Raw genomic sequence first — 56,125 nt, 5'->3', positions numbered from 1 at the left:
CGCGAGGTCGCTCTCGTGACGCGCGAACCCCTGAGCGAGCAGGCGGTCGACGCCGAGGCGCACTGCGTCGCCCGGCACGTACCGAACGACGAGCCGGCGCCCCCGCACCATTCCCGTCGAGGTGAGCCCTGAGAAGCGCGCGTCGGAGGCATCCCGCTGGTTCGTCACGTCGACCACCCTAGGGCCCCCGATAGCATGGGGCGGCGCCGTCCCGGCCGCCCGCCTTCCGAAGGAGCCCGCACAGATGATCACCGCCGCCGCAGACGGCTCCGCCCTCGGCAATCCGGGCCCCGCAGGCTGGGCGTGGTACGTCGACGACGACTGCTGGGCGGCGGGCGGCTGGCCGCGTGCGACGAACAACCAGGGCGAGCTGCAGGCGGTGCTCGAGCTCTTCCGTGCGACCGCGCACCTCGACGACGAGCTGCTCGTGCTGTGCGACAGCCAGTACGTCATCAACACGGTCACGAAGTGGATGGCGGGGTGGAAGCGCAAGGGGTGGAAGAAGGCCGACGGCAAGCCCGTGCTGAACCTCGAGCTCATCCAGGAGCTCGACGCCGCGATCGTCGGGCGCCGCTACCGGTTCGAGTGGGTGCGCGGACACGTCGGGCACGAACTGAACGAGGCCGCCGACGAGCGAGCGCGTGCGGCCGCGACGGCGTACCAGCAGAAGAAGCCCGTTCCGTCGGGCCCCGGGTGGACGAAGGGCGTCGCGACGGATGCCTCGCCCGCGGGATCCCCGAACGCGCACGTCGAGACATCCGCCTCCGTTCCCGTCGAGACCGGCGTCGACGCGACATCCGCCCATGACGACCGCTCCCCCGCCGACGCGACGCTCTTCGACTTCGAGGATCCGACCGCCGACTGGCTGACCCTGTCGGTCGAACTCACGACCGACGAGCACACGCGGCTCGTGGAGCGCGCGCGCGAGGCGGGCGTCTCCCCGAGGAGTTCCTGCGCGGGCTGATCTGAGCCGGGGCGCCGGGGTTACCTCACCCCGAGCCCGTCGAGGGCGTCCTGCACGATCGTGAGCCCGGCCATGCCCGGCAGGGCGGCGATCGAGTCATCCACCTTGCGCGCTGCGCGCCGTCCCGCGTCGCCTCCCATGAGGGCGCGCATGACGTGCTCGACCTCGCTCTTCGGCTGGATCGACGAGCCGACGGGCGCCCAGAACTTCGAGAGCGCGAACCGGGTGATCTTCTGCGCGCGCTCGCTCTCGGCGAGCCTCGCGCGCGCCTGGGAGGTGTAGAACGCGACGTGCCGCGCCTCCTGCCGCGCGATGCGCGAGAGCAGTTCGGCGAGCACGGGATCGCCCTCGAGTTCGGCCATGCGCTGGTACGCCGTGATCGCCGACCACTCGTTCGCCGCGCCCCACGACATGTGCACGGCGATGAAGTCGCGGCCGACGAGCGCGCCCGCGATCGATTGCTTGATCGGGTCGAGGCGGTCGCGCCAGCCGAGCTTCAGCCGTGCCGCCTTGAGCGCGTCGTAGTCGACGGTGACGCCGTGCACCGCGAGCACGGCGGCGAGCGCTTCGCCGTGCCAGAACTCCTCGCGGTTCCACATCGTGAGGAACGCGCCGACCTCGGGCTCGCCGTGGCTCGGCGTCGTCAGCAGGTCTCGCGTGTAGCAGACGGTGTGGTACTCGACCTCGGTCATGTAGCGGAGGGTGCGGAGCGTCGCCTGCGGCAGCGGGTGCACCCGGAAGTGGTCGAGGTCGAGGTCGTCGAATGCGACGCGCTCGCTCGTGGCGGTATAGCGGTCGATGTCGAATGCCATCACGCCTCCCCGCTCTCTCGCCGCCACCCTACGCCCGCCGTCGTGCGCGATCGAGTGTCCACGACACGCGGTGCGACGTTCGCGGCGACAGCGAGTCGTGGACGCTCGCCGACGCCTCAGGGCGAGACGGCGGCGGACGCCTCGGCGGTGCGGCTCGCGGTGCGGGCGACGGCGTCGGCGAGTCCCGGGAGGGCTGCGATGTCGGCGAGCGCTTCGGATGCCTCGGCGGCCCCGCCCGGGAACACGAGCCGCGCGAAACGCGCACGGTCGGCGGCGGGGCGGTCGGCCATGCCGAGCGGGTACGCCTCGCGGTCGAGTTCGCGGGCGGCGAGCCGCTGCGCACGCGGGGAGGCCGCGAGCCGTGCGGCGGCTTCGGTCCGCAGGAACTCGCCCTGACGGGCGTCGACGGCCTCAAGCCGGGTCGCGAGCGCGGCGAGGGCGGGGCTTCCGGATGCCTCGCCCGTGAGCCTGCGGTACGCCGCCCGGGTCGCGGCGTCGCTCACGGCGAGCGAGACGAGGTGGGCTGCGACGAGGTCGGGACCGGCGACGAGGGCGCGCAGCGCGCGGGGAACCGGTCCGCTGCGGGCGCGGCGGAGCCGCGGGTCGGGTCGGTCGGCAGTGTCGTCGGAGACATCCGCGCCGTTGGAGACATCCGCCCGGGTCGCCCGCAGCACCTGCGTGAGCGCGTCGGCGACCCAGAACTTCTCGAACGACCACGTCACGAGGAACGCCGTCACGCGCGCGTCCTTGTGCGTGGGCGTCACGAGCACACGCCGGAGGTAGGGCATCGTGCCGCCCTCGAGGTCGCGGAGGAGCGCGACGAGTGTGAGCGCGTCGGCGCCGCCCGGTTCGGCGGCGAGCCCGGCGAACGCCGTGCCGTCGCCGATCGCGTCGCGATGGCTGCCGTGCGCCGTGCGCGTGTACTCGGCGAGATCGAACGGCTCCGGCGACATCCCGCCCGCCTCAGCTCGGCGAGTGGAACCGCTGCTGCGCCGCGACGAGCCCCTCGTCGACGATCGCCTCGACGGCGTCGGCCGCGTCGGAGAGCAGGTTCGGCAGCGCCTGGCGCTCGATGCCCGAGAAGTCCTTGAGCACGAAGTCGGCGGGGTCTTGCCGCCCCGGCGGGCGGCCGATGCCGACGCGCACGCGCGTGAACTCGGCCGAGTCGGCGGCCTTCTGGATGTCTCGGAGCCCGTTGTGCCCGCCGTGTCCGCCGCCGCGCTTGAGCTTCACGGTGTCGAACGGGAGATCGAGCTCGTCGTGGACGACGATGAGCTTGTCGACGTCGAGTCCGTAGAACTTGAGGAGCGCCGAGACGGGACCGCCCGACGTGTTCATGTAGCTGTTCGACTTCGCGAGCACGAGCTTCGGCCCGCCCGGGCGGAGGAACCCCTCGGCGACGCGCGACGGGGTCTTGTGCGACTTGAACGTCGCGCCGATGCGCGCAGCGAGCTCGTCGACGGCCATCTGCCCGACGTTGTGCCGGTTGCCCGCGTACTGGGCTCCGGGGTTGCCGAGGCCGACGACGAGCCAGGTGTTGTCGGCCATCGCGGCGTCATCCTTCCGGTGCCTGCGGAACCACGCCATTCGCGCTCCGTTCGGGGTCGGGGCCTGATCTACCGGCCCCGAACGAGCGTACCCGGTCGGTCTGCCCGACCGCCGCCCGACCGCCGCCCGCTACTCCTGGATCGCCTGGTGGGAGGCGTCGTAGAAGATGCCGTCGGCCTGCATGCCGTAGAGCGGCAGCTCGAGCGTCAGGAGCGACTGCAACGCCTCGGGCGTCGGCTGCGTGAGCGTGTCGACGACCTTCGTCGCGCCGCCCTTCACGATGCCCGTGATCGACGGCGTGTAGATGACGACATGCCCGTCGACCGTGAGGGTCGTGGCCGTGTTGCGCAGGCCGTGCCCGTCGTCGCCCGGCACGTCGAGGCGGAACCCGCCGACGACGACCTCGTCGGCCTCGATGCGGAGCGCGCGCTGCGTCGACCCGTCTGCGAGCCGCACGCTCACGATCGCGATGCCCGACAGGCCCGAGATCGAGAGGGAGGAGCCCGAGAGCTGGGCGGGGATCGCCGTGAACACGTAGGAGTCGTCGAGCGGCGCGTCTGGGAGCGGGCCCTGCGGCACGCCGCCCGTTCCGCCGCCGGCGCCTCCGCCGCTCCCGCCCTCGCCGCCGGGCAGCAGTCCGTCGACGAGCCCGCCGACGCCGTCGAGCACGTCGCCGAGCCCGCCGCCTCCGTCGGGGGCCGGGGTCGGCGCCGGCGTGGGTGCAGGCGTCGGACACGTGCGGCCGATGAGCCAGTCGAAGAGCCCCGGCTTGCAGTCGCCCGCCGTGCGGACGGCGGACGGCACCGCGCCGTCGACCGACGACGGCGCGGCCGCGTTCGCGACGCCGCCCGTGCCGACGAGCAGCACGCAGGACACCGCGGCGACGAGCGCCGCACGCCGCGCGAACCTCATGCCGGCAGCGAACCTCATGCCGGCACCGAACCTCATGCCGGCACCGAGCGATCGTGCTCGGCGTCGGCCGAGACATCCGAGACATCCGTCGCGGGCGAGACATCCGCGACATCCGCCGCCTCGCGCCGAGGCATCCACGACACGATCATGACGCCGCCGACCGCGCCGAGCAGGAACCCGACGAAGAAGCCGCCCAGGTTGACGCCGACGAGCGAGTAGACCGCCGCGGCGAGCGCGATGACGCCGTAGAAGATGCGCTGGGCGGGCATGAGCACGGCGAGCACCCCGGCGAGCGCGAGCACGATGGGGATGAGCGTCGCCTGGAAGCCCTCGATGCCGACGTGCACGACCATGTTGGCGAGGTCGAGCTGCGTCGAGAGGAAGATCGCCGCGCCCGAGAGCACGGTCAGTGCGCCGCCGACGACGGGGCGCGAGCGGTACCAGTCCACGATCAGAAGCACTCTTCGCCGTCGGTGAGCTGCAGGTGCAGGCCCGTGAGGGTGAACACGCCGGCCTGGGTGCTCCAGGCGGTCTGCTTGAGGCCCGAGATCGAGATCGAGTCGGAGTCTTGCGCGAAGTCACCGGCCTGACCCTTCGCGTCGGTCTTCACGGTCGAGGCGTCGATGCCGATGCGGATGTTGCCGAAGCTCGCGTCGCCCTGCAGATCGGTGAGGCCGATCTGGAGGTCGCTCGCGGTCGCGGGGTTGCCGCCGCCGCCCGCGTGGATGAGGAGGCCGACCTTGCCGAGCGGGGTGTCGGTGACGACCGACTGGCAGAGGTCGGCGAGCGAGGCCTGCTTGATGTTGGAGATCGCGACGGGGTGCACGGTCTTGCCGTCGGGCGAGGTCGCGACGCCCCCGTACTGCGAGAAGCCCGTGCCTTCGAGCCGGCTGGCGGCGATTTTGAACGGGCTGCCCGAGACCGCGAAGGCGACGGGGACGGCTCCGTTGGCGACGCCCGCCATGAGCAGGCTCGAGACGATGCCGACGGGGATGGCGGCGAGAGCGACGCGACCGGTGCGCGAGCGGGTGAGGGACGTCAGCTTCATATGGATCCTCCTTGACACGGATGAAGCAGGTAGGGTGCGGTCCGAGCGGGAATCCGCCGAATCGAGGCCCCCATACGGGGGACATTCGCCGACAGCGTACGTCGCTGTTGTCTGGCCGTCAATAGGAGGTTCCGTCGGATGTTTCGAGCCGACGCCGCACGAAGGCGCCGCTACGCTGGAGCCATGCCGCCCCGCCCAGCCGAGCCCGACGCCGACGCCGAGGCCGAGGCCGCGGGCACCGCCCCCGAGACGGGCGACGCGCCCGACAACGACGCCCCCGACAACGACGCCCCGGAAAACACAGGCCGACGCGCACGCCTCTCCCCCGAGGAGCGCCGTGCACAACTCGTGGCGCTCGGCGTCGCGGCCCTCGCCGAAGCTCCCCTCGAGGGGCTCAGCATCGGCGAGCTCGCACGCCGCGCCGGCGTCTCACGCCCGCTGTTCTTCCATTACTTCGGCTCGAAGCAGGGGTTCGACCGGGAGGTCGTCGCGGTCGCACGCGACAGCATGCTCCACGCCACCGAGCCGAACACCGAGCTCGCCCCGACCGATCGCCTCGCCGACACGCTCACCCGCACGGTCGGGTTCGTGCGCGAGCACCGCGGCACCTTCTACTCGCTCGTGCGCGGAGCCGCGAGCGGCGACCCCCAAGTGCGCGAGGTCGTCGAAGAGGCCCGGGCACAGCAGACCGAGCGCGTGGTCGCCCTCTTCGTCGAGCGGCGCATCGTGGTGTCCGAGCCGCTGCGCCTCGCGCTCCGCGCGTGGATCGCGTACACCGAGCAACTGCTCGTCGACGCGGCGCTCGGCAGCGACATCCCGTCCGACGAGCTCGTGCGCATCCTCATCGACTCGCTCGCGGGCATCGCGCGCGCCGCCGACCGCGACGCGGCCCGAGCGCTCTTCGGCTGAGACATCCACGCTGCCCTGCTCTGCTCTGCGCACCCTCCCAGGCCTCGGTTTGTCGGACATTCGTCGGTTTGTCGGACGAGAGAGCGCGCCCACGTCCGACGAACCGACGAATGTCCGGCAATCACCCTGGTGGGGCGGATGCAACCGCACGGTTTCGCCCGCACAACACGAAGGGGCCCGCCACCTTCGCAGGTGACGGGCCCCTTCGTTCGCGCGGACGAACCGCGCGGGAGGATCGGCGAGATTACTCGGCCGACTCGGCCTCGGCCTCGGCGGCGGGAGCCTCGGCCGCTGCGGCCTCGCCCTCGGCCTCGGCGGTCTCTTCGCCCAGGTCCGCCTTCTGCGGGGTGTGGACGTTGACGATGAGGGTCTCGGCGTCGCTCACGAGGGTCGCGCCCTTGGGGAGCTCGAGGTCCTTCGCGTGGATCTGCGTGCCCTCTTCGAGGCCCTCGACCGAGACGACGATGCGCTCGGGGATGTGGGTCGCCTCGACCTCGAGGAGCACCGTGTAGCTGTCGAGGTCGGCGATCGTGCCGGCGAACGACTCGCCCTCGGTGTGCACGGGAACCTCGACCTGGACCTTCTCGCCGCGCTTGACGACGATGAGGTCGAGGTGCTCGATGATCTGGTGCACGGGGTCCTTCTGGACGTCCTTGACGAGCGCGAGCTGGCTCTTGCCCTCGATCTGGAGGTCGAGCACGGCGTTCGCCTTGCGGATGAGCAGGCCGACCTGGTGCGCCGGAAGCGTCAGGTGCTTGGGGTCGGTGCCGTGGCCGTAGAGCACGGCGGGCACGTTGCCGACGGCGCGGATCTTGCGGGCGGCGCCCTTGCCGAACGCCGTGCGAACGACGGCTTCGACCTTGTTGTCTTCGTCCATGATGGACCTCCTGTAGCGGGCTCACCGGCCCAGATGGGTGTTGTCTGTCTTCAACTCGAACGCAGCGCACCGAGTGCGCCGAAGCGTGAGGAACAGCCGTGAAGCCTGCTTCCACCGCGTCGATCACGGATGCCTCGCCCGGGCGGACCCGGACGGTGAGACATCCCTCGCCGAAGTATCGACCGCCAAGTCTACCGGATGACGCGGAAAGCTCAGATCGCGAGCGCGGCGGCCGCGCGCGCCGCGACGTCGTCGACGTCGCCCGCGTTCTCGACCCGCGCTCCCTCCTCGTCGGCCTCGAGCGGCTCGAGGGTCGCGATCTGGGAGTCGAGGAGCGACGGCGGCATGAAGTGCTCGCGGCTCGACATGCGCCGATGCAGCTCGTCGGCCGGCACGGCGAGCTCGACGAACACCGCGTCGGGGCACACCTCCCGGATCGCGTCGCGGTAGCGGCGACGGAGCGCCGAGCACGCGATGACGATCCCGCCCGCGCCCGCGGCGCCCCCGTCGCGCAGCCGCTCCCCGACCGTCCGCAGCCACGGCGCGCGGTCGAGGTCGTCGAGCGGCACGCCCGCCGACATCTTGGCGACGTTCGCCTCGGGGTGCAGGTCGTCGCCGTCGACGAACTCGGCCCCGACGCGCGCCGCGAGGGCGACGCCGACGACCGACTTGCCCGACCCGCTCGGGCCCATGACGACGATGTGCCGCATGCCGCGCTCCTTCGGAATCACCAGTCGTGCATCGACCCGTCGAGCTGAAGCCGATTGACGGGCAAGTAGGCCGCCGCGTACGGGTGCGCGCCCGCGACGGCGTCATCATATTCGACCCCGAGGCCGGGGCCGTCGCCGGGTGCCAGGAGTCCGCCCTCGAACGTGTACGTCGGCCGGAACACCTCGTTCGTGGCATCCGAATGCTGCATGTACTCCTGGATCCCGAAGTTCGGGATCGCGATGCCGAGGTGCAGTGCCGCAGCGAGGCCCACCGGCGAGATGTCGGTGGGCCCGTGCACGCCGGACTTGATCTGGTACACCGACGCGTAGTCGAAGATACGGCGGAGGGCCGTGATGCCGCCCGCGTGCGTGACGGGGCTCCGCACGTAGTCGATGAGCTGCTCCTCGAAGAGCTCGCGGTAGTCCCAGATGGTGTTGAAGACCTCGCCGATCGCGAGCGGCGTCGTCGTGTGCTCGCGCACGCGGCGGAGCACGGCCGTGTTCTCGGCGGGCGTGACGTCTTCGAGCCAGAACAGGTCGTAGGGTTCGAGCGCCTTGCCGAGCTTCGCCGCCTGGATGGGCGTCAGCCGGTGGTGGGCGTCGTGGAGGAGCGGCAGCTCGGGCCCGAACTCGTTGCGGACGGCCTCGAACACGGTCGGCGCGTGGCGGAGGTAGGCGCGCGTGTCCCACGCCTCCTCGACGGGCTTCGCGCTCCGGCGAGCGGGCTCGTGGTCGTAGCGCGAGGTCGTGCCGCCGTCGCCGACCGCGGCGTTGCTCGACGACGCGACGCCGTAGACCGAGTCGAGGCCGGGGATGCCGGTCTGGATGCGGATCGCTTTGTAGCCGAGCTCGAGGTGCTCGCGGATGGAGTCGAACAGTTCGGGCAGCTCGGCGCCCGACGCGTGGCCGTAGGCGAGGCATCCGCGCCGGCTCTTCCCGCCGAGGAGTTGGTACAGCGGCAGCCCCGCGACCTTCGCCTTGATGTCCCACAGGGCCGTGTCGACGGCCGCGATGGACGCCATCGTCACGGGCCCGCGACGCCAGTACGCACCGCGGTAGAGGTACTGCCAGGTGTCCTCGATCGCGTGCGCGTCGCGCCCGATGAGGATCGGCACGAGGTGCTCGGCGAGGTAGGCGGCGACCGAGAGCTCGCGGCCGTTGAGCGTGGCGTCGCCGAGACCGACGTAGCCGTCGTCGGTCGTGATGCGGAGCGTCACGAAATTGCGTCCGGGGCTCGAGACGAGCACTTCCGCCTTCTCGATGATCACGGCGTTCCTCCTGGGGTGAGAGTCGGTTGGGAGAGGAGAGCGATGATGTCGGATGCTTCGGATGTCTCGGCCGCGAGCCGCCTCGACGGCTCGTCGGTCGGCCCGAAGCGCTCGACGTAGGCGGCCCAGTCGGCGAGCACACGGAGCTGCTCGACGCCATCGGGCAGTCCGGCGGCGCGGCGCCGCTCGAGGGGGTCGAGGATGCGCGGCGGCAGCTTGAAGGTGCCGTCGCGCCCGATCTGCTCGAGCGAGTGGCGGATGCGCGGGTTCGCGAAGCGGCGGCGGAGCGCGGCGACGGCGTCGTCGACCTCCCGCGCGGGCAGGTCGATGACGGCGCGCTGCTCGCCCCACAGCGCCTCGACGCGCGCGCGGAGCGCGGGGTCGGCGAACGCGGCGTCGACCGTCTCGAATCCGAGCGGGCGGCCCGCATAGGCGAGGAGCGAGTGCGCGGCGTTCAGGAGCCAGAGCTTGCGCTGCTCGTAGGGCTCGAGGTCGTCCACGAACCTGGCGCCCGCGAGCTCCCACGCGGGACGGCCGGCGGGGAATCGGCCCGCGAGGATCCACTCGCTGAACGGCTCGGCGACGACCGCCATGGGGTCGTCGGCGCCCGTGAGTGCGCGCACGGCGTCGCGGTCGGCGTCGGTCGTCGCGGGCGTGATGCGGTCGACGACGGTGTCGACGAAGGAGACATTCGCGGCGATCCAGGGTGCGAGGCCCTCGTCGCGCCCCGAGGAGTCGGCGGCGGATGTGTCGGGGCCCGCCTCGGCGGCAGCCGCGAGCACCGCGTCGCGGAGGAGCGCGCCGTTGCCGCGCAGGTTGTCGCACGCGACGATCGCGATCGGCCCGGCGCCCGCCGCGCGACGGGCGGCGAGTCCGCTCGCGATGCGCGCGGGCGCGTCGCCCCGGTATCCGCCCTCGGTGATCGTCGTCGTGAGTACCCCGACCGCGGGGTCGGCGAGCACGGCGTGCCAGTGCGAGGCATCCGCCCCGTCGTAGGCCGCGACGATCGACTCGACGACCTCGGCGCGATCGCCGTCGGCGTCGCGTTCGACGAGCGTGTAGACGCCGTCCTGCGCCGCGAGCGCCGCCGCCGCGTCGGGGCGGCGCCCCGTGAACGCGGCGATCCCCCAGCCCGCGGCACTTCCGACCGACGCGGCGCCCGATCCCCCGTCGCTGCCGCCGGCCTCGCCGTTGAGGCCGGCGGCAGCGAGGTTCGCACGATGCGTGTACCAGGCCTGGTGGGCGCGGTGGAAGGCGCCGAGGCCGAGATGCGCGAGGCGGACGGGCGGATGCGTCGTCCGCTCGTGCCCCGTCTCAGGCGGCACGGCGGCCCCGCACGAGGTTCTGCACCTCGCGCAGGTAGGCGAGGTTGTCGCGCGTGCGCGCTACGAGCGGGAGCTCGGTCGAGAAGTCCTCGATCGCGACCCAGCCGTCGTACCCGTGCTCGGCGAGCGCCTCGAAGTATCCCAGCACGTCGCCCTGGCCCGTGCGCAGCGGCGCCCAGTCCTCGCGCCACACGACCCCGCCGTCGGCGCGACGCTCGTCGGTCGGCCACCAGCCCGCGTTCTTGACATGCACGTGCGCGAGGTACTCGCCGAGGATCTGGAAGCCCGACAGGGCGTCCTCCTGGCCTTCGATGACGAGGTTGCCGAGGTCGTGGATGACGCCGACGTGGTTCGGGTCGAGCCCGTCGACGAGCCGGATCGCGGCCGACGCCGACGACGTGATCGTGCGGTGGTGGAGCTCGACGAGCGCCTTCACGCCGTGGTGCTTCGCGCGCTCGGCGGCCCACTCGAGGTCGTCGCGGGTCTGCGCGAAGAGCTCGCGGTACTCCCCCGAGCCCGTCGCGGGCATCGTCACGCGCACCTGGCGCGCGCCGAGGGCGGCGGTCGCCGCGAGCATCCGCTCGACGCCGTCGTGGTCGTAGGCCTTCGCGTAGCCGCCGACGCCGCTGAACTCGAGTCCGGCGTCGAGCGTCAACCGCTTGATCTTCTCGACGGATGCCTCGAGGCCCGTCATCGGCACGGTCGCGAGGTTGCCCGCCCAGAACCCGGGCGGTGTCGCGGGCTCCTGATCGGTCACGCGCCACTCGATGCCGTCCCAGCCCTGGTCGGCGAGGTGGCGCACCGCCTCGGCGGGGGTCCAGTCGGGGGTGGATGCGGTGAAGACCGAGAATTTCACGCTGCGGCTCCTGTGTTCTCGTGGCGGATCTGGTGGTGCTCGCCCGGGTCGAGGGCGATGGGCGTCTCGTCGAAGGCCCCCGCGAGCACCTCGTCGACCCGAATGGGCCGGCCGAGCCGCGCCGAAAGGTAGACGGAGCGCACGACGGCGAGGGCCGTGACGGCGTCGGCGACGCGCACGCCGGGCGCGGCGCCGTCGCGGATGCTCGAGACGATGTCGACGTACTGGCGGGCGTGCCCGATGACGAAGGCGTCGGCGGGCTTCGGCGTGCCGACGAGGTCGCCCGGGCCGAGGATCTCGGCGGCCTGGTTCTGCGAGGCGTTGCCGTCCGCGACATCCGTCTCGACCCACGCATGCAGGTACTCGAGCTGGTCGTCCTGGATGATCGCCGAGCCGAGCGACCCGAGCACCGAGAGCCGCACGCCCGTGCCGGGGTAGGCGGCCGTCGTCGCGTGCAGCACGGCGAGCGCGCCCGACTCGAAGCGCACGGTCGCGACGGCGACGTCTTCGACCTCGATGCGCTCGTGCGCGAGGCGCGCGGTCTGCGCCGACACCTCGACGGGCCGGCCGAGGAACCAGAGCAGCAGGTCGACGGTGTGCACGCCCTGGTTCATGAGGGCGCCGCCGCCGTCGAGCTCCCACGTGCCGCGCCACTGGCCCGAGTCGTAGTACGCCTGGCTGCGCCACCAGGCCACGGATGCCACGGCGCTCGTGATGCGTCCAAGCCCGCCGCTGCGCACGGCCTGCGCGACGGCGACCGACGCGGGGTCGAAGCGGTGCTGGCTGATGACCGAGACGAGCGTGCCGCTCCGCTCGGCCCCGTCGGCGAGCTCTTGGATGCGGCGGGCCCGGGCGAGGTCGACGTCGAGCGGCTTCTCGATGACGACGTGCGCGCCCGCGTCGAGGGAGGCCGCGGCCTGTTCGACGTGCATGCCGCTCGGCGTGCAGATGACGACGACGTCTGGGCGCGAGCGTGCGAGCGCGTCGTCGAGGTCGGCGAACACTGCGGGGCGCGGAGCGCCGAGCTCCTCGACGACGACGCCCGCGAGCCGTTCGGCCGCGTCGACGAAGGGGTCGACGAGGACGGCGACGTCGATGCCGTCGACGCGGGCGATGGCGCGTGCATGGTTGAGTCCGATGATGCCGCAGCCGACGATGGCGGCGCGCAGTGCAGTGGGCTGTGCCGTGGTGGGCTTCGCAGTGGTCATGCCAGTCCGACCCCGATCCTCTCCGTGAGTGCGCGGAACGCGCGTGCGGCCCGGCCGAAGCCGGCGGGGCCCGAGTAGCCGATCGAATGCCCCGCGACGACGAGGTGCGGTTCGAGGGAGGCGAAGCCCTCGTAGCCGTCGTCGCGCAGGGCGGTGAGCGTTTCGAGCAGTTCGCCGTCGCCCTCGCCCGCGGGCACGACCTCGCCCGAGCCCATGCGGGCGTCCTTCACCTGCAGGTACGCGAGGTGCGGGCGGAGGAGCGCATAGCCGTCGGTGAACGGCCGCACGCCGACCTGCACGAAGTTGGCGTTGTCCCACGCGACGCGGAGCCGGGCGGAGCCGACCGACTCGACGAGGTCGAGCACGCGCTCGGGGACGTCGCCGTAGATCTCCTTCTCGTTCTCGTGCACGAGGGTGACGCCCTCGCGCTCGGCGAGGCGCGCGAGCGCGGCCATGCGCTCGAGCACGTCGTCGCGCACGTCGTCGGGCGTCCGGTCGGGCGCGCGGTAGAAGGAGAAGATCCTGATGAAGGATGCCTCGAGCGCGTGCGCCGCCCGGATGGCCCGGCCGAGGCGTTCGAGCTCGTGCTCGACGGGCAGCGCGACCTCGGCCTTGCCGACGGGCGAGGCGATCGCCGAGACCTGCATGCCGCGGTCGCGGACGAGGGCGGCGAGGGTGTCGAGGCGCTCGCCGTCGAGATCGACGATGTTGTCGCCCCACGCGCTCCGGACTTCGATCGCACGTGCGCCGACGGCTTCGAGCACCGCGAGCTGGATGACCGGGTCGGCGTCGATCTCGTCGCCGAAGCCCGAAAGCCGCCACGTCGTCGTCGGCCGATCGCTCACCTGGTGCTCTCCATCGAGTTGGTCTGACGGCGCTGGACGGCGCCGGGTGAACGCGACACTATGACGAAGGCAACACGGCTGCAACCGTTTGCCATTTCTTGCCATCCTGTGCTTCACTCGCCGCATGACCCAGCCGACGGGGGCGGGGACGGACCGCCCGGCGACCCTCGCAGACATCGCCGCAGCCACGGGAGTGGCCGTGTCGACCGTGTCGCGCGCACTCAGCAATCCGAGCCGTGTGAACCGTGAGACGCGAGAGCGCATCGAACGCGTCGCGGCCGACCTCGACTACGTCGCGAACGGTCACGCGCGCGCCCTCACGTCGGGCCGCACGGGCGCGATCGCCGTCCTCATCGCCGACGTCACGAACCCCTTCTACTTCGGCGTGCTGCGGGGCGCGCAGCAGCAGTCCCGCGCGGCCGGGTACACGCAGATCCTCGTCGACACCGACGAGAGCGGCGAGCTCGAGGACCAGGTGCTGAAGCGCCTGCGTCGCAGCTACGACGGCGCGTTGCTCGCGGCATCCCGACTCTCCGACCGCCGCCTCGCGGCGCTCGCGCAGGAGATCCCGCTCGTCGCCCTCAATCGCCAGACCGCGGGCGTGCCGAGCGTCTTCATCGACAGCCCGAGCGGCGTCGAGCAGGCCCTCGAGCACCTCGTCTCACTCGGGCACCGGCGCATCGCCTATGCGTCAGGCCCGCGCACGTCGTTCTCGAACGCGGGCCGGTGGCGCGCGATGCGCCGCGCGGGCGCGCGCCTCGGCGTCGAGCCGATCCTCGTGGGCCCGTTCTCGTCGCGGCAGAGCGCGGGAGCCGCGGCGGCCGAAGCGGTGCTCAACGCGGATGTCACGGCCTGCATCGCGTTCAACGACCTTCTCGCGATCGGCATGCTCACGCGGCTGCGCGAGCGTGGGGTGGATGTCCCGGGCGACCTGTCGATCGTCGGCTGCGACGACATCTTCGGCGCCGACTTCTGCAACCCGCCGCTCACGACCCTCACGGCCCCCGTCGAGCAAGCCGGCCGCACGGCGGTCGCGATGCTCCTCGCGCGGCTCGAGGAGTCGCGGCTCCCCGTCGCGAACTCGACCCTTCCCACCCACTTGACTGTGCGGGCCTCGACCGGCCCCGTGCCCGATCACCGGAGCGACCGATGAGCGCGCTGCGCCCCCACCCCGACCGCCTGCTGCCTGCCGACCCGGCGGTGCGCGCCGTCGCGCGCCGCCTGTACGACGAGGTCGCGGATGCGCCGATCCTCTCGCCGCACGGACACGTCGACGCCGGCATGCTCCTGCGCGACGACTCGTTCCCCGACCCCGCGACGCTCTTCGTGACGCCCGACCACTACGTGACCCGGCTCCTGCACGCGAACGGCGTGCCGCTCGAGCGGCTCGGCGTCCGGCAGAAGCGTGAAAGCGCCTCGCCCGACTCCCGCGACGCGTGGCGCGCGTTCTGCGAGCACTGGGACGACTTCCTCGCCACACCCGTGCGGTTCTGGATCGAGTCCGAGCTGCACGACGTCTTCGGCGTCGACGTGCAGCCCTCGGCGGCGACGGCCGACGAGCTGTTCGACCAGCTGTCGGAACGGCTCGCGCAGCCCGAGTTCCGGCCGCGGGCGCTCTTCGAGCGGTTCCGCATCGAGGTGCTCGCGACGACCGACGACCCCGCCGACGACCTCGCCGCCCACCGCGCGCTCGCGGCCGATCCGACGTTCACGGGCCGGGTCATCCCGACCTTCCGCCCTGACCGCTACCTCGACCCGACCGCACCGGGATGGGCCGCCGACCTCGACCGGCTCGCCGCCGCGTCGGGCGTCGACTGCGGCACGCACGCGGGGTTCCTCGACGCGCTCCGCGCGCGGCGCGCGGCGTTCGCCTCCGCGGGGGCGACCTCGACCGACACGGGCGCGCCGGACGCGCACTGCGAGCCGCTGTCCGACGCCGACGCCGAGCGCATCCACCGCGCCGGGCTTGCGGGCACGGCGACGCCCGAGCAGGGCGTCGCGTACCGGCGCAGCATGCTCTTCCGCCTCGCCGAGATGAGCGCCGACGACGGGCTCGTCATGCAGTTGCACGCGGGCGTCATCCGCAACCACCACCGTCCGACGTTCGACGCCTTCGGGCCCGACACCGGCCACGACCTGCCCGCCCCCGGCGGGTTCACGCGGGCGCTCACGCCGATCCTCGAGCGCTTCGGGACATCCGAGACGTTTCGCATCGTGCTCTTCACGCTCGACGAGACCCTCTTCAGCCGCGACATCGGCCCCCTCGCGGGGTTCTACCCGAGCGTCTACGCGGGCGCCCCGTGGTGGTTCCTCGACACGCCCGCCGCGATCGCGCGCTACCGCGCGGCCGTGACCGACAGCGCGGGCGTCGCGAAGACGAGCGGCTTCATCGACGACACGCGCGCGTTCTGCTCGATCCCGGCGCGGCACGACATGTCGAGACGGGCGGATGCCGCGTGGCTCGCCGGGCTCGTGACGACCCACCAGCTCGGCGAAGACGAGGCCGCGGGCATCGCGCGACGGCTCGTCGACGACATCCCGCGGGCGACGTTCCGACTCGGATAGCGGCGCCCGCCTGCTCCGCCGGCGCCCCGCTACGCCGCCGGCCGCTCCCGGCGCGGCTCGATGCGCACGGGCCGCCACGGCCGGCGCAGGTCGAACGCGAGCCGCAGCTCGCGCGCCCGCGCGAGCCCGATGCCGATGACGAGCGCGGCGAGCGCGGGGACGGCGCCCGCGACGACGAAGCCGGCCTGCGGGCCGAACTGCTCGGCGACGAATCCGATGATGACGCCGCCGAGCGCCTGCCCGCCGAGCAGCACCATGAAGTAGAACGACATGATGCGCCCGCGGATGACGAGGTTCGTCGAGAGCTGGGTCATCGACTCGGCGCCCGTCGCGAACAGCAGGCGCGCGAGGCCCAGCCCGACGAGCGCCGACAGGAACGCGAAGTACCAGGGCGCGAGCCCCGCGAACGCCGTGACGAGCCCGTACGCGCACGCCGCCGCGACGATGCTCCGCAGCCGGAGGGTCCGACGCCTCGCCGAGGTGAGGGCGCCGAGGAAGGCACCGAGCGCGGCGAGCGAGCTGTAGAGGCCGTATCCCGCGGCCCCTGTGCCGTACCGGTCGTCGGCGGCCGCCGCGAGCAGCACGGGGAGGTTCATCCCGAACACCGAGACGAACGCGAGGAGCACGATGGGCCAGCGGATCGTCGGTTTGGATGCCGCGTACCGGATCGCCTCGCGGATCTGCCCCCGTGCGCGCACCGCCTGGGGCGCCGGGCGCAGCTCGCGCTTGCGCATCGACAGCAGCGCGACGACGGCGACGAGCGACGTGCCGGCGTTGACGGCGATCGACCAGCCCGACCCGATGACGACGATCATCGCGCCGCTCACGGCGGGCCCGGCGAGTCCGCCGAGGTGGAAGACGCCCGCGTTGAGGCTGATCGCGTTACGGAGGCGCGCGGGGCCGACCATCTCGCTCATGAACGCCGCACGCGCGGGCGCGTCGATCGCGGTCGACGTTCCGAGCACGGCCGCCGCGACCATGACCTGCCACGTCTGCACGACGCCCGTGAGCACGAACGTCGCGAGCACGGCGTTCACGACGACGCCGACGGTCTGGGTGCCGATGAGGAGGCGCCGCCTCGAGAACCGGTCGGAGACGACGCCCGCCCACGCACCGAGGATCAGGGTCGGTGCGAACTGGAGGCTCACGGTGAGGCCGACGAGGCCGACGTCGCCCGTGAGTTCGAGCACGAGCCAGTCGATCGCGACGCGCTGCATCCAGCCGCCCGTGTTCGCGAAGATCTGGGCGAGGAAGTAGAGCCGGTAGTTGAAGACCGCGAGGGCGGAGAAGGTGTCGCGGAAGCCCTGTCGTTCGCCGATCACGGGAATGGGCTCGGTCGCTCCCGGGTCGAGCCGGTCGCCGGGCGCCGTCATCGTCGCTCCTTCAAATGTGTTGAATTTCACACTAGTGTGACAATCATCACAGATTCAACGTCGTCGGCCGAGTAGAGCCGACGGCGGACGCCATGTCGACGGTCGAGGAGGACCGATGCGCATCACCGGCTACGAAGTGTTCCCGTTCGCGAACCCCACACCCGAGATCGGCGGCCCGGTCTGGCTCTTCGTCCGACTCGACACCGACGAGGGCGTCTCGGGGTACGGCGAGGTCTTCGGGTCCTCCCTCTACTCGCCGCCCCTCACCCTCGCGGCGGTCATCTCCGACTTCATCCGCGAGTTCGCCGTCGGCGGGAACCCCTTCGAGACCGAGCGATTCATCCACCGGGTCTACAACAGCCACTACACGCGAAGCGGCGACCTCGGGAAGTTCGCGATCGCGAGCGCCGTCGAGATCGCCATGTGGGACATCCAGGGCAAAGCGCTCGACCGCCCCGTCCACGAGCTCCTCGGCGGCCGCATGCGCGACGCCGTGCGCATGTACAGCTACATCTCAGCCACCCCCGGACTCTCCTCCGACGCGTTCTGGGCCGACGACGACGCCATCCGCGCGCGCTGCGCCGACCTCGTCGCGACGGGCTTCACGGCGCTCAAGCTCGACCCCTTCCCCCTCCTCACGAGCGACGATGACCTCGCCGGCCAGGTCGTGCCCGTGCAGCCCACCGAGCGACAGCTCGACGAGGCCGAACGCATCATCGCCGCCGTCCACGACGGCCTCGCGGGCAAGGCGTCGCTCATCGTCGGCACCCACGGCCAGTTCACCGCCTCGGGTGCCGTGCGCGTCGCCCGCCGCATCGAACGGTTCGACCCGCTGTGGTTCGAGGAGCCCGTGCCCCCGGAGCTCCCCTTCGAGATGGCCGAGGTCGCCAAGCACACGGGCGTCCCGATCGCCGCGGGCGAGCGCCTCGCCGGCAAGGCCGGGTTCGCGACCCTCGCGCGCCTGCAGGCCGCGAACATATTCAACCTCGACGTCACCCAGGTGGGCGGCCTCCTCGAGTCGAAGAAGGTCGCGGCGCTCGCCGAGGCGAACGGCATCCAGGTGACGCCCCACGTCTTCGGCGGTCCGCTCGTCGCCGCAGCGTCGCTGCAACTCGCGCTGACCCTCCCGAACCTCCTCATCATGGAGGGCAACGGCGTCTACGACGGCACCTACGCCGACCTGCTCGTCGACCCGATCGACTGGCGCGACGGAATGCTCCACCCCTCGGAGCGCCCCGGGATGGGACATGATCTCAACGAGGAGTACGCGCGGGCGCATCCCGTGACGACCGAGGCGTTCCAGTACCGGCGTCCGGCGACGTCGTACCTGTGAGCCACGAGATCTGTGACCCACGAGACATCCGAAGTGAGTAATTCCGCACAAATGATTGTGCTGAAGATCACATTTGAATAGGCTCGATCCCAGCGCGAGGTCGCGCGACGCCGCAGCGACCTCGGACGAAACCCTCGATGGCGAAAGGTTCCCCGTGGTCCACCACTCCGTCTCACTCCAGCTCTACAGCGTGCGCGACGCACTCGAGGCCGACCCCGTCGGCACGATCGACCGGGTCGCCGCGCTCGGTTTCACCGCCGTCGAATCGGGCTTCAAGGCGCTCACCGCGCACCCCGAACTCGTCGACGCGATCCACCGCAACGACCTCGCGACGCCCACCATGACGTCGCCCCTCTTCCGCGTCGCCGACCGCGAGGCCGTCTGGGCGCTCGCGAAGCGCCTCGGGGCGCACACCGTCGTCGAGACGTTCATCCCCGAAGAGCACTGGACGAGCGTCGAAGACGTCGACGCGATCGCCGCCGAGCTCAACGCGTCGGCCGCAGAAGCCGCCGCGCACGGCCTGCGCGTCGGCTACCACAACCACTGGTGGGAGCTCGAGACGCGCTTCGACGGCGTGCAGGCGATGGAGCTCCTCATCGACCGTCTCGTGCCCGAGGTGATCCTCGAGATCGACGCCTACTGGGTCGCCGTCGGCGGCGAGGACGCCGTCGCGTTCGTCGGCCGCCACGCCGACCGCATCCGCTACCTGCACCTGAAAGACGGCCCCATCGACCGCGAGAACACCCACCAGCGTCCCGCGGGCACCGGTTCGATGCCGATCCGCGAGCTCATCGCCGCCGCGACCTCGCTCGAGGGCGTCGTCGTCGAGTTCGACGCCTACGACGGCGACGTGTTCGCCGCGTCGGAACAGAGCCGCCTCTATCTCACGGGCATCGTGGGCGGCAGCGTCGAGACCGGCAGCGTCGAGACCGGCGCCGTCGAGACCGGCACCGTCGAGACCGGGGCGAACGCGTGAGCGGGCCACTCGGCATCGGCGTCATCGGCGCCGGCACGATCAGCAACCAGTACCTCCGCAACATGACGGCGTTCCCCGACCTGAACGTCGTGATCGTGGGCGACCTCTTCGAAGACAAGGCGGCCGAGCAGGCGGCCGCCTACGGCGTCGCCGAGTCGGGGTCTCCCGAGGCCGTCCTGAACCACCCGGGCGTCGACCTCGTCGTGAACCTCACGATCCCGCAGGCGCACGCCGAGGTGTCGTCGGCCGCGCTCGCGGCGGGCAAGCACGTGTTCAGCGAGAAGCCGTTCGCGACCTCGCGCGAAGAGGGCCTCGCGCTCCTCGCGCAGGCCGACGCCGCGGGCCTCCGCGTCGGCGGCGCGCCCGACACCTTCCTCGGGGCGGGCCTGCAGACCGCGCGGCGCATCATCGAGCGCGGCGACATCGGCACGCCCCTCACGGGCCTCACCCTCTTCGAGGTGCCGGGCCCCGTCGACGACCACCGCAACCTCGAGGTGCTGCTCTCGCGCGGCGCCGGGCCGCTCTGGGACATGGGCCCGTACTACCTCACGGCGCTCAGCCAGGTGTTCGGCTCGTTCTCGTCGGTCGTCGCGTCGGCGCGAACGGCGCGGCCGCAGCGCACGCTCCTCGTCGGGCCCAAGGCCGGTCAGGTGCACGACGTGCAGGTGCCGACGCACGTGAGCGTCCTCGCCGACTTCGCGGGCGGTGGCGAGTCGGTGACGACCCTCAGCTGGGACTCCCCGCATCGCCGCGTCGGCCACGTCGAGATCGTCGGCACGGAGGCGACGCTCTCGATCCCCGACCCCAACGAGTTCGACGGCACGCTGCGCATCAAGCGCAAGGGCAACGAGCAGTGGACGGATGTCCCCGCCACTGGCGCCGTCGGCGGGCGCGGCCTCGGCCCGCTCGACATCGCGCGCTCGATCGCGGCGGGCGTCCCGCACCGCGCGTCGGGCCTGCTCGCGTACCACGTGCTCGACACGATGGCGTCGGTCACCGAGTCGATCGAGCGGCACGAATGGGTGGATGTCGCAAGCGAAGTGCCTGCGACGCCGCCCATCCCCGAGGACTGGGACCCGTACGCCGCGACGCTGTAACGCGACACGACCCTCGCGAGGGCGGGTGCGGACTCGGGTCCGCACCCGCCCTCGACGTGTCGGCGCCGCCGCACGTCCCCCGGTCGACGCAACTCAGGACGAATCGGCCGACATGCCGCGGGTGCGCCTCCGACACGCCGGAGAACACCGGGGGTCTTCCTGAATTGCGGAGGGAGTGGGGCGCGGGAGACCGGGCGCGCGGATGCCTCGGGGTTCCTAGTCGCCCGCGAGCCGCTCCACGGCGTCGGCGAGCGCGTCGTCGTCTCCGACGTTGCCGGCGAAGACGACGTAGGGCAGGCCGGACGCCTCGGGCCCGCGCTCGGCCCACACCGACACCATTCCGGGGAAGAGCTGCCCGAGCACCTCGGCGCGCGTGATCCCGAGGGCATCGGTCGCAATGTCGCTCGACGTGATGCCGCCCTTCGCGATGACCCATCCGGGGCGGCGCGCGGCCGAGGCATCCCGCACGACCCGCACGAGCGCCTCCGAGACGGCTGCCGCGAACGCGAGGCTCGCGGCGGGGTCGGCGCCGTCGCGGCGCGCGCGGCTCGTCGAGACGACGGCGTCGCCGCGTCCGAGGGCTGCGACGAGCTCGTCGGTCGCGCGGCGGATCTCGGCTTCGGCGGTCTCGCGGGCGATCGCGAGCTCCAGGACGTCGAGCTCGACCTGTCCCAGGCCGGGCCGTCGTTCGCGGAGGCGCGCGAGCTGGCGCGTCGTCAGCTCGACGTGCGAGCCGACGACGACGAGTCCCGCGCGGCCGGGCGACGCACCGAGCTCGGCGGGGGCGAGCGGGTCGCGCGGCTCGAGCCCGAGGAGGGCCGCGACGAACGACGGTCCGCTCCGGACGAGCACCCGGCGCCCCTCCGCCTGCGTGAGGAGGATCCCCTCGGCGGCCGTGTCGAGGTCGGCGCGCGTGAGCGCGTTGAGCACGATCGTGCCGCCGCCCGCGACGCCCAGCACGAGGTCGCGCACGCGTGCGGCGCCGTCGTCGGCGCGGAGCGCCACGAGCGGGATCGCGGCGACGTCGGCCGCGCGCACCGCGCCGCCCGTGCGCTCCTCGACCCAGTCGCGCAGGTTCGACGATCGGAACCCGAACGTCGCGTCGCGCGCGTAGTCGGTCTCGCCGACGGGCGTCTCCCCGTCGCCACGGCGCACGAGGTGCACGTCGTCGCGCGTCACACGGCCCGCCTCGAGGTAGGCGGGCGCGATGACGACGGCGTCGTACGGATGCCCCGCGGCGCGCGCGATCCCGTCGAGCACGTCGGCTTCGAGCGGGTGGTGGCCGCGCAGCGTCGAGTCGCCGCGGAGCAGCAGGTCGGTCGCGACCCCGACTCTGGCGGCCGATGCCTCGACGGCGGCGGCGATCTCGCGCACGCGCGCGGCCGCGGCATCCGGCTGCAGCGACCTCGTGTTCGTGAGCACGAAGACCGCGCCCGCCGACTGCGCGAGCGCCCAGTCGAGCTCGGGCCCGTGCCAGGTCGTCACGATCGGGACGCCGTGCACCGACTGGCTGCCCGTCGGGTCGTCGTCGAACACGACGAGCACGCGCCCTCGAGCCGCGCGGAGCGCGCGGACGCGGGCGGCGGTCGACGTCGTCGCGGTCTCGTCGAGCGCTGTCTCGTCGAGCGCGGTCTCCGTCACGGCCACGCCTCGTCAACCGGCGAGTTCGTGCACGCGCTCGGCGAGCTGTCCGACGCCGAGGCGCGGGCTCACGAGCACGGGCACGCCCGTCTCCTGCTCGATGCGCTCGGCGAGCCGCGACATCGACGCCTGGGCGAGCACGAGGAGCTCGACGTCGGCGGCGAGCGCCTTCGCCTCGGCGACGACGAGCTCGTCGTGACGTGCCCGGTCGCCCGCCACGAGGATGTCGAACGCGCCTTCGGCGAGTCGCGGCGTCGTCGTCACCTCGCGGCCCTGGAGGCCAGCGTGCTTCACGATGAGGTCGGACGTCGGCCCGAGGGTCGTCGGCACGGTCGCGAGCACGCCGATGCGCTCGGCGCGCGAGGCGGCCTCGTGCGCCATGGCGTCGTCGACCTTCACGACGGGCACGTTGACGCGCCGCGCGGCGACGTCGAGCGCAGGTCCGAGCGACGAGCACGCCGAGAAGATGAGGTCGGCTCCAGCCGCCTCCGCGGCTTCGGCGAGGTGCACCATGCGCTCGGTGCTCTCGTCGGAGATGCCGTTGTCGTGGATGACGGTCGCGAGCACGTCGGAGTCGACGAAGTGCACGATCTCGGCGTCGGGGACGAGTTCGTCCATGAGCTCGTCGAACAGGGGGTCGGTCTTCACGAAGACGAAGCTCGTGTGGAGGACGGCGATCTTGGTCATGGGGTTCCTTTCGGGATGGCTGGTGCCGCGTCGCGCGTTCAGCGCGCGCCGCGCGTGTTGACGTAGAGGGAGTAGACCGACGTCGTCGCGGTCATGAAGAGGCGGTTGCGGCTGCGTCCGCCGAAGGCCACATTCGCGCACCGCTCGGGCAGGTCGATCGCGCCGATGAGGGTCGCGTCGGGCGCGTACACGCGAACGCCGTCGAGGCCCTCGCCGCCGCTCCACCCGCACCAGAGGTTGCCGTCCTCGTCGACCCGGAGTCCGTCGGGCACGCCTTCGACGGCGTCGATGAAGACGCGCTGGTTCGAGAGCGTGCCGGCCGAGACATCCGCATCGAACGAGAGGATGCGCCGCCGCGGCTGCGAGCGCGACTCGACGACGTAGAGTGTGCGCTCGTCGGGCGAGAAGGCGAGGCCGTTGGGGTAGGCGAGGTCGGGCGCGGGAGTCGTGAGCGTGCCGTCGGGCGCGACGCGGTAGAGGTGCGTGGGCAGCTCAGGTTCGGCGCGGAAGCCCTCGTAGTCGCCGAGGATGCCGAAGCACGGGTCGCTGAACCACACGGCGCCGTCGCTCGACGCGACGACGTCGTTGGGCGAGTTGAGCCGCTTGCCCTCGAACGCATCGGCGAGCACGGTGCGCGTGCCGTCGTACTCGGTGCGCGTCACGCGGCGCGTGCCGTGCTCGCACGTCACGAGCCGGCCCTGCGAGTCGCGCGTGTTGCCGTTCGAGTAGTCCGACGGCGAGCGGAACACGCTCGTCTCCCCCGTCGCCTCGTCCCACCGGAGCATCCGGTTGTTGGGGATGTCGCTCCAGAACAGGCTCCGCTGGTCACCGAACCACACGGGGCCCTCGGCCCAGCGGAAGCCCGTCGCGATGCGCTCGACCTTCGCGGTGCCGACGACGTAACGGCGGAAGCGTTCGTCGACGACGCGCACGGCGGGGTCGGGCGTGCGGAGCACGGGTCGCCAGTCGTTGCTCATGAACCGGTCGTCAGTCATGAGGCGGTCCCTTCTCGAAGCGCGACGCCGAGCCGTTCGAGCAGCGTGTCGACGCCGAGCTGCACGATCGACGTGTCGCTTGCGACGCCGATGAACGCGATGTCGTGCTGCGCGGCGCGCTCGCGCGCCTCGTCGAGGCGGAGCGTCAGGTAGCCCGCGGGCACGCCGAGCTCGGCGAGGCGGGCGAACGCGCCGTCGACGGCGGCCTGGACGTCGGGATGTCCCGCGTCGCCCAGGTGCCCCATCGACGCCGCGAGGTCGCTCGGCCCGATGAAGACGGCGTCGACGCCCGGCACGGCGGCGATCGCGTCGAGGTTGCGGAGCCCCTCCTCGGTCTCGAGCTGCACGATGACGCACAGCTCGTCGGCCGCCGAGAGCGCGTACCCCTTCGTGCGCCCGTAGCCCGCGGCGCGCGTGATGCCCGACACCCCGCGGATGCCCTCAGGGGATAGCGGGTGGATGCCACGGCGAGCGCCGCCGCCTCGGCCGTGCCGATCGACGGGAAGAGGAGCGTACGGACGCCGACGTCGAGGAGGCGTTTGACGAGGATCGGGTCGTTCCATGCGGGGCGCACGATCGCCTCGGTGCGAGCGGCGTCGAGGACGCGCAGCCGGTCGACGACGCCGAGGACGTCGGTCGGGGCGTGCTCGGTGTCGACGACCATCCAGTCGAAGCCGCGCGCGGCGAGGAGTTCGACGAGCGACGCGTCGGCCATCGTCGCGAACAGGCCGATCTGCCGCTCGCCCGCGCGGAGGCGGCGCTTGAACTCGTTCACGGGCGGGTTCACAGCGGCAGCGGCTTCAGGCTCGTGAGGCCGCCGTCGATCGCGAGCACGCTCCCGACGATCGAGGTGGCGTCGCGGTCGGACAGGTAGAGCACGCCGCGCGCGATCTCGTCGGGACGCACCATGACCCCCGTGGGCTGGCGCTCGTCGTACGCGCGCCGCTGCGCGTCGGGGTCGGGGGCTGCGTCGATGAGCGCGCCGATGAGCGGCGTGTCGACGGTGCCCGGCGCGACGCAGTTGACGCGGATGCCCTCTTCGACGAGGTCCGCGGCCATCGCGCGCGACATCGCTTCGACGGCGCCCTTGGTGCCCGCGTAGAGCACGCGTCGGCGGAGGCCCGTGTGCACGGTGCACGATCCCATGAGCGTGATGCTCGCGGCATCCGACCGGCGAAGCCACGGCAGCGCGGCGCGCGTGACGCGCACCATCCCGAGCACGTTGACGTCGTAGACGCGCGTCCAGTCGGCCATCTCGCCGTCGGTGACGGTCGCGGGGTAGCTGACGCCCGCGTTGCTCACGAGGACGTCGATGCGGCCGTGCGGGGCGGCGAAGGCGGCGATGGATGCCTCGACGCCCGCGTCGTCGGTCACGTCGGCCTCGATCGGCACCGACCCGGCGGGCACGTCCGAGACGTCGCGGTCGAGGGCGCCGACGATCGCGCCGGTCTCGACGAACACCTGCGCGATCGCGTGGCCGATGCCCGCGCCCGCTCCCGTGACGACGACGACGCGCCCGGCGTTGCGCTCGGACTCGCTCATGCGTTCGCCTCCCTCTCTCCCATGGTCATGCGCGCGCCTGCAACGCCTCGATGATGCGGCCCATCGCGTGCTCCCTCTCGCTCATGCGCGCGCCTGCAGCGCTTCGATGATGCGGATCGGTTCGATCGCGTCGCGCGGGTCGACGGGCATGAGCCCGTCGCCCTCGAGCGCGGCGGCGACCCGCCGGTAGAACTCGCGGTAGCCGCCGCGTTCGGTGGGCACGACGGATGTCTCGCCGTCGCGCCCGAGGAGGCCGTCGCCGCCTTCGTCGGTGACGCCGTAGGCCGCGTCGAGCGGGCTCAGCCCGCCCGCGAGCTGCGCCTCCTGCGGGTCGAGTCCCCACTTGGTGTAGGCCGACGCGCTCCCGAGCACACGGAAGCGGAACCCGCGCTGCGCGACGAGGCTCGCCATCGCGAGGTGACTGCGCACCCCCGAGGCATGGGTGAGGGCGATGAACGCGTCGTCGTCGTTGACGCCGCCCTCGCGGCGCACATCGAGCTCGCCGTAGACGTCGGCGACGGGCCCGAAGAGGCGGATCGCCTGGTCGATGAGGTGCGCGCCGAGGTCGTAGGCGACGCCGCCGCCCTCGGCGCCCGGCGTGCCCGACTTCCATTCGGGGCGCGGGCGCGACGAGATCCATTCGAACCGCGACTCGAAGCGCCAGACGTCGCCGAGGGCGCCGTCGTCGATGAGCTTCTTCACGGTCAGGAAGTCGCCGTCCCACCGCCGGTTCTGGAACACCGTGAGCGGCACGCCGCGCTCCTCGGCCGATGCGACGAGCCGTTCGGCGTCGGCCGCGCGTACGGCGAGCGGCTTGTCGACGACGGTCGCGAAGCCCGCCTCGATCGACCGTTCCGCGAGCTCGAGGTGGCGGGGCGTGGGGGCGGCGACCACGACGAGGTCGAGGTCATCGCGCGAGAAGAGCTCGGAGACATCCGACACGATCTCTGCCTTCGGATGCCTCCTCCGCGCGTCGGCGGCGCGCTCAGCGTCGCCCGTGACGATCGCGGCGAGCTCGAGCCCCGCTTCGGCCGCGATGAGCGGCCCGTGGAAGACGCGGCCCGCGAGACCGAATCCGATGACGCCGACCCGGCGCGCCATCAGCGCACCGCCGATGCGGCCTGCAGCACGCGCGCGCCGATCTCGCCGCCGACCTCGATGCCGCGCGGGCCCGTCCAGGCTGCGATGATGCGTTGGCAGTCGACGATGTCGGCGCGCCCGCCCGCGAGGCCGCTCTCTGGCGGCACGCCGTCGGTCACCATCGCCGCGAACCGTTCGAGCTGCACCTCGAACGCCTCGGCGACGCTGCGGCGGATGACCCGGCGCTCCGCGCCGTCGTCGAGGGTCGAGACCGTGAGCTCGGTGGGCGCGTGCAGGAGGTACGGCGAGGGGAACACGAGTTCGAGGATGCCGCCGCCGTGGATGACGCGCACGGTCTCGCGGTAGGCGGGGAAGTCGGGAAGGTAGTGCCACGCGAGGCGGAACCGTCCGCCGTTCCCGAGGACGCCCGATGCCGCCACCTGCGGCGGGATCTCGCCCATCGACCGTTTGTCGCGCGAGATGTCGCGCACCTGGGTCGCGCTCGTCTGGCGCCACACGTCGGCGTGGTCGACCGAGGCGGGGATCGTGCCGAGGCTCCGCATGACGGAGAGGTCGTGCGCGAGGCTGCCGACGAGGGGCACGCGGTAGGTGCGCCACACGTCGAGGTCGGCGTCGCCGACGGCGATGCGGCGGAGCCGGTCGTCCTCGGCCTCCTGCGCCGCGACGACGTCGGCGGGCGGCGGCGAGGACGGCGTCACGATGTGCGCGATCGCGAGCTGCGGCGCGCTCGGCGGATGCAGCACGGTCACTTCGACGCTGCGCACGTCGTCGAGCTCGGCGACGAGTTCGGATGCCGCGACGACGGCGGGGTCGTACTGCTTCATGTAGCCGAGCAGGATGCCGGGAGCACCGCCGCCCGCGGCTGCGGCCCGCTCGGCCTCGATGAGTGCGTCGACCTCGGTCGTCGTGTAGGCGAGCGGCTTCTCGCAGAACACCGGCAGGCCGGCCCGCCACGCCTGGAGCACGGGCTCGGCGTGCGAGCCGCGCGAGAGGATCATGACGGCGTCGAGGCCTCCGGCGTCGAGCATCGCCTCGAAGTCGGTGAAGCGGCGCGCGGGCGCGACGCCGAAGCGGTCGCCCATGAGGTCGACGAGCTCGGCCGAGAGGTCGCACAGGGCGGCGATCTCGAAGAGGTCGGGGCGGCGCTGCAGGAGCGGCAGGTGCACGGCCTGAGCGACGGCGCCGACCCCGAGCACGCCGACGCGCACGCGTGCGCTCATCGTGCGGGTCCGGTCGTCGTCTGCGCGGCGGCCGCGTCGCTCTCGAGGCCGAACGGCATGCGCAGCACCGACTTGATGTGCTCGCCGCGCTGCATCGCCGAGAACGCGGTCTCCCATTCTTCGACGGGTAGGCGCCGCCGATGATCGACTCGGGCTGGAGGCGCCCAGTGCCGAAGAGGCGCAGCACGGCCTCCCACGTCGACCACGTGTGCGAGTAGCAGCCGTAGAGGGTGACGGCCTTCTTGACGAGCGGGTCGAGGGTGAAGCCGAGCGGCTGCGGGCCCCAGCCGACCTTCGCGATCTCGCCGCCCGGGCGGACGAGCTGCATGCTCTGCTGGAGCGCGGCGCTCACGCCCGTGGCGTCGACGACGACGTCGGCGCCGAGGCCGTCGTGGAGGCGGCCGATGAGGGCGTTCGGGTCTTCGGCGGTGACGTCGACGACGTAGTCGGCGCCGAGCTCCCTCGCCCGGGCGAGCCGGTGCGCGTCGACGGAGGTGCCGAGGACGACGGTCGTGCCGGCGCCCGCGAGGATCGCGAGCTGGAGCACGTTGATGCCGATGGCCCCGGCGCCCTGGATGACGACGAGCGCACCGGGCTTCACGCCCACGCGCTCGATGACGGCGTTGTAGGCGACGGCGTAGGGTTCGGTCATGGCGGCGGCCGCGAAGCTCACCCCGTCGGGGATGCGGTGGAGCACGCGCGGCTCGGCGACGACGTACTCGGCCATTGCGCCGTCGCGCTTGAGTCCGTACCCCTCGCGGAACGGGCACAGGTTGTACTTGCCGGCACGGCAGAGGGCGCACACGCCGCAGATGCTCGCGGCGGTCTCGCACACGACGCGGTCACCGACGACCCAGCCCTCGACGCCCTCGCCGACGGCGGCGACGACGCCCGCCGATTCGTGACCGAGGACCACGGGGAGGATGCCGACCGAGCTCTTGGACTGCGAGTCGTGCCACATGTGGATGTCGGAGCCGCAGACGCCGACCGTGTGCACGCGCACGAGCACTTCGCCCGGCCCCGCTTCGGGGGCCGCGACGTCGCGCACCTCGAGCGCGCCGTCTTCGTTCGCGTACTTGACCAGTGCCCTCACTTGGGATCCTTCCACCTTGAAGAATTGCTACTGCGCGGTGCGCTCCTGGGTCTCCACCGACTGCGGGAGTCACCCCTGGAAGTTACATTCTAATCAAAGTTTGTCACTTTGCGCTCATTTCTTGGTAGCGTGAGGCAACCGCTCATCGACGAGGAGGACCCGTGCGCATCGCAGCATTTCCGAAGGGCTACCTGGAAGCCATGGTGCTCCGCCGCACGAAATCCGTCTACGAGTGGATCGACGAGGCGAAGGCCCTCGGCGTCGACGGCCTCGAACTGCACACGGGCTTCCTGTGGTCGACCGAACCCGGCGAGATCGCCCGCGTCGGCGACGCGATCGCGTCCGCAGGCTTCGAGATGCCCATGATGTGCGCCTCCCCCGACTTCACGAACCCAGACCCCGCCGCGCGCGCCCGTGAGATCGACCAGCAGGCCGAGTTCATGCGCATCACGGCCGAGATCGGCGGCCCCGGCGCGACGTGCCGCGTCCTGAGCGGCCAGGCCCACCCGGGCGTCCCGGTCGACCAGGGCGTCGAGTGGGCCGTCGACGCGATCACCGGCCTCCTCCCGCTCGCCGAAGAGCTCGGCATCGTGGTCGCGATCGAGAACCACTACAAGGCGAGCACCTGGCAGTACCCCGAGTTCGCCCAGCGCCCCGAGATCTTCCACCGCATCGTCGACGCGATCGACGACCGCGTGCGCTTCGGCGTGCAGTTCGACCCGTCGAACGCCATCACGGCGGGCGTCGACTCGGCCGGCTTCCTCGACACCGTGATCGACCGCGTCGTCACGATGCAGGCCTCCGACCGGTTCCTCGAGGCCGGCACGACGATCGACGACCTGCGCCAGGCCGACGGCACCCTCGGCTACTCCCCCGCCCTCAAGCACGGCGTCATCGGCCAAGGCCTCAACGACTACGACCGCATCTTCACGACCCTCGTCGACGCGGGCTACGACGGCTGGATCTCGATCGAAGACGGAGTGAACGGCTTCGACGAGCTCGCCGCATCGGCGCAGTTCCTCCTCGAGGCGCGCGACCGCTGGTTCGGCGGCTCGCACGACGTGCGCGTCGCGTCGCTCGAGGCGGCCAAGGCCGCCGCAGCGGTCGGATGACTCGAGCCCGACCCGTACGCCGCGCACCACGAGACATCCGCACCACGAGACATCCACCCACGAAGGGAACCGCTCCAATGGCACGTCGCATCCGAGGACTCCGACGATCCGATCTCGAGTTCGGCATCGTCCAGGTCTCGCTCGACCTCAAGAACCTCGACGACGCGCTCCGCATGGCCGCGATCGCGATGGAGGCGGGTGCCGACTGGCTCGAGATCGGCACGCCGCTCGCCATGGCCGAGGGCGCGCACGCCGTGCGGCGCCTGCGCGCCGAGTACCCCGACACCCCCTCATCGCCGACCTCAAGATCATGGACGGCGGCTACAACGAGACCAAGATGTACGCCGAGGCCGGCGCCGACGCCGTCGTCGTCATGTCTCGTGCGCACGACGCGACGATCCAGCGGGTCGCCGAGGCGGGCGCCGACTTCGACGTGCTCGTCATGGGCGACGACATCGCCGCTCCCGACCGCGTCGCCGAGGCGCGCCGGCTCGAGGAGCTCGGCGTCGGCATGGTGCTCCACCACATCGGCCACGACCACCGCGGCCTGCACCCCGAGCTGAAGCTCTCGCCGCTCACCGATCTGCCCGCGATCGTCGCGGCGACGACCGTGCCCGTCCAGGCCGTCGGCGGCCTCACGATCGACCAGGCCGTGAGCTGCCCCACGATCGGCGCGGGCGTCGTCGTGTTCGGCGCTCCCCTCGCGATCAGCGACGAGGTGAGCTTCACCATCAACGAGGGCGACATGCCGAAGATCCTCGCCGACGCGATCGCGCGCGTGCATTCGACCCGGGTGACGCAGTGAGCTTCGTGCGACTGCACCACTCCGCATTCGCCCACCCGGTGGGCGCCGAAGACGCCGCGCGCGCGTTCTACGTCGGCGTGCTCGGCCTCGTCGAAGTGCCGAAGCCCGCCACGATGGACCGGACGCGCGGCGCGTGGTTCCGCTCCGAGCCCGACGCGGTCGGCGGGGTGTCGGGCATCGAGATCCACGCGATCCCCGACCCCGCGTTCGCGCCGAACGCCGAGAGCCACCCCGCGATCCTCGTCGACGACCTCGACGGCCTCGCCGAGCGCCTCCTCGCGAACGGCATCGTCGTCGAGCCCGACGACCGGTTCCCCGGCCACCGCCGGTTCCACGCGCACGACCCGTTCGGCAACCGGCTCGAGTTCTTGGAGGAGCTCGGCCCCGGAGCACTCCCACCCGAGACATCCGCATCGACCGCCCAGGAGGCAGCCCTGTGAAGCGCCCCGTGACCCTGTTCACCGCCCAGTGGGCCGACCTCCCCTTCGAGGAGGTCGTGCGGCTCGCCGCCGACTGGGGCTTCGACGGCCTCGAGATCGCGTGCAAGAACCAGCACCTCGACGTCGATCGGGCCCTCGAGGACGACGTCTACCTGCAGGGCCGGCTCGACCTCCTCGAGCGCCACGGCCTCAAGGTGTGGGCGCTCTCGAACCACGCGCAGGGCCAGGTCGTGTGCGACGACCCGCTCGACTTCCGCCACGAGGCGATCGTCGGCCCGCGCACGTGGGGCGACGGCGACCCCGAGGGGGTGCGGGCGCGCGCGTCGGAGCAGTTGACGAAGACCGCGCGGCTCGCCCGCAAGATGGGCGTCGACGTCGTGACGGGGTTCACGGGGTCGAAGATCTGGCGCTACGTCGCGATGTACCCGCCCGTGTCTCAGGCGGTCATCGACGACGGCTACGAGGACTTCGCGCGCCGGTGGAACCCCATCATGGACGTCTTCGACGCCGAGGGCGTGCGCTTCGCGCTCGAGGTGCACCCGTCCGAGATCGCGTACGACTACTACACGACCGAGCGTGCACTCGAGGCGATCGACCACCGCGAGGCGTTCGGCCTCAACTGGGACCCGAGCCACATGCTGTGGCAGGACATCGACCCGGCGAACTTCATCGTCGACTTCGCCGACCGCATCTACCACGTCGACTGCAAGGACACGCGCATCCGCGCGCGCGACGGCCGCGTCGGCCGGCTCGGCTCGCACCTGCCGTGGGACAGCCCGCGGCGCGGCTGGTCGTTCGTCTCGGCGGGCCACGGCGACGTGCCCTTCGAGGACTCGTTCCGCGCGCTCGACGCGATCGGCTACGAGGGCCCCATCTCGATCGAGTGGGAGGACGCGGGCATGAGCCGTTACGAGGGTGCGCCCGCGGCGCTCGCGCACGTGCGCTCGCTCCTGTGGGATCGCCCCCAGGCGGCGTTCGACTCGGTCTTCACGCAGAAGGACTAGGTCCGACCGATCCGCCCCAGATGGGTGTGCGTGAACGCGTCGAAGTACTTGAGGCCGAAGCCCAGCATCCGATCCACCCCCACGTGGAACGCCCAGGAGCACGCGATGAGCGCGAGTACCGTCGACAGACCCTCTTGTGCGGGTGCGGGTGCGATCACGAGCGCCGCCGCGGCCGCGAGGGCCGGCCCCGTGTAATTGTGGATGCCGTTGTAGTACCACGCACCGATCGCGGGGGAACGCAGGTAGCCGAGCGCTGAGAGATCGAAGAGCACGAAACCCGCGAGCGGCACCCACCACCAGGCGGGGTACCACACGACCGTCGCGGTCATCGCGAGGATCGCGATGGCCCCGCTCTCGACCCGTTGGACGATCCTGGTGTTCGAGCGCGCGACGTCTGTCGTCGTCGTCACGTTCTGCTCCTCTCGGTGTCGATACCGCTCTCGGTGTCGATGCGGCTCTTGGTGTCGATACGGCTCTTGCTCTCGATACCGCCGATCGCATCCCCGCCGTCGACGAATGCGGCTCGCGCCGAGTGCCAGCTGTCGGGATCGATCCCCAGCGCAGTCCGCAGATAGGCCGTGCTCAAGCGCTGGATGACAGCCACCCGTTCGGGGCTCTCGTCGGTGGTTTCGGCGACCTCGTATCCGACGATGCCGCCCAACGAGTGCTCGGCGCCGGAGAGCGTCAGAAGGTCGGTCGCACCCGGGCTGTGCGTGTAGGCATCGGTGAACCAGTCGGGCCCGCGGCTCGACATCTTGGATTGATCCCGGTCGCCCGCGACGACCAGTGTCGGCGTGGTCAGCTCACCGAACGACGGACGCATGAACGGGAAGTTCGCTCGCGCGAACGGATGGAGGTTCTCGCCCGCGAGGCCGGTCGCGGCGAGCAGGATGCCTGCGCCGATGCGGCTGTCCGAGGCATCCGGCCCGACCCTGCCCTCCTCGTCGACGATCCGGGCGCCGAGGAGCGACTGGGCGGTCTGCGCTCCCCAGGAGTGACCGGCGACCGCGACGCGACTGCGCTCGATGCGGCCGCGGAGCCCGGGGACCGCTGCTTCGATGGTGTCGAGTTGGTCGAGGATGCGGGTGAGATCCGCGATTCGCTCCTTCCAGATGGTCGGGAACACCGGGTGGTCGAACCCGAAACCGTTCCGTCGCGAATCCAGGTGGGTCGGCTGGATCACCGCGAACCCGCGGGAAGCCCAGAACGCCGTCAGCGGCGCATAGCCGTCGAGATTCCACCCGTTGCCGTGCGAGAACAGCACCACCGGGAGGCGCTGCCCGGTTGCCGGGGCCGACACTCGCACCTCCAGCGGAACGGGTCGTCTCTGAGCCGACAGCTCGAGCGGCGCGAGGCTGACCACGGGAGCACTCGGTCCGATGATGCCCTCCAATGCCTCGACGATCGACGAGTTCATGCTGATTCCTTCCGACTCCCTGCCTAACTCCGCGGAGCCGCCGCCGCAGCGGCGACGATGACGCTGCTCACGATGTTCGCCGCCATGGTGCGCGTGACGGCCTTCGCGGCGGCGTCCGCACCCCAGTCGCCGTCCTTGAGCTCTTCGGCACGGGTGATCACCGCAGAAGTCCACGGGATGTCCCGGGAGAACTGGGGCAGGGTTCCGCTGCCGTAGAGGAGCGCGGCAAGTGCGGCGACACGCGTCGTGGGCTCAGCACCGTCGACGAGCACCGCTCGGACGTCGGCGAGGAGCCCCGCCCGACGGCCGCTGTCCCCCTCCTCGAGCACCGAGGTCCGGAACAGGCCGAGCGTCTTGCGCTGGCGCCGGTTGAGGTCTCCGCGCGCGACGAGTCGATCCAGTAGCGGCTCGCGCAAGCCCGGTCCCCGCGCCGCGAGAACCGTCTGCACGCTCCGAGGCTTGCCGGCGATGTACTCCCAGCTCGAGCGGAGCAGGTGATCGGAAGGCGGGTTGTCGGCGACGGCCTCCACGGTCGTCGTCCCGATCCGTCCCGTGCCCGTTCGCACGTGTTCGCCGAGACCGAGGTCGGCGAGCACCGCGCCCGCGAGGACGTAGTAGAGGGTGCCCTCTCCCGCGATATCCCCCGCGCCGCCCCGCCGGCCCGACCGGGGCTGGAAGAGGAGCAGAAGGAGGTCCTCCGCCAGGATCGGGGACCGGAGGTCTGCAGGCTCGGAAGTCCCGCTCGTCCCGCTCGAGACGATCGCGCCCTCGCGCGGCTGTTCGTCCGTCATTGCTCCAACCTTTCCTCGACCTGTCGCCTGCGCCGCGGCAGGACGGCTCCGGCGGAGGCAACCTCGGTGGCGACCCCCGCGACGATGTGCTCCCATCCAACGGTGTGTTGTCGGCACATGGTCAAGTCGCCCCGGATTCCGCAGCGGACTCTCCGTCCGAGAGTCCGCTGCGCGCGAGCGCGTTCGCCCGGACGAGCACGTCGAGCTGTGCCGGGTTGTACAGTTCCATGACCGCCTCCGCGAAGGTCTCCGCGGTGATGCGTCCGCTCTTGGAGAGGTGCGATGCAGGGTCGGTCAGCCACGGAAAATCCCTGAAGTTCCGGGCGAGCGTCCTCGCGAGCCGCTCCACGAGCGCCTGCCGCGTCGCTTCGTCCGCATCGTCCGGCAGCCGTTCGATGTCGGCGGCGACATCGTCGAGGTCGGCCTCCACCATCTTCTGCATGTCGGCGAGCGCCTCGTCGTCGTACAGCTGCGTGTAGATGTGGACCATCGAGCTGTCCGCCTCGGACAGCCGCGACGCCACGGACGTGAAACCGACCGGCACGTGCGCGGGCGCCTGCTCTCGCAGTATCGCTGCGATCTCCTCCCGCGCGCTCGTCAAGCGCCCGATGCTCGCCGCGAGCTCGGCGTCGAGGTCGCGCAGCGCCTCCTCCGCGCGCTCGCTTCCTTCGCTGAGATCCCCGATCTGCGAGAGCGGAACGCCCAGGTCGGCCATGCGCCGGATCCGAAGGAGTCTCACGAGGTGCCGGACCTCGTACTCCTTGTACCCGTTGTAGCGACGCTCCGGCTCGTCGAGCAGACCGAGGCGGTGGTAGTGACGGACCGTGTTCACGGTCGTCCCCGCCAGCTCCGCCAGCTCACGAGTGCTCCACGACATGTGGTTCCTTTCCGGACGACGTCCTCTCGCTTCCGTGACGATGTCTCATCGATCCAGGACGATGTCTCATCGATCCAGGAAGTCGCGCAGCGCCTCGTTGACCTCGGCCGCGTGCGTCCACAGCAGTCCGTGCGGAGCATCCTCGATCTCGACATACTCGGCCCCGGGGACGCCCTCGCGGAACCGGCGCCCCGTGGCGTCGATCGGCAGGATGCGGTCGCCCGTGCCGTGCAGGATCAGCGTGGGCAACCCCGCCTCGCGGACTGCGTCGACGTCGCCTCGGAAGTCCTCGATCCACGAGGCGACCACGGCGTACGCAGCCACGGGGGCGCTGCCGACCGCGGTGGTCCAGTTCGCGCGGACGACCTCGTCGCTGACGCGCGACCCGAGCGTCTCGTCGAGGTTGTAGAAGTCGTTGTAGAACTGCGTGAACCACGAGTACCGGTCAGCCTTGGCGGACGCCTCGATGCCGTCGAACACCTCTTGCGCGACGCCCGCCGGGTTGTCGTCGCGTGCGACGAGGAAAGGCTCGAGCGAAGCGAGGAACGCGAGCTTCGCGACGCGCGCCGTGCCGTAGCGCGCCACGTAGCGGGCGAGCTCGCCGGTGCCCATCGAGAAGCCCACGAGGACCACGCTCTGCAGGTCGAGCGTCTCGAGCACGGTGTGCAGATCCGCCGCGAACGTGTCGTAGTCGTACCCGGAATCGACCTTCGACGACCCCCCGAACCCGCGACGGTCATAGGTGATGACCCGGTACCCCGCGGCGAGCAACTCACGCGATTGCTTCTCCCAGCTGTGTCCGTCCAGTGGATACCCGTGGATCAGCACGACCGGCTGACCCGCACCCTGGTCCTCGTAGTACAGCTCGACCGGCGTGCTGTTCCGGTTCCCGACGGTGATGTATCCCATGATCTGCCTTTCGCCCAGGCGGCCGGATGCCGGCTGCTCCCCCTCAGCAGAAACCCTGTGCCCGCCACACGGTCAACCCGCAGGACCGCCTCGTCAGCGATCGTGGTCGTGCTCCGCGGCGAGGTCGGCGTTCGCCGCCGCGCCACGCAACGTCACGAGCGCCCAGACCGCCGCCACGACCATCACTCCGGCGCCCGCGATGCCCGTCACGGTGATCGCCTCGGTGAACGCGGACTTCGTGAGCTCGAGGATCTCCGCGCCCGTGCGACCCCCGACCTCGGCCGCGACCAGCAGCGCCTCCGCCATCGTCGACGATGCTCGCTCGGCGAGCCCGGCGCCCAGATCCAACGCATCGGTTCCGGCGCTGACGACCCTGGAGTACCAGGCGACGAGCACCCCGCCGAGCACCGCCGTGCCCAACGTCGTGCCGATCTCGTACGCGGTCTCCGACGTTGCGGCGGCCTGCCCGGCGCGCTCTGGAGCGACCGAGCTCATGATGATGTCGTTGCTCAACGAGAGGCCCATACCCGCCCCCAACGAGACCAGTGCGAGCGCGGTCGCGACCAATGCGGGGCTCGACGTCGGCGTGAGGAAGAGCGTCAGCGCGAAGCCCGCGGTCGCGATCAGCAAGCCGGCGCCGATGACGTTCGCGGGGAGGAACCGCTTGACGAGCATCGCGGCGAGGAAGGCGGCCCCCGCGGCGAGGACCGCCTGTGGGAGCAGCCAGAGCGACGCGTGCAGCGCATTGAGCCCGAGTACGAGCTGGAGATGCTGGACGAGGGCGACCAATGAACCGACCATCGCGAAGATCGACAGCAGATCCGCCACGACGGCGCCGCGGAAGTAGCGCACCTTGAACATCCGGACGTCCATGAGCGGCGTGGGCAGCCTCATCTGCCTGCGGACGAACGCCACGACGCCGACGAGTCCGACGACCAGCACGACGGCTCCGAGGACGATGTCCTTGCCGCCGGTCAAGGACTTGATCGCGAAGACCACGCCGATCATGCCGACGAACGAGAACACGACACTGAGCACGTCGATCTTGCGCAGTTCGGGATTGCGGCTCTCGGGGAGCAGAAGCGGACCGAGGGCGAGCAGGAGCAGCATCACGGGGATGTTCATCAGGAACGCGGCCTGCCAGCCGAAGGTCTCGATGACCCACCCTCCCAGGATGGGCCCGACCGCCGCGCCGACCGAGGCCATCGCCGCCCACACCGCCATGGCGTACCTGCGCTGCTGCCGATCGAGGAACATGTTGCGCACGAGCGACAGCGTCGAGGGCATCATGATCGCACCGCCCACGCCGAGCAGCGCCCGGGAGGCGATCAGCATCCATGGCGCCGTCGCGAGTGCCCCGACGACGGATGCCGTCACGAAGACGACCGCACCGATGAGCAGATTCCGGCGGCGCCCGAAGCGATCTCCGACCGTGCTCATCGCGACCAGCAGACCTGCGAGCACCAGCGAGTACACGTCGATCATCCAGAGCTGCTCGACCCCGGTGGGCCTCAGCTCGGCCGAGATCGCGGGCAGCCCGAGGATCAGCACGGTGCCGTCGATGGTGATCAACAGCAGCGGAAGCACGAGTACGGCGAGGCCGGCCCAACTCTTGGACGTGGCCTGCTGAACGGTGTCGGTCATGGTCGTCCTCTCATCGGAACGGTGCTCGAAGCAGATGTAGACATACAGTCTAACCGACTATTTGGTCGGTTAGGCAGACAGTTCATGCTTTATAGCAGAACGCAGACGACGAGACATCCTGAAGGATGTCTGCGCGGCACCGCTCCCTCACGGGAGAACGAAGGCCTCAGAGCGGGGTGGAGAACGTCCCCTGCGTCGAGAGGTCGAGGAGCAGATCGCGAGCCCGGGCGATGCTCGCCTCGTCCTCGCCACCCTGCAACGCCGCGGCCGCGATGCCTTCGGCGGCGCGGCGGACGATCTGGATCAACTCGGCGCTGAGGCCGTCGGCCGCGAGCTGTTCGTGCCACCACTCCGCCTGCTCCGCGATGACCGAGGCGACCCCGGGAACCGCGGCCACACCGTTCCAGTTCGCAGCCGAGGTGAAGTCTCGCGCGGCCGCAGCGTCGGCGCTTCCCGTGCAGAGCGCGCGGACGTATGCGCGGAGCATCTTTCCAGGGTGGTTTTCCGAGAGGTCCAGCTGAGCGAGCACCGCCTCGCGGAACTGCGCGTACATGTCGTCCACGACGGCGACCACCAGCTGATCCCGGTCTCCGAAGTGATGGATGAGCCCGCTCTTGGACACTCCGGCGGCCGTTGCGACCTGCGCGAGCGTGACGGCCGTCCCCTTCTCGAGGATCAGCTTCGTCGCGGCGTCGAGCACCGCACGTCGCGTGCGCTCCGCATTGCGCGTCTGGCGCCTCTCAACCACGGGATGTCCTGCCTCGCCTCGAGCTAACTGACCATATGGTCGATAATACGACACCACAGTGACGGTCCGGCGCGCGTACGCTACCCGGATGAACGGCGAAGCGGAACGGAGGACATCATGTCGGGGTCGTTGGTGACCGGAGCCTCGCGTGGGATCGGACGAGCGATCGCGCGCGCCCTCGCCGAGCGCGGCGACCGCGTCGCAGTCCACTACGGCACGGATCGGGGAGCCGCGCAAGAAACGGTCCGCATGCTCGCCGGTGAAGGGCACATCGCAGTGGGTGGCGACCTCCGTGACCCCGATGTCGCCGCCGAGATCGTCCGGACCGCCGACGAAGAGCTCGGGGGCGTGGACATCCTGATCAACAACGCGGCCATCGCGCCTGCGCCCGCCATCCGCCACCGAATCGACGAGACGAGCTACGTCGACTGGCAGTCGGCGTGGCGGCGGATCATCGACGTCGATCTCGTGGGCGCCGCACAGATGACCTACCTCGTCGCGCGTCGACTGATCGAGCGGAACGCACCGGGATTCATCGTCAACGTCGGGTCTCGTGGTGCATACCGGGGAGAGCCGGACTACCCCGCCTACGGTGCCGCGAAGGCCGGCCTCCACGCCTTCGGCCAGTCGATGGCGCTGGCGCTCGCCCCGCACGGCATCGTCGTCACGTCGATCGCTCCCGGCTTCATCAGCTCGGAGCGCCAGACCGCGAAACTCGAGGGCGCGGAAGGCGCGGACCTGCGAGCTCAGAGCCCGTTCGGCCGGGTCGGAACGCCCGAGGAGGTCGCGCAGGCGGTCCTCTTCCTCAGCTCTCCGGCAGCGACGTGGTCTTCGGGAAGCGTGCTCGACTTCAACGGCGCCTCCCACCTTCGCCCCTGAGCATCCCCCGGCGACGGCCGCCCGCTCAGGGCAAGCGCATCTCCCTGAGTTGCCGTCGCGAGGTGATGTCGAGCTTGCGGAAGATGCTGCGCAGATGCGCCTCGATCGTCCGCGGACTCAGGAACAGCTGTGCGCCGACCTCCCGCGAAGTCGCGCCGGTCGCGACCAGCCGGGCGACATGCAACTCCTGGGCGGTGAGCGCGTCGGACGGCTGCGCGGTTCGCTCCCGAGGATGTTCACCGGTCGCCCGCAGCTCGCGGGCGGCCCTCGACGCGAAGGCGTCCACGCCCATGTCGACCAGCAGGTCGTGAGCGGTTCGCAGCTGCGCGCGCGCATCCTGACGTCGGCCTTCGCGTCGCAGCCACTCGCCGTATACGAGGTGAGCTCGAGCGAGATGAACAGCCATCCGGGTCCGTCCGAGCCGCTCGATCGATTCCTGATAGTGCGCCTCGGCGGCCGGCCCGCTCTCGAGGAGCGCCTTCGAGCGCGCTTCGAGCCCCAGCGCCCACTCGGTGCCGCTGGCACGCGCACGCGTGCTCAGCAGGTCGAGTGCAGCGGCCGCACGTTCCGGCCGTCCGGCCCGGACTGCGGCCTCGATGAGCTCGGGCAGAGCGACACTGCAGAAGGTCAGCTCGTCGTGCTCGACCGGCCTCTCCGCTGCCGCGAGTGCCTCCTCGGAGTTGCCGAGCCCGTTGTGCAGGGCCGCCAGCGCGACGTCGGACAGCCCGAGGGTCGCGCCTTCCCCGCGTCCTACCGCCTCTTCGACGATCCGTGCGTTCAACTCCATGGTCTCGGTCTGTCGCCCCCGCCATGCGGCGAGGATGAGCCGGGCGTCGGGCAACGGCGGAGAGCCGATCGCCTCGGTGATCGCACGTTCCTCGTCGATCAGTTCGGCGGCGCGGGACAACTCGCCGGTGAGCACCAGCACCGACGCCAAGGCGTTGAGCGCAGCAGGAAGTCGTGCCAGAGCGCCGGCTTCTCGGGCGAGCCTGACGTCGAGGGCGGCGAGCTCGTAGACGGCTTCGTCATCCCAGAGCGTGGCCGCGATGTGGCAGGCCAGCCAGAGTCGGCGGCGGCTGCCGTCGTCGAGCCGGTCGGCGTCGGCGCGAAGCAGCTCGAGCGACCGCTGGAGGATCGGCACGCTTCGCTCGTAGCCCTGTGCGAACAGGGCCGCAAGACCGTCCAGCATCAGATCGACCGGTCGTTCGTCCGCCGAGGGCGCCGGAGCGGCCTGGGCTGCTCGAGCGACGCGCGTCAGCTTTCCGCTGTGGCCGAGCCGGCCCGCGTGGAACGATGCCTCGAGCGCTTGCAGGGAGCTGTCGCGGGACAGGTCGGCATCCAGCGGAGCGAGCCGCTCGGCCGCGTCGATCAGCATCTGCGGCGCCTCGGCGCCCCGCGTCGTCTGGAACGCGAGCTGAGCGCGCAACAGCTCGAGTCGAGCACGCTGCAGATCGTCGAGCGGCCCCGCCTCGGCCGACTGGAGGAGTTCGAGGGCGTTCTCCGACGCACCGGACTCGAGCGCGGAGTACGCCGCCAGAAGCGACCGTTCCGCTCGTCGGCCGGCATCCGGAGAGAGCTCGGCCGCGCGGCGCAGGAATGCCGCGGCCGCCGCAGGGCCTCCGCGGCGTCGCGCACGATCCGCAGAGGACTCGAGTTCCGAAGCGACATCCTCGGCCGGGCCGAGCGCCGCTTGCGCGCGGTGCCACGCGCGGCGGTCGGGGCTGGTGCGCGGGTCGGTGACCGCGGCGATCGCGCCGTGGGCGCGGCGGCGATCGGGCAGCGGTGCGGCCTGATAGACCGCGGAACGCACGAGAGGATGGCGGAACCGCACCTGTGCGTCGATCTCGACCAGTCCGGCGGCCTCGGCCTCGGCCGCTGCGTCCTGGGCGAGACCCAACTCGGTCGCCGCACGCCAGAGGAGCGAGACATCGCCCGTCGGCTCGGCCGCGGCGACCAGCAGAAGCTGCTGCGTCTCGGCTGGCAGCCTCGCGGAACGCCGTCGGAAGCTGTCTTCGATCCGTCGTGGCACATCGGCGGCGTCGGGTCGCTCGAACCCGCCCGCGAATTGCGAGAACGACACGCTGCGAGGCGGTTCGAGCAGGGCGAGGGGGTTTCCGCGCGCCTCCGCGACGATGCGATCGCGCACGCCCTCGTCGAGAGGTGTGCGCACCGCGGCGGTCAGGAGGGTGCGCGCGTCGGCGTCGGCGAGCCCCTCAAGATGCAGCTCGGGCAGGCCCGCGAAAACGCGCAGGTCCTCCGCGCCGGTGTCACGCACCGCGAACAGCAGCGCCAGTCGCTCGGCCGCCACCCGGCGCGCGACGAACGCCAGCACTTGAGCAGACGCCTGATCGAGCCATTGCGCATCGTCGATCAGGCACAGAAGCGGCGGGTCCTCGGCGGCCTCTGCGAGGAGATTGAGAATGGCCAGCCCGACGAGGAACCGGTCTGGAGCGATGCCGCCGTGCACGCCGAGGGCCACCCCCAGTGCAGCCCGTTGCGGTTCGGGCAGCGCCTGCGACCGGTCGAGCAACGATGTGCACAGCTGATGCACGCCGGCGAACGCGAACTGCGATTCGGACTCCGTCCCTGCCGACGTCAGCACGTTGAATCCGAGCGTCCGAGCGTACTCGCCGGCGTGGTCGAGCAGCGCAGTCTTGCCGATGCCGGCCTCGCCGCGAATCACGAGGGCGCCGCTGCGACCGATGCGCACGTCCGCGAGCAGCTTCTCGATCACCCCGCGCTCGGGGAGCCGGCCGAGGAGATCCATCAGTTGCCAGCCTCCGCCCGTACGAACCGGCATACGTATCCGACTAGGCAATTGTCACCGATGCGAAGGTCGCCCGCCACATATCGCGTCGGTCGAGGCCGCGGGATCCTCAGTGGAATCCACCGACGCGACGACGAGGCCTTCGGGGCGAGTCTGTCGGCATGACCTGGAGCACACGCGAACTCGCCGACCTCGCGGGCACGACCGTGAACACCGTGCGCCATTACCACGTGCTCGGACTCCTCGCCGAACCCTCTCGAAGGTACAACGGGTACAAGCAATACCGCGTCGAGCATCTCGTCCGTCTGCTGCGGCTGCGGCGGCTCTCCGAACTCGGCGTTCCGCTTGCGCAGATCGGCTCCGCCGGCGAGAGCGACCTGACCGAGTCCCTGCCCGGCGTCGACGCTTCGCTGCTCGACGAGATCGAAAAGCTCCGGCGGGCGCGAGCCGACATCGCGGCCATCCTGGACGCGAGTGCACCGGTCTACACGCCGCACGGCTTCGAGTCCGTCTCGGCGCGACTGTCCGATGCCGACCGCGCGCTGATCCACATCCTCACGCGACTGTATGACTCGGATGCGACGGAGCACCTCCGGAGGATCGTCGAGGCCGAGCCTCCGGCTCTCAGTGCGGACTTCGCCGCCCTGTCCCCCGATGCAGACGACGCCATCCGGGATCGATTCGCGACGGAGATCGTACGCAGCGGCACGAACTGGCGCTCCGCCGCCCGGCCCTGGCTTCGGACGGCCGCAGCCGAGCAGACAGCGGTCCAGGCGCTCGACGAGTTGTACAACTCCGCGCAGCGCGACGTGCTCCGCCGAGTCGAGACCACGGCACGCGAGCTCGCCGAGACATCCGACGAACAGTGGGCGAGCTGACGCGAACTTCGACAGCGTCAATTGAACGGATGACTCGGCGGCGACCTGCCCCGCTCGTCGAGCGGCGTCTGAGTCCGTCCCCGGCACTGTCGCCGGTGGTCACCGTCACCGGGCGTCGTGGAGTTCGGCGAAGCTCCAGGCGAGACGGGTCGCATCCGGACCCGCAGTGTCGGTGAAGATGCCCTCGCCGTCAGGCGTCGACCATGCGTGGGCCAGCTCGTCCGCGAAGACGTACTCGATGAGCACGTCGCCCTCGGGCGTTCCGAACCTGGTCTGCTCGTAGCCGTACCGCTCCCCGGCGGGAGGTCGCGTGGCGGTCTCGGCGATGAGGCCGAGGCTGCCGTTCAGCAGTCCGTCGTCAACGAGATCGTTGACGGCGATCCAGTGGTCGACCAGTCGTTCTCCGACGAGCGGCGGAACGACGTCATCCCGGCCGCCCTGGACGATGAGCAGGGGACCGCCCTCGCCCGGTCGCCCATCTGTTCCCAGGCCCGTCGGCCGGTCGTGGTGGGTGGGGTCGCATCAGGATCGTCGGGGTCCACCTGGTCGAGTCCGTATTCTCCCCGGCCACGGAGGTCACGGTCGCGAACACATCCGGATAGGTGACGCCGAGGATCACCGCCGTCCCCGCGCCGGACGATGCGCCCGAGACGTGGATCCGGTCGGGGTCGGCACCGTAGGTCTCCACGACCTCTCGCGCCACGCCTGCCAGGAGCGCCGGCTCTCCCTCACCTCGGATCTGGTTGCGCGACTCGGCGGAGTTCCAGCAGTTGACCGGGTTCTCGAACGGCCTCTGCGTCGGATACACGACGATGAAGCCCTCGCGGTCGGCGAGCGCATTGAACTGCGTGGATGCCTTCATCGAGTTCCACCCGAATCCTGTCATGCCGCACCCGTGGATCGCCATCATCACCGGAAGCCGCGTGGAGTCGTCGTGCTGCGGCGGGAGATGCACCTGGTAGTACTGCCGAGCACCGTCCGACGACACGTAGACGTGGGTGCGGTCCCCGTCGCCGTTCCACCACGGGAGGCCGAACTGGAAGAAGAGCGTGAGGCCGACGACGAGGGTCGCGATCGAGGCGGCGACCCCGCCGAGGATCCACGGCCACCTGAGCCTGCGCGGGCGGGTGATGGGCGTCTTCGGTGCGGCTTCAGACATGGCGGTGCTCCGTTCGATCTCGAGGTCGTCGAACCGAGCCAAGACCGTGTCCTCGCCACACGGTCAAATCGGCGGGCTGGTCGCGCTCACGCCGGGAGCCCGCCGAACAGCAGCGACACGGTCATCGCCACGATCACGGTGTTGAACGTGAACGCGAAGAGCACGTTGACGCGCACGAGGATCCAGGCACGACGCGACCGGATGGTCGCCGACACAGTGGCGGCCATGCACGACAGGAGGATCGCGAGCGTCAGGTAGTCGCTGAAGACCGGATCGCCGGCGGCATCCGGTTCGATGGGCGCTTCTCCCCCATCGCTCACCGATGCGAGTCGCAGGTATTCGAGTGCGAACGAGTAGACCATCAACACCCAGGAGCTCGCGACGGTGAGAAGCGCCAAGACGACGAAGATCCACTCGTCCCGGAGTCCGGGGCGCTGGGCGACGAGGACGGTGAGCACGACGGCCACCAGAGCGCCGGAGAGCGCCCAGTTCGAAGCACTCCCAGAGCCGATGAGCCGAACCCACGGGTTTCGCCGGGATCGAGCCTCCTGCCGCGCCGTCATCGTGAGCGAACGCGGACCCCGCTGGGAGTAGACGAGATGGGTCCACACCAGGTAGGCCGTGACGAAGACGGGCCACGCCACGAGGTAGAACGCGATGAGCACGGTGGTGATCTCGCGTTCGGCCGGATCGGTGCGGGTGGCGACGAACACGACCGCCGCGCCGGCTCCCACGATCGTCGAGCTCAGCGAACTCCAGTTCGCCCGCGCGAGATCGCTCACGTATCGGACGCCCATGGCCTCATGCTCCCTCCCGGCTGCGGGCAGAACGCCGTCTCGATCACGCATCCCGACGTCTGAGCAGCACGGCCGCGGCGGTCAGCAGCACCGCCGACCAGCCGATGAGCACCAACAGGCCCTGCCACGGCTCGCTGAGCCAGGAGCCGTCGGGAGACGGCGCGGACAGATCGACCCAGTTCTGCGCCGACGGGTAGCTGAAGAGGAGTTTGCCTGCGATCGAAGGCAGCAGCGCCATCAGGTTCTGGGCCCAGTCCGGCGGCGAGATACCCAGGATGAGGCTCAGCGCAAGGGGCGCCGCGAGGAACAGTCCGAAGGTCAGCGCGATGGCGCCCGAGGTGCTGCGCAGGAGCGCACCGATCGAGAGGGCCGTCACCCCGACGAGCACGAGATATGCGGTACTGCCCAGCACGGCCGACCAGTAGTGCGGATCGTCGAGGCGCACCTCGACGCCGTTGCCCGCGAGCAGTCCGACCGAGATCGGGACGGCGACCGCGAACGACGCAGCGCTCACGACGAAGGCGGCCCCTGCGAACACGAGCACCTTGGCCCAGAGCATCGGCAGTCGGCCGGGCACGGCGGTGAAGGCCGATCTGATCGTCCCGGTGCCGTACTCGCCCGTGATCACGAGCACACCCAGTACACCCACGATCAACGCCGTGAAATCGGTGCTCACCGTGACCGAGTAGACGCCGAGGTCCTGGCGCGCGTCCTGAGACACGACGCCGGGGACACCGTCGAAGCTCAGCGACGACGACACCTGCGCCCCGACCCCGACGGTGACCGCGAGCAGCGACCCCAACACCCACCAGGTGGAGCGGAGGCTGCGGAGCTTGACCCATTCGGCGTGGATGGTTCCGCCGAAGCCGAGCGTGCGACCGGTCGGCACGAATCCGGGCTGTGTATCGGTGACACTCATGCGTCGACCTCGGTCGGGGGCTGTGCTGAGCGGTACTCGACATCGTCTCGGGTCAGCACCAGGTAGGCCTCTTCGAGGGATCGTGCGACGGGAGTGAGCTCGTACACGACGACCCCGGATGCGCCCGCGAGCTCGGCGATCCGAGGCGCGGCGAGACCCGTCACGATGAGCAGGTCGGGGGCGGAGCGGGATGCCGTCGCGCCCGCGGCCTCGAGCACCGGGATCAGTTGCTCGATCTGCCGTGTGCGAACGTGCACCGTCTCTCCCGCGGCACCGCCGATGACGTCGCGGATGGCGGCATCGGCGACGATCCTGCCCCGTCCGAGGATGATGACGTGATCGGCGGTCTGCGCCATCTCGCTCATCAGATGCGACGAGAGGAAGACGGTGCGACCTTCTGCGGCGAGGCCTCGCGCCAATCGACGCACCCACACGACACCTTCTGGATCGAGTCCGTTGATGGGCTCGTCGAGGATGAGTGTCGCTGGGTCGCCCAACAGGGCCGCTGCGAGGCCGAGTCGTTGGCCCATTCCGAGGGAGAACCCCTTCACGCGCGTGCGTGCCACCGACTCGAGCCCCGTCAGCCCGATCACCTCGTCGACTCGTTTCCCACCGATCCGGTGCGTTGCGGCGAGGGCGAGGAGGTGGTCACGTGCGCTGCGGCCAGGGTGCACCGCCTTGGCATCGAGCAGCGCTCCGACCTGATGCATCGGTGCCCGGTGTCGAGCGTAGGGCTTGCCGTTCACCGTGACCCACCCGCCCGACGGGCGATCGAGCCCCACGATCATGCGCATGGTCGTGGACTTGCCTGCCCCGTTCGGGCCGAGGAATCCGGTGACGACTCCGGGTCGCACTGTGAAGTCGATGCCGTCCACAGCGGTCTTCGCGCCGTAGCGCTTGCTGAGGCTGTGCGCCTCGATCATGAGCGATCCCCTGTTCTTCGTGTTCTGGTGTGCATGACGATCAGTCGACACCGCGTCGCCGGAACGCGGTCGAGCGGGTCGGTTGCGTCCCTCGTTCTTCAGACGCCGACGAGGAACGTCAGCGCCGCCCAGATCGAAACCGTCCCGACCGTGGTCCAGATCGTGATCGCCACGGCCTGCCAAAGCAGCACCCAGCCACGAGGTGTGCCTCCGGCGACAAGGATCGCCGAGGTGAACTGGGTCGGCAGCGCGAGAGGCCCGAGGATGCTCGCCCCAGGCACGCCGAAGCGCACGAGCCATCTCTTGAACTTCGCCCGACCTTTCGACTCCGGCTTCTCCGAAGTGGTCGCATCGAGAGCGGAGACCGAGTCTGCGGTACCGCTCGCACCGCTGTACCGGCTCGCCGAGGCGTTCGCTGCCACCAAGGCGGCACGGCGACGGTTCACGACGGCCGTGCGCGCGCGCGAGGTCAGCAGCACCACGAAGAGGACGCAGACGAAGTTGCCGACCGCTGCGGCCAGCCCGGCCACGATCGGGTTGATTCCGCCGACGACGCCGATCATGGCGGCCACCTCCCCTTCGATGAAGGGGACGGCCCCAGCGAGCATGACGATGAACGGCGCCACGAGGTCGGGGACTTGGGCGACGAGGTCCTGAAAGCCTCGAATGAGTTGTTCGATCGGATTCATCTCTGAGCTTCCTCTTCCGACGTGTGAGCTTGGATTCCGTCTTTCCGAGACTCAGTAGAACCTGTGTTGTCAGAACACGGTCAAGCGATGTGTCACTCGTGAGCGCGGCAGCATCGCGCCGACCAGCTCGGCGAGCGCGTCGAGTCTGGCTCGGTTCTGCCGGATGAAGACGAACCGGATGAAGACGAAGGGGATCCCCAGATTCAGGCCCCGCGCTCTTCGCTGATGGAATTGGCGCCGTCGATGGTGATGAATTGGCCGGTGACGTACGACGCACCCTCGCCGGCGAGGAATGCGATCACGTGGGCCACTTCGTCCGGGGTGCCGGAGCGCCCCACGGGTGTGGCAGCGCCCATCCGCCGTTCGTGATCCGACGCCGATGCGGTGTCGATCCATCCCGGAGCGACGGCGTTCACCGTGATACCGGCCGCGGCCGTCTCGAGCGCAGTCGAGCGCGTCAATCCGACGATGCCGGCCTTCGCCGCGTGGTAGGCGGCGTCGCCGCGGTAGGCGGCGACCGGCCCCGACACCGATGACACGTTGACGATGCGGCCGTAGCCGGCGGCCTGCATGACGCCCGTCACGGCGCGGGTCATCAAGAACGTCGTCGTCAGGTTCCGATCGAGCGAGGCACGCCAGTGGTCGACGACCGTTCTCCCGATCACGCCCGGTGCGAACGAGTCGGACACGGCGGTCATCCCGGCGTTGTTGACGAGGATGTCCACGCCGCCGAACGAATCCAACGCGCGCGCGACGACCGCGTCCGCACCGGCCTCGTCGGTGAGATCCGCGACCACCCCGTCCGCGTGAATGCCTTCGTCCCGCAACTCCGCGACCCGCTCGAAGATGCGATCCGTCGTCGAGGTGATCACCACTCGATTCCCGGCGGCGCCGAGAAGACGGGCTGACGCGAACCCGATGCCGCGCGTGCTTCCCGCGCCGGTGATGATCGCGATCCGCGGTCTTCGCGTGGTCATGGAGAACCCTCCTCGTGACATCCGAACGCCTGGAAACGTCCACGCGTCGAGTCAAGGCCGTGTGGTCGCCACAGAGTCAATCGGCGGTGTCGGACGGTCATCGCTCGCGGGATCCCGTCTTCGCTTCGCAGCGGATGTCCCGGGGCATTCGCCTGCCCCCTCATGCGCGCCGCCCCCGCTCGCGCGGACGGCGACGGGCCGGTCGACGCGCCCCTCTCGCGCTTCGACCGGCCCGCGTTCTCCCCCAGTGCTCCGCTACGGCTTGAGCACCACGAGCTTCTCGTGGAGGAGCTCGTGGATCGCGTAGCGGACCCCTTCAGTGCCCTGCCCCGACCCCTTGACGCCGCCGTAGGGCATGTGATCCGCCCGGAATGAGGGCGGCATGTTGACGAGCACGCTGCCCGCCTCCGCGCGCTCGGCGAACGCCATCGCCTCGCCGAGGTCGGACGTGTGGATGGCCGTGTTGAGCGCGTACTCCGAGTCGTTGACGGCTGCGATCGCCTCGTCGAGGTCGCCGACGACGATGACGCTCGCAACGGGTCCGAACGCCTCTTCGCACACGATCGGGTCGCCCTGCGCGACGTCGGCGAGGAGCGTCGGATGCAGCACGCCGCCGTCGAGGGTCCCGCCGGTCAACAGGCGGCCTCCGGTCGCGACGGATGCCTCGACCGTCGCCGCGAGGTGCGACGCGGCGGAGTCGGTGATGAGCGGGCCGACGACCGTGGCGGGGTCGCGCGGGTCGCCCACGGGCGTCTGCCGGAAGCGCTCGGCGAGCGCGGCCGTGAACCGTTCGGCGATGCCGGAGGTCACGTAGATGCGCTGGAGCGAGACGCACGCCTGGCCCGAGTTCGCGAGCGCCGCGGTCGCGGCGTCCGCGGCCGCCCGCTCGGCGTCGGCCGAGTCGGTCACGACGAGCGCCGTGTTCGAGCCGAGCTCGAGCACGTGCAGCTTCTCGGGCGAACGACGCTTGAGGTCCCAGCCGACGGCGCTCGACCCCGTGAACGTCACGACGGCCACGCGCGGGTCGGAGAGCCACGGCTCGACGACCGAAGCCGGCGGCCCGCTCACGAGGTTGAGCCGCCCGGCCGGAAGGCCTGCGTCCGCGAACGCCTCGACGAGGAGGACCGCGACGACGACCGCCTTGTCGGACGGCTTGAGCACGACCGAGCATCCCGCGGCGAGCGCGGGCGCGACCTTGTGCAGCACGAGGTTGAGCGGGAAGTTGAACGGCGTGATCGCGGCGACGACGCCGCGCGCCTCGGGCACCGTGAACGCCATGGTGCCGGCGCCCGCCGCGATCGCGTCGAGTCGCACGGTCTCGCCGGGCAGGCGCTTGGCCTCCTCGGCGGCCCACGAGAGGGTCTCGACGCCGCGCCCGACCTCGCCGCGTGCGGCCGTGACGGGCTTGCCGGTCTCGGCCGTGATCGCCTGGGCGAAATCCTCGGCGCGCGCCTGGATGTTGGCGGCGGCCGCCGCGAGCACTCGTGCCCGGTCGGGGACGGGGAACGCGGTCGCGAGCGCCTTCGCGGCGGCGTCGACCGCGGCGACGGCATGCTCGGGCGCGCCCTCGGACACGATCGCGACGGGCTCGCCCGTCCACCGATCGCTCACGACGCGCGTGCGGAGACCCGGCGTCCACTCCCCGCCGATGAAGAGCTGCAGCGTGCGAACGGGCAGCTCCGAGGCATCCGGCACCGAGGCATCCGGCACCGAGGCATCCGCCGACGCCGTTCCTCGCGCGTCGCGCGAGGCCTCCGTCTCGACGACGCCGCTCACGACGCCACCGCCGCTCCCGCGAACGTGTCGGCGAGCGCGTCGACGCGCGCGACGACCGCGCTCGCGAACTCCTCAGTGGATGCGGTCCCGCCGAGATCGCGCGTCCGCACGCCGTCGGCGAGCGCCAACTCGAACGCCGCGACGAGGTGGTCGGCGGCGGGCCGGCGGCCGAGCGAGTCGAGCATCATCGCGCCGCTCCAGATCTGGCCGATGGGGTTCGCGATGCCCTGGCCGGCGATGTCGGGCGCCGAACCGTGCACGGGCTCGAACATCGACGGGTGCTTGCGCTCGGGGTTGAGGTTCGCGCTCGGGGCGGAACCGATCGATCCGGTCACGGCGCCCGCGAGGTCGGAGAGGATGTCCCCGAAGAGGTTCGAGGCCACGATGACGTCGTAGCGCTCTGGGTGGAGCACGAGCGACGCCGCCAATGCGTCGATGAGCTCGCTCCGGAGCTCGACCGTGGGGTAGTCGGCGAGCGTCTCGCGCACGACTTCGTCCCAGAAGGGCATCGTGTGGACGATGCCGTTGCTCTTGGTCGCCGAGGTGACCTTGCCGCTCCTGGCGGCGGCGAGCTCGCCCGCGAACCGGGCCGCGCGCGCGATGCCCTTGCGCGTGAAGACGTTCTCCTGGAAGGCCGCCTCCTCGGGGAGCCCGCGGTACGCGCGGCCGCCGATCTCGGAGTACTCGCCCTCGTTGTTCTCGCGCACGATCATGAGGTCGATGACGTCGTCGGTGCGGACCCGGTTCGTCACCCCGGGGAGGGTCTTCACCGGCCGCAGATTGATGTACTGCTCGAACGCGCGCCGGATCGGGATGAGGAGCCCCCACAGCGTCTCGACGTCGGGGATCTCGGGCACGCCGACCGCGCCGAGGAAGATCGCGTCGTGTTCGGCGAGCACGTCGAGGCCGTCGACGGGGAGCATGCGCCCGTGCGCACGGTAGTAGTCGGAGCCCCAGTCGAGCTCGTGCCAGTCGAGGGCGATGCCGTGCACGACCGCGACGGCGTCGACGGCCCGGATGCCCGCGGGCATGACCTCGAGGCCGATGCCGTCACCCGCGATGACGGCGATGCGCGCGGCGGTCACAGGACCGCCCCGATCGCCTCGTCGGCCGTGACCGGCACGACCTCGACGTCGACGCCCTGCTGGCGGATCATCCGCAACTTCTCCTCTTCGATTCCTTCATCGACGACGAGGCGGTCGATGACCTCCCAGTCGCAGATCTTGACCATGGCGCGCGCGTCGAACTTCGACGAGTCGGCGAGCAGCACGACGCGCTCGGATACCTCGATGAGCGCGCGCTTGGTGATCGCGTCGAACCCGTTGGCGCAGAACGCGCCCCGCTCGCTCATGCCGCTCGCGGCGAGGAAGAGCGTCTGGATCTGCACGTTCTCGATGCCCGCGAGCGCGGCCGGTCCCTCGAACGACAGCGAGTCGGGGTGCAGCGTGCCGCCGAGGCAGCTCACCTCGACGCCCGTGTTGCCCACGAGGCTCGCGACGGCCGGGAACGAGTTGGTGATGACCTTGAGATCGCGGTCGGCCGGCAGGAGCTGCGCGAACTGGTTCGCGGTCGTGCCGGCGTCGATCGCGATGACCGAATGCGGCGCGACCATCCCGACCGCCGCCGAGGCGATCGCGTGCTTGGCGCCCGCCTGCGACACATCGCGGAAGCGGTAGTCGGTGCCGTTCATCTCGTGACGGCTGAGGGAACCGACGCCGCCGCGGAACCCGCGGACGATGCCCTGCTCGACGAGCTTCAGCACATCGCGGCGGATCGTCATCTCCGACACGCCGAACGCCTTCGACAGCTCGGCGATCGTGCAGTAGCCCTGATCGCCGATGAACTGCAGCATGCGCTCGCGGCGCTCGGGCGCCGAGGTATACCGGAAACGCTCTTCGTTCATTGCGCCCCCTCTCCGCCACCAGGTGTACCACCCTGGCCGTTGCCGGACGCCGCTCGGTTTCCGCGCGTCTCCGAGACGATGCCGCCGAGGGCGTCGAGACGGGCGACGGAACGGCTCCGGAGGGCCGACGCGGGGTCGTCCTCGGCGACGGTGTCGCTCCAGATCGCGCGTCCGGCGAGGAACCCGCTCGCACCGCCCGCGACCGCTTCGCGGAGGGCGTCGGCGAAGTCCGCCTGGGCGACGCCGTTCGAGAGCACGACCCACGGGACCGGCACGAGCGCGGTGAGCCGCTCGGAGTGCTCGCGGACCTTCGACACGTCGCCCGGGATGTAGCCCGGCACTTCGGCCTTGTACAGATCGGTGCCCGTCGTACCGAGCTCGGCGGCGGCGGCGAGGATCGCCTCGTGGCGCTCGGCGTGGTCGGCCCAGTGCTCGCGGCCGTCCGACGGACGCACGATCCCCTCGACGAGGCTCAGGACGCCGGCCTCGCGGGAGAGGGCGAGGAAGGAGTCGACGAGCGCCGCGCGTTCGTCGGCCGAGTCGGACGCGCGCCAGATCACGAGGAGCTTGAGCGCGTCGGCGCCGACCTGGTGCAGGTACTCGACCGTCACCTCGGGGTCGAGGCTCGTGTCGAAGACGGGCTCGCCGGCGGGCTGGTTCAGCACGTCGGCGGCGACGATGAGAGCCGCCGCATCGTCGAGCTCGGCGGGCCGGGCGTCGTCGATGGCGTAGAGGCGGTCGAGCAGCACGGCCGACGCGAGCGGCGAGAGCACCTCGAGCGCGTCGCGCTTGAACCGGCGGAGCGTGTCGTCGTCCACCTCGGCGCCGTGCACGGCCGGGAACATCCGCCGCAGCGACTCGCGCTGGTCGAGCGCGACCATCGCGAACCCCCCGTCGGCGAGCGCGAGCCGACGCGTCGGAGACGTGGGACGGGTGTCGTGAGTGGTCATGATCGTGGGTTCCCCTTTCACCGGGATCACTGGCGGGAGGTCGAAGTCTGGTCCGCCGCGAACGGCACGGCGCTGCGGCCGTCGAGCGCTCGGGTGGATTCGGCGGCGACGCGCGCCGCCGAGGTCGCGGCGTCGACGAGGGATGCCCCGCCGACGACCGCTGCGAGCAGTGCGCCGTGGAAGACGTCGCCCGCGCCGAGGGTCGACACGGCGTCGACCGGCACGGCCGGAACGTGCACGACCGCGCCGTCCTCCTCGAGCACGTCGGCGCCTTCGGCGCCGGCCGTCGCGACGACGAGTCGCGCCCCCGCGGCACGTGCGGCACGGAGGGCCTGCCCGTGGTCGGCTTGTTTGTTGGCCGCCCCGAACCGGGCGGTGAGCACTGCCCGGGTGGGTGCGTAGAGGTCGACCCCGGCGAGGTCGATCCCGTCGATCGGGTTGCCGTCGTCGACGCTGAGCGACTGCCCGTGGCCCGGGCGGGTCGACGAAGCACGGGCCGCGAGCGCGGCGCGAGCCGCGGCGTAGCCGTTCTGGTCGACGTGGAGCCAGCGGGCCGCGGCCGGGACATCCGCCGCCGTCGGCCGAACCGACGGCGACGTGATGATCGTCCGCGCCCCGGAGGCCCGCTCGACGACGACGACGCTGCGCGCGGTGCGCGCGTCGCGGTCGATGCGGAGCCAGCGCGTGTCGACGCCCTCCGCCTCGAGCGCCGCGCGCACCTCGCGGCCGGCGTCGTCGTCGCCGACGACGCCCGCGAACCCGACCGGCACGCCGAGCCGAGCGAGCGTCACCGCGGCCGTGGCGGCGGGGCCGCCTCCCGCCACGACGAGCTCGTCGGCGACGACCCGCTCGTCGCGGCCGGGCAGCACGTCGACGAGCGCGATGGTGTCCACCGTCGCGGAGCCGACGCAGACGACGGTCGGGTCGGCGCTCACTTCACGGCTCCAGCGGTGAGGCCGGCGACGAGGTAGCGCTGCAGGATGAGGAAGCCGACGACGATCGGCACGCTCACGACGAGCGAGGCGGCCATCACCTGGTTCCAGTACACGTTGATCTCGGTCGAGTACGCCTGGAGGCCGATCGAGAGGGTGCGGGTCTCGTTGTTCGTCATCTGCGAGGCGAACAGGATCTCGCCCCAGGCCGTCATGAACGAGTACACCGCGACCGCGATGATGCCGGGCCGCGCCGACGGGAGGACGACGCGGAAGAGCGCGCCCATCGCGGTCGTGCCGTCGACGCGGGCGGCCTCGTCGAGGTCGCGCGGGATGCCGTCCATGTAGCTCGCGAGCATCCAGATCGAGAACGGCAGCGTGAACGTGAGATACGTCACGATGAGGCCGGCCTGCGTCTGGTACAGGAACTGGATGCCGAGGGCCCGGTCGATGTTGACGAAGATGATGAACAGCGGCAGGAGGAACAGGATGCCGGGGAACATCTGCGTCGAGAGCACGACGCCCGAGAACGCGCCGCGTCCGCGGAAGCGGTAGCGGGAGATCGCGTACGAGGCGAAGATCGCGATGATGACGCTGAAGATCGTCGCGACCGTCGAGACCACGAGGCTGTTGACGAAGTACTTCCCGAGCGGGACCGTGCTCCAGATGTCGATGAACGGCTGGATGGTGAACTGGCTCGGCCACCACTCCCACGGGCCCTGGACGTCCTGGAGGGGCTTCAGCGACGCCGTGAGCATCACGTAGAGCGGGACGGCCGTGAAGACGATGAGTGGGACGAGGACGATCCAGCGGAAGATCTTGAAGGAGCGTGGCTCATGCATCGCGCTGCACCTTTCTGTTCCAGAGCGCCCAGAGCGCCGCGACGATGATGAGGAAGAGCATGAGCAGCACGCTCATGGCGGCGCCGAGGCCGAAGTTCCACTGGATGAACGAGCTCTGATAGATGTTCACGACGAGGAGGTTGGCGCTGTCGGCCGGCCTCGCGCCGAAGAGCACGAACGGGGTGTTGAACTCTCTGAACGTCCACAGGAACAGCAGCAGGAGGAGCACCGAGTTGATCGGGCGCATCATGCCGAGCGTGATGTGGCGCATCTGCTGCCAGACGCTCGCGCCGTCGATGGCGGCGGCCTCGTAGAGCTCTTCCGGGATGCCCTGCATGCCGGCCATCGTCATGAGGAAGGCGAACGGCCACTGCTGCCAGACCGACACGATCACGAGCGACCAGAAGGCGTTGTCGCCGATGAGCCAGAAGGGCGCGTCGTTGACGACGTGGAGGTTGTTGACGAGCAGTTCGTTCAAGAGGCCCGTGTCGCGCTGGAGGATGAACTTCCAGGTGATGATGCCCGCGTAGGCGGGGATCGCGTACGGGATGAGGAAGAGGGTGCGGAGCAGGCCCCGGCCGCGGAACTTGCGCTGCAGGACGATCGAGGCCGCCATGCCGAAGAGCCACGAGAAGCCGACCGTGAGGATCGTGAAGACGAGGGTGAGCCCGAACGACTGCGCGAGCTGGGCGCCGAGGGGGTTCGTGAAGTCGAGCGCGATCTTGAAGTTGTCGAAGCCGACGAACGGGGCGCTCAGCCAGTTGGTGATGTAGAACTGCGTGAGCTGGATGAAGCTCATCCACACGCCCACGACCATGGGGATGACGTGGACGAGCAGCTCGAACAGGATGGCGGGAAGGATGAGCAGGTAGGGGGTGATCCGACCCCACGCGAGGCGCTTGCGCCGCGGCTTCTGGGCGCCGGACGCCGGGGTCCGCGGCACCGTCGCCACGGCCTCCAGCTCGACGAGCGTGCTTGACATTCGATCTCCTCTGAGGGGCGCCGCCCCGACCCGACCGGGTCGGGCCGAGGCGGCGCCGTGGTGCCGATGGATGCGGCGCCGGGCGAGCCGGCGCCAGCCG

Annotated in this window: 56 protein-coding genes and 2 pseudogenes (1 of these 58 cut by a window edge); 13 read left to right on the top strand and 45 right to left on the bottom strand. The window is 71.0% G+C overall.

Translation table 11 applies throughout. From position 1 onward, the window contains the following. On the bottom strand, positions 1–168 hold the beginning of the coding sequence (locus ET445_RS09035; protein ID WP_129190732.1) for a hypothetical protein. Its footprint begins 411 nt before the window's first position; the window shows 168 of its 579 coding nt (coding positions 1–168); it begins with the start codon at positions 166–168; its stop codon lies off the left edge, out of view. A gap of 76 nt (positions 169–244) precedes the next feature. On the opposite strand from ET445_RS09035, the gene ET445_RS18640 reads away from it, so the two are divergent. Beyond that, a complete protein-coding gene (locus tag ET445_RS18640) occupies positions 245–964 on the top strand; it encodes an RNase H family protein (RefSeq protein ID WP_424922836.1) in 720 nt (239 codons plus the stop codon). A 20-nt stretch (positions 965–984) separates the two neighbouring features. Here the strand turns inward: ET445_RS18640 and ET445_RS09025 are convergent, their stop codons facing one another. The 6 genes from ET445_RS09025 to ET445_RS09000 all read right to left on the bottom strand — a co-directional run bounded on the left by ET445_RS09025 (position 985) and on the right by ET445_RS09000 (position 5,284). Next, a complete protein-coding gene (locus ET445_RS09025) occupies positions 985–1,776 on the bottom strand; it encodes a ferritin family protein (protein ID WP_129190730.1) in 792 nt (263 codons plus the stop codon). Between the two features lie 116 nt (positions 1,777–1,892). Beyond that, entirely contained in the window at positions 1,893–2,729 is an 837-nt protein-coding gene (locus ET445_RS09020; protein WP_129190728.1) for a hypothetical protein, read from the bottom strand. 10 nt (positions 2,730–2,739) lie between these two features. Continuing rightward, complete coding sequence (gene pth / locus ET445_RS09015) at positions 2,740–3,324, bottom strand: aminoacyl-tRNA hydrolase (RefSeq protein WP_129190726.1); 585 nt, start codon at positions 3,322–3,324, stop codon at positions 2,740–2,742. 129 nt (positions 3,325–3,453) lie between these two features. Beyond that, positions 3,454–4,236 carry a hypothetical protein gene (locus tag ET445_RS09010; protein ID WP_129190724.1) on the bottom strand — a complete coding sequence of 261 codons (783 nt, stop codon included), beginning with the start codon at positions 4,234–4,236 and terminating at the stop codon, positions 3,454–3,456. A 32-nt stretch (positions 4,237–4,268) separates the two neighbouring features. Beyond that, complete coding sequence (locus ET445_RS09005) at positions 4,269–4,685, bottom strand: DUF6114 domain-containing protein (RefSeq protein WP_129190722.1); 417 nt, start codon at positions 4,683–4,685, stop codon at positions 4,269–4,271. A 2-nt stretch (positions 4,686–4,687) separates the two neighbouring features. Next, complete coding sequence (locus tag ET445_RS09000; RefSeq protein WP_129190720.1) at positions 4,688–5,284, bottom strand: DUF6230 family protein; 597 nt, start codon at positions 5,282–5,284, stop codon at positions 4,688–4,690. A 183-nt stretch (positions 5,285–5,467) separates the two neighbouring features. On the opposite strand from ET445_RS09000, the gene ET445_RS08995 reads away from it, so the two are divergent. Next, positions 5,468–6,193, top strand: a complete 726-nt coding sequence (locus ET445_RS08995) for a TetR/AcrR family transcriptional regulator (protein WP_129190718.1) — start codon at positions 5,468–5,470, stop codon at positions 6,191–6,193. Between the two features lie 244 nt (positions 6,194–6,437). Here ET445_RS08995 and ET445_RS08990 read toward each other — a convergent pair whose 3' ends face one another. From ET445_RS08990 to ET445_RS08960, 7 genes are all read right to left on the bottom strand, one after another. Further along, positions 6,438–7,070, bottom strand: coding sequence for a 50S ribosomal protein L25/general stress protein Ctc (locus tag ET445_RS08990; RefSeq protein WP_129190716.1), 633 nt, complete (start codon positions 7,068–7,070; stop codon positions 6,438–6,440). A gap of 212 nt (positions 7,071–7,282) precedes the next feature. Continuing rightward, positions 7,283–7,780, bottom strand: a complete 498-nt coding sequence (locus ET445_RS08985; RefSeq protein ID WP_243695138.1) for a gluconokinase — start codon at positions 7,778–7,780, stop codon at positions 7,283–7,285. A gap of 17 nt (positions 7,781–7,797) precedes the next feature. Next, positions 7,798–9,048, bottom strand: coding sequence for a D-mannonate dehydratase ManD (gene manD / locus ET445_RS08980; protein WP_129190714.1), 1,251 nt, complete (start codon positions 9,046–9,048; stop codon positions 7,798–7,800). Next, positions 9,045–10,373 (bottom strand): mannitol dehydrogenase family protein, encoded by a 1,329-nt coding sequence (locus tag ET445_RS08975; RefSeq protein WP_129190712.1) that lies wholly within the window; start codon positions 10,371–10,373, stop codon positions 9,045–9,047. The genes manD and ET445_RS08975 overlap by 4 nt, the downstream gene beginning before the upstream one ends. Beyond that, positions 10,363–11,229 carry a sugar phosphate isomerase/epimerase family protein gene (locus tag ET445_RS08970; RefSeq protein ID WP_129190710.1) on the bottom strand — a complete coding sequence of 289 codons (867 nt, stop codon included), beginning with the start codon at positions 11,227–11,229 and terminating at the stop codon, positions 10,363–10,365. Before ET445_RS08970 ends, ET445_RS08975 begins: the two co-directional genes overlap by 11 nt. Continuing rightward, positions 11,226–12,437, bottom strand: a complete 1,212-nt coding sequence (locus tag ET445_RS08965) for a Gfo/Idh/MocA family protein (protein ID WP_129190708.1) — start codon at positions 12,435–12,437, stop codon at positions 11,226–11,228. The genes ET445_RS08970 and ET445_RS08965 overlap by 4 nt, the downstream gene beginning before the upstream one ends. Next, positions 12,434–13,282, bottom strand: a complete 849-nt coding sequence (locus tag ET445_RS08960; protein WP_243695137.1) for a sugar phosphate isomerase/epimerase family protein — start codon at positions 13,280–13,282, stop codon at positions 12,434–12,436. Before ET445_RS08960 ends, ET445_RS08965 begins: the two co-directional genes overlap by 4 nt. A 124-nt stretch (positions 13,283–13,406) precedes the next feature. On the opposite strand from ET445_RS08960, the gene ET445_RS08955 reads away from it, so the two are divergent. Further along, positions 13,407–14,435 carry a LacI family DNA-binding transcriptional regulator gene (locus tag ET445_RS08955; RefSeq protein WP_129190704.1) on the top strand — a complete coding sequence of 343 codons (1,029 nt, stop codon included), beginning with the start codon at positions 13,407–13,409 and terminating at the stop codon, positions 14,433–14,435. Beyond that, positions 14,432–15,847, top strand: coding sequence for a glucuronate isomerase (gene uxaC / locus ET445_RS08950; protein ID WP_129190702.1), 1,416 nt, complete (start codon positions 14,432–14,434; stop codon positions 15,845–15,847). Before ET445_RS08955 ends, uxaC begins: the two co-directional genes overlap by 4 nt. 29 nt (positions 15,848–15,876) lie before the next feature. Here uxaC and ET445_RS08945 read toward each other — a convergent pair whose 3' ends face one another. After that, positions 15,877–17,220 (bottom strand): MFS transporter, encoded by a 1,344-nt coding sequence (locus tag ET445_RS08945; RefSeq protein ID WP_129190700.1) that lies wholly within the window; start codon positions 17,218–17,220, stop codon positions 15,877–15,879. 115 nt (positions 17,221–17,335) lie between these two features. Between ET445_RS08945 and ET445_RS08940 the strand changes: the two genes are divergently transcribed. The 3 genes from ET445_RS08940 (at position 17,336) to ET445_RS08930 (ending at position 20,626) form a co-directional block, all read left to right on the top strand. After that, entirely contained in the window at positions 17,336–18,553 is a 1,218-nt protein-coding gene (locus tag ET445_RS08940) for a mandelate racemase/muconate lactonizing enzyme family protein (protein WP_129190698.1), read from the top strand. A gap of 154 nt (positions 18,554–18,707) precedes the next feature. After that, a complete protein-coding gene (locus tag ET445_RS08935) occupies positions 18,708–19,529 on the top strand; it encodes a sugar phosphate isomerase/epimerase family protein (RefSeq protein WP_165314350.1) in 822 nt (273 codons plus the stop codon). Further along, on the top strand, positions 19,526–20,626 hold the full coding sequence (locus ET445_RS08930; RefSeq protein ID WP_129190694.1) for a Gfo/Idh/MocA family protein: 1,101 nt from the start codon (positions 19,526–19,528) through the stop codon (positions 20,624–20,626). Before ET445_RS08935 ends, ET445_RS08930 begins: the two co-directional genes overlap by 4 nt. Positions 20,627–20,842: 216 nt before the next feature. Here the strand turns inward: ET445_RS08930 and ET445_RS08925 are convergent, their stop codons facing one another. The 8 genes and pseudogenes from ET445_RS08925 to ET445_RS18635 form a co-directional block, all read right to left on the bottom strand. Continuing rightward, complete coding sequence (locus tag ET445_RS08925) at positions 20,843–22,267, bottom strand: four-carbon acid sugar kinase family protein (protein ID WP_129190692.1); 1,425 nt, start codon at positions 22,265–22,267, stop codon at positions 20,843–20,845. A 12-nt stretch (positions 22,268–22,279) separates the two neighbouring features. Next, positions 22,280–22,954, bottom strand: coding sequence for an aspartate/glutamate racemase family protein (locus ET445_RS08920; protein WP_129190690.1), 675 nt, complete (start codon positions 22,952–22,954; stop codon positions 22,280–22,282). A gap of 38 nt (positions 22,955–22,992) precedes the next feature. Then, positions 22,993–23,949, bottom strand: a complete 957-nt coding sequence (locus ET445_RS08915) for an SMP-30/gluconolactonase/LRE family protein (protein ID WP_129190688.1) — start codon at positions 23,947–23,949, stop codon at positions 22,993–22,995. Continuing rightward, positions 23,946–24,664, bottom strand: a pseudogene (locus tag ET445_RS08910) (HpcH/HpaI aldolase family protein). The gene ET445_RS08915 and the pseudogene ET445_RS08910 overlap by 4 nt, the downstream one beginning before the upstream one ends. A gap of 68 nt (positions 24,665–24,732) precedes the next feature. Then, complete coding sequence (locus ET445_RS08905; protein ID WP_129190686.1) at positions 24,733–25,491, bottom strand: SDR family NAD(P)-dependent oxidoreductase; 759 nt, start codon at positions 25,489–25,491, stop codon at positions 24,733–24,735. An 81-nt stretch (positions 25,492–25,572) separates the two neighbouring features. Further along, positions 25,573–26,592 carry a Gfo/Idh/MocA family protein gene (locus ET445_RS08900; RefSeq protein ID WP_129192482.1) on the bottom strand — a complete coding sequence of 340 codons (1,020 nt, stop codon included), beginning with the start codon at positions 26,590–26,592 and terminating at the stop codon, positions 25,573–25,575. Further along, entirely contained in the window at positions 26,592–27,812 is a 1,221-nt protein-coding gene (locus tag ET445_RS08895) for a Gfo/Idh/MocA family protein (RefSeq protein WP_208008348.1), read from the bottom strand. Before ET445_RS08895 ends, ET445_RS08900 begins: the two co-directional genes overlap by 1 nt. A 232-nt stretch (positions 27,813–28,044) precedes the next feature. Then, positions 28,045–28,773 (bottom strand): annotated as a pseudogene (locus ET445_RS18635) (zinc-binding dehydrogenase); the annotation flags it as partial. A gap of 293 nt (positions 28,774–29,066) precedes the next feature. Here ET445_RS18635 and ET445_RS08885 point away from each other — a divergent pair. From ET445_RS08885 to ET445_RS08870, 4 genes are all read left to right on the top strand, one after another. Continuing rightward, positions 29,067–30,017, top strand: coding sequence for a sugar phosphate isomerase/epimerase family protein (locus ET445_RS08885; protein ID WP_208008346.1), 951 nt, complete (start codon positions 29,067–29,069; stop codon positions 30,015–30,017). 310 nt (positions 30,018–30,327) lie between these two features. Continuing rightward, a complete protein-coding gene (locus tag ET445_RS08880; protein WP_243695135.1) occupies positions 30,328–30,822 on the top strand; it encodes a beta/alpha barrel domain-containing protein in 495 nt (164 codons plus the stop codon). Further along, a complete protein-coding gene (locus ET445_RS08875) occupies positions 30,819–31,262 on the top strand; it encodes a VOC family protein (RefSeq protein ID WP_129190684.1) in 444 nt (147 codons plus the stop codon). The genes ET445_RS08880 and ET445_RS08875 overlap by 4 nt, the downstream gene beginning before the upstream one ends. Further along, positions 31,259–32,266, top strand: coding sequence for a sugar phosphate isomerase/epimerase family protein (locus tag ET445_RS08870; protein WP_129190682.1), 1,008 nt, complete (start codon positions 31,259–31,261; stop codon positions 32,264–32,266). Before ET445_RS08875 ends, ET445_RS08870 begins: the two co-directional genes overlap by 4 nt. On the opposite strand, the gene ET445_RS08865 is transcribed toward ET445_RS08870, so the two are convergent. The 7 genes from ET445_RS08865 to ET445_RS08835 all read right to left on the bottom strand — a co-directional run bounded on the left by ET445_RS08865 (position 32,263) and on the right by ET445_RS08835 (position 38,604). Continuing rightward, positions 32,263–32,676, bottom strand: coding sequence for a DUF4260 family protein (locus tag ET445_RS08865; protein ID WP_243695134.1), 414 nt, complete (start codon positions 32,674–32,676; stop codon positions 32,263–32,265). The two genes, ET445_RS08870 and ET445_RS08865, sit on opposite strands and share 4 nt — an antisense overlap. Then, on the bottom strand, positions 32,673–33,683 hold the full coding sequence (locus ET445_RS17975; protein WP_129192478.1) for an alpha/beta hydrolase family protein: 1,011 nt from the start codon (positions 33,681–33,683) through the stop codon (positions 32,673–32,675). Before ET445_RS17975 ends, ET445_RS08865 begins: the two co-directional genes overlap by 4 nt. 23 nt (positions 33,684–33,706) lie before the next feature. Beyond that, on the bottom strand, positions 33,707–34,474 hold the full coding sequence (locus tag ET445_RS08855; protein WP_208008345.1) for a GOLPH3/VPS74 family protein: 768 nt from the start codon (positions 34,472–34,474) through the stop codon (positions 33,707–33,709). Between the two features lie 121 nt (positions 34,475–34,595). Then, the gene (locus tag ET445_RS08850; RefSeq protein WP_129190680.1) at positions 34,596–35,351 is read right to left on the bottom strand and encodes a MerR family transcriptional regulator; all 756 of its coding nucleotides are present in this window, start codon (positions 35,349–35,351) and stop codon (positions 34,596–34,598) included. A gap of 66 nt (positions 35,352–35,417) precedes the next feature. Beyond that, complete coding sequence (locus ET445_RS08845) at positions 35,418–36,260, bottom strand: alpha/beta fold hydrolase (protein WP_129190677.1); 843 nt, start codon at positions 36,258–36,260, stop codon at positions 35,418–35,420. Positions 36,261–36,353: 93 nt separating this feature from the next. After that, positions 36,354–37,904, bottom strand: a complete 1,551-nt coding sequence (locus ET445_RS08840; protein ID WP_129190675.1) for an MFS transporter — start codon at positions 37,902–37,904, stop codon at positions 36,354–36,356. A gap of 166 nt (positions 37,905–38,070) precedes the next feature. Next, entirely contained in the window at positions 38,071–38,604 is a 534-nt protein-coding gene (locus ET445_RS08835) for a TetR/AcrR family transcriptional regulator (protein WP_165314349.1), read from the bottom strand. Positions 38,605–38,769: 165 nt separating this feature from the next. On the opposite strand from ET445_RS08835, the gene ET445_RS08830 reads away from it, so the two are divergent. Further along, positions 38,770–39,531: an SDR family NAD(P)-dependent oxidoreductase gene (locus tag ET445_RS08830; protein ID WP_208008343.1), complete on the top strand. Its 762-nt coding sequence runs from the start codon at positions 38,770–38,772 to the stop codon at positions 39,529–39,531. Positions 39,532–39,556: 25 nt separating this feature from the next. Here the strand turns inward: ET445_RS08830 and ET445_RS08825 are convergent, their stop codons facing one another. Further along, positions 39,557–42,298 (bottom strand): ATP-binding protein, encoded by a 2,742-nt coding sequence (locus ET445_RS08825; protein WP_208008341.1) that lies wholly within the window; start codon positions 42,296–42,298, stop codon positions 39,557–39,559. Positions 42,299–42,459: 161 nt separating this feature from the next. Between ET445_RS08825 and ET445_RS08820 the strand changes: the two genes are divergently transcribed. Beyond that, positions 42,460–43,176, top strand: coding sequence for a MerR family transcriptional regulator (locus ET445_RS08820; RefSeq protein ID WP_129190667.1), 717 nt, complete (start codon positions 42,460–42,462; stop codon positions 43,174–43,176). Between the two features lie 105 nt (positions 43,177–43,281). Here ET445_RS08820 and ET445_RS17220 read toward each other — a convergent pair whose 3' ends face one another. The 14 genes from ET445_RS17220 to ET445_RS08755 all read right to left on the bottom strand — a co-directional run bounded on the left by ET445_RS17220 (position 43,282) and on the right by ET445_RS08755 (position 56,025). Next, positions 43,282–43,422 (bottom strand): hypothetical protein, encoded by a 141-nt coding sequence (locus ET445_RS17220; RefSeq protein ID WP_165314348.1) that lies wholly within the window; start codon positions 43,420–43,422, stop codon positions 43,282–43,284. A gap of 178 nt (positions 43,423–43,600) precedes the next feature. Beyond that, a complete protein-coding gene (locus tag ET445_RS08815; protein ID WP_129190665.1) occupies positions 43,601–44,335 on the bottom strand; it encodes a CE1 family esterase in 735 nt (244 codons plus the stop codon). Between the two features lie 86 nt (positions 44,336–44,421). Further along, a complete protein-coding gene (locus ET445_RS08810) occupies positions 44,422–45,132 on the bottom strand; it encodes a DUF1345 domain-containing protein (protein ID WP_165314347.1) in 711 nt (236 codons plus the stop codon). Between the two features lie 43 nt (positions 45,133–45,175). Next, on the bottom strand, positions 45,176–46,051 hold the full coding sequence (locus tag ET445_RS08805; RefSeq protein ID WP_129190660.1) for an ABC transporter permease subunit: 876 nt from the start codon (positions 46,049–46,051) through the stop codon (positions 45,176–45,178). Next, entirely contained in the window at positions 46,048–46,974 is a 927-nt protein-coding gene (locus ET445_RS08800; protein ID WP_129190659.1) for an ATP-binding cassette domain-containing protein, read from the bottom strand. The genes ET445_RS08805 and ET445_RS08800 overlap by 4 nt, the downstream gene beginning before the upstream one ends. Positions 46,975–47,072: 98 nt before the next feature. Further along, positions 47,073–47,600: a small multidrug efflux protein gene (locus ET445_RS08795; protein WP_341769699.1), complete on the bottom strand. Its 528-nt coding sequence runs from the start codon at positions 47,598–47,600 to the stop codon at positions 47,073–47,075. 266 nt (positions 47,601–47,866) lie between these two features. Next, positions 47,867–48,661, bottom strand: a complete 795-nt coding sequence (locus tag ET445_RS08790) for an SDR family NAD(P)-dependent oxidoreductase (RefSeq protein WP_243695133.1) — start codon at positions 48,659–48,661, stop codon at positions 47,867–47,869. 234 nt (positions 48,662–48,895) lie between these two features. Then, positions 48,896–50,416 (bottom strand): aldehyde dehydrogenase family protein, encoded by a 1,521-nt coding sequence (locus ET445_RS08785; RefSeq protein WP_129190655.1) that lies wholly within the window; start codon positions 50,414–50,416, stop codon positions 48,896–48,898. After that, positions 50,413–51,501 carry a tartrate dehydrogenase gene (locus tag ET445_RS08780; RefSeq protein ID WP_129190653.1) on the bottom strand — a complete coding sequence of 363 codons (1,089 nt, stop codon included), beginning with the start codon at positions 51,499–51,501 and terminating at the stop codon, positions 50,413–50,415. The genes ET445_RS08785 and ET445_RS08780 overlap by 4 nt, the downstream gene beginning before the upstream one ends. Beyond that, positions 51,498–52,319, bottom strand: a complete 822-nt coding sequence (locus ET445_RS08775; protein WP_129190651.1) for a DeoR/GlpR family DNA-binding transcription regulator — start codon at positions 52,317–52,319, stop codon at positions 51,498–51,500. The genes ET445_RS08780 and ET445_RS08775 overlap by 4 nt, the downstream gene beginning before the upstream one ends. Then, on the bottom strand, positions 52,316–53,269 hold the full coding sequence (locus tag ET445_RS08770) for a hypothetical protein (RefSeq protein WP_129190649.1): 954 nt from the start codon (positions 53,267–53,269) through the stop codon (positions 52,316–52,318). Before ET445_RS08770 ends, ET445_RS08775 begins: the two co-directional genes overlap by 4 nt. Positions 53,270–53,295: 26 nt before the next feature. After that, on the bottom strand, positions 53,296–54,204 hold the full coding sequence (locus ET445_RS08765) for a PfkB family carbohydrate kinase (protein WP_129190647.1): 909 nt from the start codon (positions 54,202–54,204) through the stop codon (positions 53,296–53,298). Then, on the bottom strand, positions 54,201–55,043 hold the full coding sequence (locus ET445_RS08760; RefSeq protein WP_129190645.1) for a carbohydrate ABC transporter permease: 843 nt from the start codon (positions 55,041–55,043) through the stop codon (positions 54,201–54,203). Before ET445_RS08760 ends, ET445_RS08765 begins: the two co-directional genes overlap by 4 nt. Then, positions 55,036–56,025: a carbohydrate ABC transporter permease gene (locus ET445_RS08755; protein ID WP_129190643.1), complete on the bottom strand. Its 990-nt coding sequence runs from the start codon at positions 56,023–56,025 to the stop codon at positions 55,036–55,038. Before ET445_RS08755 ends, ET445_RS08760 begins: the two co-directional genes overlap by 8 nt. Positions 56,026–56,125 lie beyond the last annotated feature (100 nt).

The organism is Agromyces protaetiae, from assembly GCF_004135405.1.
In the GTDB taxonomy this organism is placed as follows: domain Bacteria; phylum Actinomycetota; class Actinomycetes; order Actinomycetales; family Microbacteriaceae; genus Agromyces; species Agromyces protaetiae.
This window is presented reverse-complemented; position numbering and strand designations above follow the sequence as displayed.

Excerpts from the sequence above, each read along its gene's own strand:
- ET445_RS18640 (WP_424922836.1), top strand. The coding sequence starts at position 245 with ATGATCACCGCCGCCGCAGACGGCTCCGCCCTCGGCAATCCGGGCCCC.
- ET445_RS09025 (WP_129190730.1), bottom strand. The coding sequence starts at position 1,776 with ATGGCATTCGACATCGACCGCTATACCGCCACGAGCGAGCGCGTCGCA.
- ET445_RS09020 (WP_129190728.1), bottom strand. The coding sequence starts at position 2,729 with ATGTCGCCGGAGCCGTTCGATCTCGCCGAGTACACGCGCACGGCGCAC.
- pth (WP_129190726.1), bottom strand. The coding sequence starts at position 3,324 with ATGGCCGACAACACCTGGCTCGTCGTCGGCCTCGGCAACCCCGGAGCC.
- ET445_RS09010 (WP_129190724.1), bottom strand. The coding sequence starts at position 4,236 with ATGAGGTTCGCGCGGCGTGCGGCGCTCGTCGCCGCGGTGTCCTGCGTG.
- ET445_RS09000 (WP_129190720.1), bottom strand. The coding sequence starts at position 5,284 with ATGAAGCTGACGTCCCTCACCCGCTCGCGCACCGGTCGCGTCGCTCTC.
- ET445_RS08995 (WP_129190718.1), top strand. The coding sequence starts at position 5,468 with ATGCCGCCCCGCCCAGCCGAGCCCGACGCCGACGCCGAGGCCGAGGCC.
- ET445_RS08990 (WP_129190716.1), bottom strand. The coding sequence starts at position 7,070 with ATGGACGAAGACAACAAGGTCGAAGCCGTCGTTCGCACGGCGTTCGGC.
- ET445_RS08985 (WP_243695138.1), bottom strand. The coding sequence starts at position 7,780 with ATGCGGCACATCGTCGTCATGGGCCCGAGCGGGTCGGGCAAGTCGGTC.
- ET445_RS08965 (WP_129190708.1), bottom strand. The coding sequence starts at position 12,437 with ATGACCACTGCGAAGCCCACCACGGCACAGCCCACTGCACTGCGCGCC.
- ET445_RS08955 (WP_129190704.1), top strand. The coding sequence starts at position 13,407 with ATGACCCAGCCGACGGGGGCGGGGACGGACCGCCCGGCGACCCTCGCA.
- uxaC (WP_129190702.1), top strand. The coding sequence starts at position 14,432 with ATGAGCGCGCTGCGCCCCCACCCCGACCGCCTGCTGCCTGCCGACCCG.
- ET445_RS08945 (WP_129190700.1), bottom strand. The coding sequence starts at position 17,220 with ATGACGGCGCCCGGCGACCGGCTCGACCCGGGAGCGACCGAGCCCATT.
- ET445_RS08940 (WP_129190698.1), top strand. The coding sequence starts at position 17,336 with ATGCGCATCACCGGCTACGAAGTGTTCCCGTTCGCGAACCCCACACCC.
- ET445_RS08920 (WP_129190690.1), bottom strand. The coding sequence starts at position 22,954 with ATGACCAAGATCGCCGTCCTCCACACGAGCTTCGTCTTCGTGAAGACC.
- ET445_RS08915 (WP_129190688.1), bottom strand. The coding sequence starts at position 23,949 with ATGACTGACGACCGGTTCATGAGCAACGACTGGCGACCCGTGCTCCGC.
- ET445_RS08905 (WP_129190686.1), bottom strand. The coding sequence starts at position 25,491 with ATGAGCGAGTCCGAGCGCAACGCCGGGCGCGTCGTCGTCGTCACGGGA.
- ET445_RS08900 (WP_129192482.1), bottom strand. The coding sequence starts at position 26,592 with ATGGCGCGCCGGGTCGGCGTCATCGGATTCGGTCTCGCGGGCCGCGTC.
- ET445_RS08895 (WP_208008348.1), bottom strand. The coding sequence starts at position 27,812 with ATGAGCGCACGCGTGCGCGTCGGCGTGCTCGGGGTCGGCGCCGTCGCT.
- ET445_RS08880 (WP_243695135.1), top strand. The coding sequence starts at position 30,328 with ATGGACGGCGGCTACAACGAGACCAAGATGTACGCCGAGGCCGGCGCC.
- ET445_RS17975 (WP_129192478.1), bottom strand. The coding sequence starts at position 33,683 with ATGAACTCGTCGATCGTCGAGGCATTGGAGGGCATCATCGGACCGAGT.
- ET445_RS08855 (WP_208008345.1), bottom strand. The coding sequence starts at position 34,474 with ATGACGGACGAACAGCCGCGCGAGGGCGCGATCGTCTCGAGCGGGACG.
- ET445_RS08850 (WP_129190680.1), bottom strand. The coding sequence starts at position 35,351 with ATGTCGTGGAGCACTCGTGAGCTGGCGGAGCTGGCGGGGACGACCGTG.
- ET445_RS08845 (WP_129190677.1), bottom strand. The coding sequence starts at position 36,260 with ATGGGATACATCACCGTCGGGAACCGGAACAGCACGCCGGTCGAGCTG.
- ET445_RS08840 (WP_129190675.1), bottom strand. The coding sequence starts at position 37,904 with ATGACCGACACCGTTCAGCAGGCCACGTCCAAGAGTTGGGCCGGCCTC.
- ET445_RS08830 (WP_208008343.1), top strand. The coding sequence starts at position 38,770 with ATGTCGGGGTCGTTGGTGACCGGAGCCTCGCGTGGGATCGGACGAGCG.
- ET445_RS08825 (WP_208008341.1), bottom strand. The coding sequence starts at position 42,298 with ATGGATCTCCTCGGCCGGCTCCCCGAGCGCGGGGTGATCGAGAAGCTG.
- ET445_RS08820 (WP_129190667.1), top strand. The coding sequence starts at position 42,460 with ATGACCTGGAGCACACGCGAACTCGCCGACCTCGCGGGCACGACCGTG.
- ET445_RS08815 (WP_129190665.1), bottom strand. The coding sequence starts at position 44,335 with ATGTCTGAAGCCGCACCGAAGACGCCCATCACCCGCCCGCGCAGGCTC.
- ET445_RS08810 (WP_165314347.1), bottom strand. The coding sequence starts at position 45,132 with ATGGGCGTCCGATACGTGAGCGATCTCGCGCGGGCGAACTGGAGTTCG.
- ET445_RS08805 (WP_129190660.1), bottom strand. The coding sequence starts at position 46,051 with ATGAGTGTCACCGATACACAGCCCGGATTCGTGCCGACCGGTCGCACG.
- ET445_RS08800 (WP_129190659.1), bottom strand. The coding sequence starts at position 46,974 with ATGATCGAGGCGCACAGCCTCAGCAAGCGCTACGGCGCGAAGACCGCT.
- ET445_RS08790 (WP_243695133.1), bottom strand. The coding sequence starts at position 48,661 with ATGTCACGAGGAGGGTTCTCCATGACCACGCGAAGACCGCGGATCGCG.
- ET445_RS08775 (WP_129190651.1), bottom strand. The coding sequence starts at position 52,319 with ATGAACGAAGAGCGTTTCCGGTATACCTCGGCGCCCGAGCGCCGCGAG.
- ET445_RS08770 (WP_129190649.1), bottom strand. The coding sequence starts at position 53,269 with ATGACCACTCACGACACCCGTCCCACGTCTCCGACGCGTCGGCTCGCG.
- ET445_RS08760 (WP_129190645.1), bottom strand. The coding sequence starts at position 55,043 with ATGCATGAGCCACGCTCCTTCAAGATCTTCCGCTGGATCGTCCTCGTC.
- ET445_RS08755 (WP_129190643.1), bottom strand. The coding sequence starts at position 56,025 with ATGTCAAGCACGCTCGTCGAGCTGGAGGCCGTGGCGACGGTGCCGCGG.